Annotated in this window: 32 protein-coding genes; 12 read left to right on the forward strand and 20 right to left on the reverse strand. The window is 27.2% G+C overall.

Features of this window, described 5'->3' with window-relative positions:
- Nucleotides 1-721: 721 nt before the first annotated feature.
- The 7 genes from hisH to MBCUT_RS04005 form a co-directional block, all read right to left on the reverse strand.
- Nucleotides 722-1330 carry an imidazole glycerol phosphate synthase subunit HisH gene (gene hisH / locus MBCUT_RS03975; RefSeq protein WP_067259150.1) on the reverse strand — a complete coding sequence of 203 codons (609 nt, stop codon included), beginning with the start codon at nt 1328-1330 and terminating at the stop codon, nt 722-724.
- A gap of 258 nt (nt 1331-1588) precedes the next feature.
- Complete coding sequence (cfbD, locus tag MBCUT_RS03980) at nt 1589-2689, reverse strand: Ni-sirohydrochlorin a,c-diamide reductive cyclase catalytic subunit (protein ID WP_067259153.1); 1101 nt, start codon at nt 2687-2689, stop codon at nt 1589-1591.
- A 481-nt stretch (nt 2690-3170) separates the two neighbouring features.
- Nucleotides 3171-3659 carry a GNAT family N-acetyltransferase gene (locus MBCUT_RS03985; protein WP_169805387.1) on the reverse strand — a complete coding sequence of 163 codons (489 nt, stop codon included), beginning with the start codon at nt 3657-3659 and terminating at the stop codon, nt 3171-3173.
- A 50-nt stretch (nt 3660-3709) separates the two neighbouring features.
- A complete protein-coding gene (locus MBCUT_RS03990) occupies nt 3710-4267 on the reverse strand; it encodes a DUF4240 domain-containing protein (RefSeq protein WP_157082472.1) in 558 nt (185 codons plus the stop codon).
- 652 nt (nt 4268-4919) lie between these two features.
- Nucleotides 4920-5291, reverse strand: coding sequence for a YbaN family protein (locus MBCUT_RS03995; protein ID WP_084270707.1), 372 nt, complete (start codon nt 5289-5291; stop codon nt 4920-4922).
- A 115-nt stretch (nt 5292-5406) separates the two neighbouring features.
- A complete protein-coding gene (locus MBCUT_RS04000) occupies nt 5407-6918 on the reverse strand; it encodes a catalase (RefSeq protein WP_067259161.1) in 1512 nt (503 codons plus the stop codon).
- A 430-nt stretch (nt 6919-7348) separates the two neighbouring features.
- On the reverse strand, nt 7349-8536 hold the full coding sequence (locus MBCUT_RS04005; RefSeq protein ID WP_067259164.1) for a redox-regulated ATPase YchF: 1188 nt from the start codon (nt 8534-8536) through the stop codon (nt 7349-7351).
- Between the two features lie 364 nt (nt 8537-8900).
- Here MBCUT_RS04005 and MBCUT_RS04010 point away from each other — a divergent pair, with 364 nt between their 5' ends.
- Nucleotides 8901-9539 carry a cobalt-precorrin-7 (C(5))-methyltransferase gene (locus MBCUT_RS04010; RefSeq protein WP_067259166.1) on the forward strand — a complete coding sequence of 213 codons (639 nt, stop codon included), beginning with the start codon at nt 8901-8903 and terminating at the stop codon, nt 9537-9539.
- A gap of 189 nt (nt 9540-9728) precedes the next feature.
- Here MBCUT_RS04010 and MBCUT_RS04015 read toward each other — a convergent pair whose 3' ends face one another.
- Together MBCUT_RS04015 and MBCUT_RS04020 are read right to left on the reverse strand one after the other, a co-directional pair.
- Nucleotides 9729-11102, reverse strand: coding sequence for a pseudomurein-binding repeat-containing protein (locus tag MBCUT_RS04015; protein WP_067259168.1), 1374 nt, complete (start codon nt 11100-11102; stop codon nt 9729-9731).
- A gap of 370 nt (nt 11103-11472) precedes the next feature.
- A complete protein-coding gene (locus MBCUT_RS04020; RefSeq protein ID WP_067259170.1) occupies nt 11473-12480 on the reverse strand; it encodes an ArsA family ATPase in 1008 nt (335 codons plus the stop codon).
- Nucleotides 12481-13103: 623 nt separating this feature from the next.
- Here MBCUT_RS04020 and MBCUT_RS04025 point away from each other — a divergent pair.
- From MBCUT_RS04025 to leuS, 3 genes are all read left to right on the forward strand, one after another.
- Entirely contained in the window at nt 13104-13907 is an 804-nt protein-coding gene (locus MBCUT_RS04025) for an NAD+ synthase (RefSeq protein ID WP_067259172.1), read from the forward strand.
- A 19-nt stretch (nt 13908-13926) separates the two neighbouring features.
- Complete coding sequence (cutA, locus tag MBCUT_RS04030) at nt 13927-14238, forward strand: divalent-cation tolerance protein CutA (RefSeq protein WP_067259174.1); 312 nt, start codon at nt 13927-13929, stop codon at nt 14236-14238.
- Between the two features lie 695 nt (nt 14239-14933).
- Nucleotides 14934-17810, forward strand: coding sequence for a leucine--tRNA ligase (gene leuS, locus MBCUT_RS04035; protein WP_067259177.1), 2877 nt, complete (start codon nt 14934-14936; stop codon nt 17808-17810).
- Nucleotides 17811-17847: 37 nt separating this feature from the next.
- Here the strand turns inward: leuS and MBCUT_RS04040 are convergent, their stop codons facing one another.
- A complete protein-coding gene (locus tag MBCUT_RS04040) occupies nt 17848-18630 on the reverse strand; it encodes a fumarylacetoacetate hydrolase family protein (protein ID WP_067259179.1) in 783 nt (260 codons plus the stop codon).
- A 280-nt stretch (nt 18631-18910) separates the two neighbouring features.
- Nucleotides 18911-19774 carry an ATP phosphoribosyltransferase gene (gene hisG, locus MBCUT_RS04045; protein WP_067259182.1) on the reverse strand — a complete coding sequence of 288 codons (864 nt, stop codon included), beginning with the start codon at nt 19772-19774 and terminating at the stop codon, nt 18911-18913.
- A gap of 441 nt (nt 19775-20215) precedes the next feature.
- Here hisG and MBCUT_RS04050 point away from each other — a divergent pair, with 441 nt between their 5' ends.
- Nucleotides 20216-21559 (forward strand): amidohydrolase family protein, encoded by a 1344-nt coding sequence (locus tag MBCUT_RS04050; protein WP_067259184.1) that lies wholly within the window; start codon nt 20216-20218, stop codon nt 21557-21559.
- A gap of 154 nt (nt 21560-21713) precedes the next feature.
- Here MBCUT_RS04050 and tfrA read toward each other — a convergent pair whose 3' ends face one another.
- Nucleotides 21714-23360 carry a fumarate reductase (CoM/CoB) subunit TfrA gene (gene tfrA, locus MBCUT_RS04055; protein ID WP_067259186.1) on the reverse strand — a complete coding sequence of 549 codons (1647 nt, stop codon included), beginning with the start codon at nt 23358-23360 and terminating at the stop codon, nt 21714-21716.
- A 385-nt stretch (nt 23361-23745) separates the two neighbouring features.
- On the opposite strand from tfrA, the gene MBCUT_RS04060 reads away from it, so the two are divergent.
- Nucleotides 23746-24129, forward strand: a complete 384-nt coding sequence (locus MBCUT_RS04060) for a DUF120 domain-containing protein (protein ID WP_067259188.1) — start codon at nt 23746-23748, stop codon at nt 24127-24129.
- A 105-nt stretch (nt 24130-24234) separates the two neighbouring features.
- Nucleotides 24235-24900 (forward strand): 3,4-dihydroxy-2-butanone-4-phosphate synthase, encoded by a 666-nt coding sequence (ribB, locus tag MBCUT_RS04065; protein WP_067259190.1) that lies wholly within the window; start codon nt 24235-24237, stop codon nt 24898-24900.
- A gap of 184 nt (nt 24901-25084) precedes the next feature.
- Here the strand turns inward: ribB and MBCUT_RS04070 are convergent, their stop codons facing one another.
- Nucleotides 25085-26650, reverse strand: a complete 1566-nt coding sequence (locus tag MBCUT_RS04070; RefSeq protein ID WP_067259192.1) for an AAA family ATPase — start codon at nt 26648-26650, stop codon at nt 25085-25087.
- Between the two features lie 102 nt (nt 26651-26752).
- Entirely contained in the window at nt 26753-28129 is a 1377-nt protein-coding gene (gene gatA, locus MBCUT_RS04075; protein WP_067259195.1) for an Asp-tRNA(Asn)/Glu-tRNA(Gln) amidotransferase subunit GatA, read from the reverse strand.
- Between the two features lie 424 nt (nt 28130-28553).
- Here gatA and MBCUT_RS04080 point away from each other — a divergent pair, with 424 nt between their 5' ends.
- Nucleotides 28554-29345, forward strand: a complete 792-nt coding sequence (locus tag MBCUT_RS04080) for an HAD family hydrolase (RefSeq protein ID WP_067259197.1) — start codon at nt 28554-28556, stop codon at nt 29343-29345.
- A 77-nt stretch (nt 29346-29422) separates the two neighbouring features.
- Here MBCUT_RS04080 and MBCUT_RS04085 read toward each other — a convergent pair whose 3' ends face one another.
- Nucleotides 29423-30208 (reverse strand): sugar phosphate isomerase/epimerase family protein, encoded by a 786-nt coding sequence (locus MBCUT_RS04085; protein WP_067259199.1) that lies wholly within the window; start codon nt 30206-30208, stop codon nt 29423-29425.
- Between the two features lie 538 nt (nt 30209-30746).
- On the opposite strand from MBCUT_RS04085, the gene MBCUT_RS04090 reads away from it, so the two are divergent.
- The 4 genes from MBCUT_RS04090 to MBCUT_RS04105 all read left to right on the forward strand — a co-directional run bounded on the left by MBCUT_RS04090 (nt 30747) and on the right by MBCUT_RS04105 (nt 35632).
- On the forward strand, nt 30747-31235 hold the full coding sequence (locus MBCUT_RS04090) for a PadR family transcriptional regulator (protein WP_067259201.1): 489 nt from the start codon (nt 30747-30749) through the stop codon (nt 31233-31235).
- Between the two features lie 416 nt (nt 31236-31651).
- On the forward strand, nt 31652-32746 hold the full coding sequence (locus MBCUT_RS04095) for an ATP-binding cassette domain-containing protein (RefSeq protein ID WP_067259203.1): 1095 nt from the start codon (nt 31652-31654) through the stop codon (nt 32744-32746).
- A 379-nt stretch (nt 32747-33125) separates the two neighbouring features.
- Nucleotides 33126-34361 (forward strand): ABC transporter permease, encoded by a 1236-nt coding sequence (locus MBCUT_RS04100; RefSeq protein ID WP_067259205.1) that lies wholly within the window; start codon nt 33126-33128, stop codon nt 34359-34361.
- Nucleotides 34362-34402: 41 nt separating this feature from the next.
- Nucleotides 34403-35632 (forward strand): outer membrane protein assembly factor BamB family protein, encoded by a 1230-nt coding sequence (locus MBCUT_RS04105; protein WP_067259207.1) that lies wholly within the window; start codon nt 34403-34405, stop codon nt 35630-35632.
- A gap of 445 nt (nt 35633-36077) precedes the next feature.
- Here the strand turns inward: MBCUT_RS04105 and albA are convergent, their stop codons facing one another.
- From albA to MBCUT_RS04130, 5 genes are all read right to left on the reverse strand, one after another.
- Nucleotides 36078-36356 (reverse strand): DNA-binding protein Alba, encoded by a 279-nt coding sequence (albA, locus tag MBCUT_RS04110; protein WP_067259209.1) that lies wholly within the window; start codon nt 36354-36356, stop codon nt 36078-36080.
- Between the two features lie 181 nt (nt 36357-36537).
- Nucleotides 36538-38073 (reverse strand): 2-isopropylmalate synthase, encoded by a 1536-nt coding sequence (locus tag MBCUT_RS04115; protein ID WP_281177930.1) that lies wholly within the window; start codon nt 38071-38073, stop codon nt 36538-36540.
- 405 nt (nt 38074-38478) lie between these two features.
- Nucleotides 38479-39270: a DUF63 family protein gene (locus MBCUT_RS04120; protein ID WP_067259213.1), complete on the reverse strand. Its 792-nt coding sequence runs from the start codon at nt 39268-39270 to the stop codon at nt 38479-38481.
- Nucleotides 39271-39678: 408 nt separating this feature from the next.
- Nucleotides 39679-40356 carry a PHP-associated domain-containing protein gene (locus MBCUT_RS04125; protein WP_067259215.1) on the reverse strand — a complete coding sequence of 226 codons (678 nt, stop codon included), beginning with the start codon at nt 40354-40356 and terminating at the stop codon, nt 39679-39681.
- Nucleotides 40357-40607: 251 nt separating this feature from the next.
- Nucleotides 40608-41678 (reverse strand): DUF1786 domain-containing protein, encoded by a 1071-nt coding sequence (locus MBCUT_RS04130; RefSeq protein ID WP_067259218.1) that lies wholly within the window; start codon nt 41676-41678, stop codon nt 40608-40610.
- Between the last annotated feature and the right edge of the window lie 1123 nt (nt 41679-42801).

Genomic DNA, 42801 nt, shown 5'->3' on the forward strand with positions numbered 1-42801 from the left:
CCCCCCCCCCCCCCTAAACATATAAACAACACACAAACAAAAAAATAAAAAAATAAACACAAAAAACACCCCAATACAAAAACAACCTACCTAAACCCCACAAACAATTCCCACACACAATTTTCATTTATAACAAACATCACAAAAAACTTTATGAAAAAAAATGAGCTACAAAACTCTAATTTATCCTAGTTTTCAGGTTATTTCATCCAAAATGGATGAAAAAAATCTCATTTAAAATAACAACATCAACACAATCCCCAAAAAAACAACACATGACACTTAACAAAAATGATCAAAAAAAGTACTAACAAACACGCACAGAAAATCAAATGACAGAATGAAGCCAAAAAAGGAATATATTGGGTTTACTCAAAAATTTATAAAGGTTATATAAAAATTATTATTTATGAGAAATTTTTTAAGAATTTCTAAAAGATTTTTATAACAATCTTAAAGCTTAAATTTATGAGAATTTTTAAGTAATATATAACTTTAAAGAAATGGTAGTTATGGAAAAGAAGTATTTATAGAAAAAATGGTGTTTAAAAGTGTTGATGGTTGAAATAGCTAAACTATGATTAATCTAAAGGAATAGAGCAATTGAAGAATAAAACAGAAGGTAAGTTTCGAATAATGTGAATCTCAAGGCATTTTCCTATGTAAGTTATGGTTGTATTTTATCTAATAATAGCTATATTAGCAATCATAGCATGAGTAATTATAAATAGCTCTGTTTCAAAGATACAAAATTTTTTAATAATTTTAAACCAGCGATTCCACTTTTTTCAGGGTGAAATTGGGTTGCAAATACGTTATTATCATGTAAAACTGCTGTAACATCTAAACCATATGGAGTAATGGCGGAAATAGCTGATTTGTCTTCTGGATCTACATAATATGAATGAACAAAGTAAAAAAATTTGTTGTTAGTTCCTTTCAAGATTGGGCAGGTATCATCAATTATTTTTAGCTGATTCCATCCCATGTGAGGGATTTTTTTACCTTTTGGAAGTTTTTTAACTCCTCCTTTAAAAATATCTAAGCCCTTAGCATTTGGGCTTTCTTCACTTTCTGATAAAAGTACTTGTAATCCTAAACAAATCCCTAAAAATGGTTTTCCATCATTTATATGTTCAATTATTAGCTGTTTATAAGGATCAATATTTTTCATAGCTTGTCCAAATGCTCCAACTCCTGGAAGAACTAAAAATTCTGAATCTGCAATTATTTCAGAGTCATTTGTAATTATATGTTCAAATCCAATCTTAGAAAATCCATTAGAGATACTTCTAAGGTTACCGCTACCATAGTCGATTATTGTAATCATGATTCCACTTAAATAAAATTAAAACTTAAAATAATTATATTATAACTTAACTTAAAGCAATTGTATTATAAATTATTGTATGATTCTATATAGAATTATAATAATCATTATATTTATTAAAAAATGTTATTAAATTTTTTTATTATTACCTTTTTAATTATTCTTTTAGTTATTGTTCTACTACTTTTTTTGCTAGTTTTTAATATTTTTTAATATTTATTCAAATAAAATATAGCAAATAAATTATTAAAAAGATTATTATTTATCGTTTTCCCATTGGATAACTGTTCTAAGCATCATACCAAAATCAGAATCCACGATCTTATCTGTTCCTAATGTCTTAGAATGAGCATCTAATTCAGCTACAACATGATTATAGCCCAAATTTTTGAGAGGTTCCACTAAACGTGGTCCATCAGTGATAGCTATTGATTCAACATCCAAATCTTCTATTCTTAATGCATGAGGAACTCCAGAGACAACCACTAAATCAATGTCATTATTTTTAATAAATTCCTCTGCTTTTCTAGGAGTAATAGGATATTCATCTAATCCCCCAATTATATAATCAATAGCTATTGTATTTCTTTCAAGTTCAGTTTTGATGTTATGTGCATGATTTCTTATTCTAGGAAGACCAATATTCTCATCTAAATTAGCTATTATCAAAGGATTAGTAACTTTATCGCCTGAATCAGATTTTATTTTAGAAAAATCTGTATTCAATATATCAGCAAAAAGATAAGCTGTTTCTTTTTTTGCATTTAAGACAAAAACTATTTTTTTTCCTTCTTTAATCTTTTCAATAATCAATTTAGCTATTTTTTCCTTGTTATCTCCAAAATTGGGTTTAATATAATCTCCTTGAGCCATTCCCCTAGTTTTTTCTACTTTAGTAGCTAATTTTAGCATTTCAATTTGACGATCTGCTTCTTCTTGAGGAATAACATCGTATTGAGCAGCTGATTCCAAAACAGCTATTGCTCCTTCAGTGTTATCTCCTTCTCCAAAACCTCCGTGAGATTCTACTGGCAGAACAATTGCGTCAATTTTTACAGATTCTATAGCTTCTTTTAAGTCTTCTCCTATAATCATACTTGCACAAGTTCCAACTATTCCTACAAGATCTGGGTTAAACATTTCCTCTGCTTTCTTTAGAGTTTCTTTAAGTTTATCACTTGCTCCAAATATAAAATCATTTTCAGCCATAGCTGTAGTTAAAACTCTAACTCCATCACCTTCAAGAAGGCGTCCTGTTCTAAAACAACATCCATGAGGCCCATGCATTATAATAACATCGGCATTCAGATCTCTTAATGTATAAAGGGAAGCAGCTATTGGACTTGGTCTTGGATGCATAATTATCCTCCAATGAAATAAAATTGTTTGTTATATGAAATATTAATCTTTAGAAATATCAATTTTAAACTTTTTAAAATTACAAGATATGTTTTATATAATTTTATTGTTAAATTTTAATATAAAAAATTGTTTATGAAATTTGTAATTTTTTAAAACTTTAAAAATAAGCTACAAATTTATTTTAAAAATAATTTCAAAATTATAATAATATTTTATTTTAAATTAATATTAATCATATTTATTATCTTAAATTAACAGTAATCATATTTATTTATCTTAAATTAATATTAATCATATCTATTATCTTAAATCAATATTAATCATACCTATTATTTTAAATTAACAGTAATCATATTTATTTATCTTAAATTAATATTAATCATGCTCATATTTGATTTTTTTGTTTTAAAAAAGATGAAAATTGAATAAATTTTTATATAAATATTTAAAGACTAATCAAGTTTAAATCCACCCTAAATTAGGGGACGATACAAAAAATTAGTACTTCATGAACTATTTTATTTTTTATAATATTTTGAGAATTTTTTGATTTTAATTTGAAACCTACTTTTTTTAGAACTTTTTGAGAAGCTAAATTATCAACAAAAGGATTAGCTAATATATAATCAAATTTAAACGTTTTAAATGCATATTTTACTATTTTTTTAATAGCTAATGTAGTTATACCATTGTTCCAGTAATCTTCACTCAACCAATAACCTAACTCACCCACTATCCTAGATTTATTATCACTAATGGGAACTACAGAGATTACACCAGCGATTTCCCCATTGATTTCAATACCAAAAGTTCTCATTGGAAATTCTTGATAAGTCATTTCTATAAATTTTTTTGCATCAGATATACTATAAGGATGTGGAAACTCATTAGTTAAAAATTTAGCTATATTATAATTGTTTGCATGTTTAGTTAAGCTATTACTATCACCTTTATTTAATTTTCTCAATTCAAAACTAAGATTTAACTGATTATTAGCTATTTAAATCCCCCATAATCTTACCAATATAATTTATATAAATTTGGAACAACCGATTCTAAATTATTTTCATCCCAATTCTCATCTATATCTTCTCCAAAAGAGATAGTATCAATAATATCAAATATTTCGTCAGATTCTAATTCAAATTCTCTTATTCTTTCATAATAAGTATCTAAATCATCAGATCCTATATTTTTATTAAAAGCTAATAAAGGGACAGAAAGCATTTGTTCATTTTCAAAATATTCATCATCATAAGGTATATCTAAATCTGCAAGAAAATCTGGATCCAATAATGCATTTAAATATGGTTCTTCTCCTCTAGATATTAACCAACCTCTAAAATAATCAAAACAATCATCACTACAACCACCATTCATTACATAAGCAGCAGCCCATAATTTCTTTTTATAGGATTCTTTAGCATAAATTTCATAGATTTTTCCAAATTTTAAAATTTCCTCTTGTGTATATTTGGACAATCTATCTATTAATATTTCCATTTGTTTATCTGTAGCCCAATCTGCTTCTTTATATGCTTCTTGGATTAAATTCCAAAATTCATTTTTATCCATCATTAAAACACCTGTTAAATTGCTAATTATCTAAATATTTAATACATTAAATTGAATAATTCATTGAAGTAGCTATCTCTATAAATTTTTTCATTAAATTAATTCTTTATTATTTATATTCTTAATTATATTATTAATTATATTATTGATTTTATAAAATATAATATTGATTACGATATTAACTATTATAAAATTTATAATAATCAAGAAGATTAAGAGAATATTTTATAAAATAGCTATTAGAAAATTTAAAAATTATAATAAAACCTAATTTAATAATAAAATCATGAAATAAAATTATAATAAAACCTACTTTAATAATAAAATCACGAAATAAAATTATAATCAAACCTATTTTATAGTAATAGTGGTAATGTTTGTAAATTATTAATATTTTTATTTCTCTTAAAAATTGTTTAAATTGAATTTAAAGATAAAAAATTGAATGTTATAATTTTATAAAATGATAAATTTTTCAATAACGACTATAATAATAAAATCATGAAAATAAATATAATAATAAAAATAGATCAAAAATAATTTTAATGAATTACTAAAATAATTTTAATGAATTACTAAAATGATTTTAATGAATAAATTAAAAATAGAAGTTAAAAATAGAGATAAATAAATGATAAATAGATATAATAATTTAATTATCCTTTTTAGTCTTTAAAAGTAAAATATGGGCAGTAACACAAATTCCAACAATAGCTAAGATAACTGTAATCAATAAACTACTAACTATAATAGCTGAAGCTATTAACATCACCCATAAGAAAATAAGGGTGTTTCTTTTAACATTCATTGGTACTCCTTTTTTGCCTTTATAGTTTTCTATATAGCTACCAAAGTACCTGTTGTTAGAAATCCATCTTTCTGCTTTTTTTGAACTTTTACTAAAACAAAAAGCTGCAGCTAAAATAAAAGGAGTAGTAGGTAAAACAGGAAGAGCTACTCCTACAGCACCTACACCTACTAAAACCACACCTAAGCTAAAGAAAAGTGTTCTTTTAGGTTTCATATTAAACAATACTATTAGTCCTAGATTATTATCCGAGCTTATTATATCATGTCACTAAATAAATTCTACTAATTTACTAGTTTCTCAATTATCTTAGGTTTTAATATTCTATAATTCATTTTTTAGTTGCTTCAACTCTCTCATCTTGAGACATTTCAGACAATTCTTTGACTCTGTTAACATCAAGACCTAAACCTTCAGCTACACGAGTTCCATATTCTGGTTCCGCTTTGTAAAAAAGAGAAGATTGTCTGTATTGGATTCTTTCCTGAGCATTACCCATGTGTCCAACAAGATTTGAAACTAAATGATCTTTATCCTCATCACTTAGAACTCTTCTCCAGAACTCACCTACTTGTACAAAGTCTACATCTTCAGTTGGTCTAGTATGTCTATTAATCTCTGCATCGACTTCAATAGTTGGTGGAGTAAATGTTTCATCTGGTTCTGGACCATTCATAGAGTTTGGATAATAATTAGGTTTTGATCCCCCATTATCTGAAACATTCATAGGTCCATCTCTTTGATAAATATTCACATCTGCATTTTTAGGACGGTTAATTGGAATTTGATGATGATTCGGTCCTAATCTATGTCTTTGAGTATCTTCGTAAGAAAATAGTCTTCCTTGTAATAACCTATCTGGAGATGGTCCAATTCCAGGGACAAAATTAGATGGAGCAAACGCGACTTGTTCAACTTCTGCAAAGTAATTCTCTGGATTTCTATTTAAAACCATTTTTCCAAGAGGTATTAAAGGATAATCCCCATGATACCATACTTTAGTTACATCAAATGGATCAAATTTATATTCCTTAGCTTCTTCTTTAGTCATCATCTGAACATAAACATCCCATTGAGGATAATTACCTTCTTCAATAGCTACAAACAAATCTTCTGTAGCGTGATCTGGATTTTCCCCACATATCTTAATAGACTCTTCATTAGTTAATGTTTCAATTCCTTGAGCTGTTTTAAAATGATATTTAACCCAAATATAATCATTGTCTTCATTATACCACATAAATGTGTGACTTGAAAAACAATGCATATGTCTGTAGTTTAAAGGAGTTCCTCTATCTGTAAATAAAAAAGTAGCCTGATGAATTGATTCTGGAGTTAAAGACATGAAATCCCAAAACATGTCTGCATCAGCTAAATTAGATTGTGGATGTCTTTTTTGAGTATGTATAAAATCAGGGAATTTTATAGCATCCCTTATAAAAAATATGGGAATATTATTTCCAACTAAATCATAGTTACCCTCTTCAGTGTAAAATTTCATTGCAGTTCCACGTGGATCTCTCTTTGCATCAGCAGATCCCCTTTCACCACCAACAGTAGAAAATCTTACAAACATCTCTGTTTTCTTACCTACCTTAGATAAAAATTTGGCTCTTGTATATTTAGAAAGGTCATTTGTAACTTCAAAATATCCGTGAGCTCCTGCTCCTTTAGCATGAACCACCCTTTCAGGTATCCTTTCCCTAGCAAAATGACCCAATTTCTCAGTTAAATGAGTGTCTTGTAGCATAGTATAGCTAGACTCTTTACCAGTTGTTATTGATGCTTGGTCATTTGGAACTGGAATTCCTTTATTTGTTGTATATTTCTTATCTTTTTTCATTTTGATTACCTCAAAACTATAAATAATTATGATAAACTATTTAGTCATGATAAACTATTAGTGTTTACATGTATATAATATTTTTTATTCAAAAAAAATATTTAAAAATAAAATATCTAAAAATATCATTTATTTTAATTATAACATCTTAATTGATTATTATTAAAAATAGACAATTTAAACATATCAACAATCAAATAAACCAATTATTATTAAAAATAGACAATTTAAACATATCAACAATCAAATAAACCAATTATTATTAAAAATAGACAATTTAAACATATCAACAATCAAATAAACCAATTATTATTATTAAAAATAGACTATTTAAAGATATCAACAATCTAATAAGTGGTGATTAAAAATAATTAAAAAGATAAGAATTGATGATTAAAAATGACAAGTATTGTTGTGGTAAATTAATTGTTTAGCTAGTAATAATACTTATAATATCTCCATTGCAGAGTTTATATTCACTACCTACTCGCATATTCTTTTTAGCATCAATAGCATGCATAAATTTCTCTCCAATATCTGTATGAATTATATATGCAAGTTCTCTAGGAACTGATCCATGAGGGACTAAAATTGCATCTGGAAGGACGTTTCCTTTTTGATCTGTTAGTTTATGTTCATCTTCAACAGGATAAACTACTATCATTTTCAACAGTTGGAAAATAGCTGTATTAAGAGCTTTTTGGACTCCAGTTCCATCATATTTTTCTAATACATTAACTTTAATGTGTTCAAGAGCTTTTTTTTGATTTTCATTTAATTCTTCATCTTTTAATATAGTAAAACTATTATCTCCTGATTTATAGTCGATTAATCCTGCCTCATTAGCTCTGATTAAAGCTATTTCTGATTCTGCTGAAGCTGGAATCACATTAGGATATTTTTCTTTGATTCTTTTTATGTTTTCTTCTGATGTTGGAAGATCTGCCTTGTTGGCTACAATCAACATGGGTTTAGCTATTCTCAAAAGATTAGTAACTAGTTGAATCATATCTTCTTCATTCCATTTGGAGTAATCATCTACAATAGTTCTTTTAGCATCAACAATATTCTCAAGACTCACTCCAGTCCCTGATAGTTGTTCATATATGACTTTGGCAATATCGAGTTTTTCAGCTTCTATCTTTCGTATGAGTCTTGTCCAGTTTTTATTAAGTATTCCATACATCCACATTACAATCTCATATTCAAGGAATTCGATATCCTCTAAAGGATCATGAGTTCCAGGATCAACTGGCCTTCCTTCTTCATCAGTGGATCCTGATGCATCAATAACATGGATAAAAACCTTTGCCTGTCTTAAATCATCTAAAAATTTGTTTCCTAATCCCCTTCCTTCATGAGCTCCTGGTACGAGACCTGCCACATCAATAAGTTCAACTGGAATCAATCTTGTTCCTTCAAAACATTTAGAATTTCGAGGATTACAAGTCAGTTCAAGTTCATGACATGGACAAGGACTTCTAACATGAGCAACTGCTTTATTAGCATCTATGGTTGTAAATGGATAATCAGCCATTTCAACTTTTGAAGCTGTTGCTGAGTTAAAAAATGATGATTTTCCAACGTTTGGTTTTCCTGTAACGGCAATTTGAAGCATTTTTATCACAAAACTATAATCTATAATAATCTAATCTAAGTTTAATTTTTTGATTTATAAATTTAATTTAATCTTTTAAATTTAATCTTTTAAATTTGATTTAATCTTTTAAAGTAATCTTTTAAATTTAATTTAATCTTTTAAAGTAATCTTTTAAATTTAATTTATAATAATTCTATCTTATTTAAAATTTATATTTTATATCAAATAATAAAAACTTAATTAAAATAATAAATAATAAAATAATTAGATACCATAATCATCACATGAAAATTAATCTATTAATTAATATTACTAATGATATATTAATTATTTATATTAATAATGATTTAGTAATTAAATATTTACTTAAAAAAGTAGGTGTATGATGACATTATATATTGTGGGAATTGGACCAGGCTCAAAAGAATATTTAACTCAAATAGCTATTGAAGTTGTCAAAAATTCAGAAGTTGTTATTGGTAGTCAACGTGCAATTGATCTCTTTAGTAATCTCAATGAAACCATTGTTTTTAATGTTAAGGATCTTCAAGAAAAATTAGAACTTTCTGTTGATTTAGCTATTGGTGGTAAAGATATTTGTGTTTTATCTACAGGAGATCCTGGTTTTTCAGGGATTTTAAAGCCCATTTTAAAGATAGCTAAAGAAAAGAATCTAAACAAAGATAATATTGAAGTGATTCCTGGAATTAGTTCATTACAATTAGCTGCTGCTAAAAATAGGATTTCCTGGGATAATACTAATATAATGACATTTCATGGTAGAGAAAACATAAAAGACATTTTGAAAATTATTGATAATGGTTCAACTACCATCAGTTTACCATCTAAAAGTGTAAAAGATATGGCTAAATTCTTACTGGATAATGGTGTTGATCCAAAACGAGAAATAGGTATTTGTGAAAGACTTAGCTATGATGATGAAAGAATTCTTAAAACTACCCTGAAAGACGTAGCTAATAATGAGTTTAGCTATATGTGTGTAATGATTATTTTTAAATAGCTAAAAATTATTTTTAAATAGGTAAAAGAAACCAAAAACAAAATAAAAAGAATAATTTTAAATAGCTAAGTAAAACAACCCATTAATAAAATAAAAAAAGAAAATTATTTTTTAAAATAAAAAAATAGCTATTAAATAACTAAATCCCGGTTAATTTCCAGGATCTAACTAGCTATTAAATACTATCATCTATAAAGCCAATTTATCTATTTGAACTATTAATTGTTTAATGTATTTATTAGTAATAGCTAAACTTTCATATTTATAGGTTTCATAAACAAGAGTCTTTGTTCCAGATTGAACTAAAGGATTAGTACAATATGGAGGACTTGTCTGAGATGCTGGGTAGTAATAAGAAAGCCCAGGGATATTTTTAATTATTTTATTAGCTATTACCTTTGATTTAGCATTATTTAAAGGAGCAAATAAAAAATTTGTTTTTTTATAGTTTCCTCCTTCACGAGTTCCTTGATTAGAATGTACATCAACAACCAAGTTATATTTAGCCTTTTTAGCATGCGGAAGTATATATTTTTGAGATAATAATTGTCCATTCATTCTACCTTGATCATAGCTTGAAGGATTACTTGTAACTGTTATTTTGTAAATATAGTACTTATATTTCAATTTATTGGAATTAGCTATTAAATTATTATATAGTGAGTTGTGTGCCTGATTTTCAAGAGGATGTACACCAATAATATAAGCTATTTTAACTTTTGAATTAAGATTTCCAATTGCTCCTAGAAATTGAACATATCCTAAATTATTTTTACCTAATATAGTGGTAGGAAATTGACTTGCAAAATATGTATCTCTTGTATAAGTAGGAACATACATATTAAGAGGATCAGCCCTTTTAATATCAATTGAAACATAATAAGGTAACTTAGAACTGGTTTTAGATAATATTTTAGAGAACAAAAAGATAAGGGTCTGATATTGCAATTTGTTCCCACCAGCAGTTAATACATGATTAGGAACTTTTTTATTTTTATCTACATATTTTATAAGAGTAGTAGCATACTTATAATAATAAACTGAATAAATCTTACCTCTAACCCAAGATCCAGAAGTTTTAGTTGGATTTTTAACATTATACTTAACTATTATATTAGATTTAATGTTTTTTTGCTTATTATAAATAGTTTTAGACATTAAGTACAAAAATTCAGGCATTGAGAATTTATATCCAGAAATAGTAACATAATTCGGTAATCTTTTATTTTTAACAGCATAGCTATTGATAGATTTTGCTGCCTTTATTATATTATTTTGTGATAAATTTTTAGGTCCCCCATTAGTGGAAGAATTCGGTGAAACCGTAGATCCATTAGTATTGTTTTGAGTACTATTATTAGTAGAATTTGAATTATTAACATTTGAAGAAGCATTTTCTTCGCTTGCAATCGAAAGCGTGGCAATACTCTCTTGATTATTATTTTCAGAAGATAAATTCATACTTGCATTATTATCTGCAGCAGAAAGAATACTTAAAGATGAAAATACTGCCATTATCACTATTAAAATAAATACAGAATGTTTAATTTTTCTTGTTGCCATTATTAAAAAAACCCCCAATATTAATGTTTATAATATGCAATTTGATTAATATAATTCTTTTGGAAATTAGATAATATAATTATTTCCATTAGCCGATTATTAATTAAGTTAATATTAACTATTCAATCTTTTAATTAAATAAATTCACACCATTACCATTCAATCTTTTAATTAAATAAATTCACACCATTACCATTCAATATTTTAATTAAATAAATTCACACCATTACCATTCAATCTTTTAATTAAATAAATTCACACCATTACCATTCAATCTTTTAATTTTTGAAATGAAATTGAATTCCTTAAAAATATGTTCAAAGAAAAGATTATGGAACTAAAAAGGAATTACTAAATTAAATTAAGAATATTAAAGTAAAATAGCGTCTTTTTCTACTTCATCTGAAGTTTTTCCTTCATAAAGTATTGCAGCTACTTCTTCTAATTTTTCAATGCCTTTTACTTCATCCTTAAATAAAGGAATTTCAGCTAGTTCTTGATGTGAAAATTTTTGTCGGATTAAAGCTAAGCGTTTTTGTTGTAACTTATGTCTAGATTGACAAAAATCACAATTCTCAATATCTGGCATTACTTGATTGACAATCACTCCGTCGACATGCATATTATACTTGTTAAGAGCATCCATAGCCCTATCAGATTCATAAATAGACATTTCTTCAGGAATTACAACCATTTTAAATGTAGTTTGTTCGGGATCTGACATTACCTTTTTAGCTTCATCAATTTTTCTCTTTGTTTCTTCAAGATCTGCTGTAGATTGTGGATCATTTTCATCACCCATAAATGGAACCATGTTTTTAAAAGCACTAGCTACACTTCCAAGTTTGGTTCTGACTTTGATCATTTTGCCTAACCAAGAATCCATTAATTCTGGAAAAGATAAGAATCTTAATGTGTGTCCTGTTGGAGCAGTATCAAACACAACCACATCATATTCGTTAGTTGTCATTACTTGTAAAAATATTTCAAAAGCAGCTGCTTCATCAGCGCCAGGGGAGGAAGAAGCCATGTCAAGTTGATCTCCTAATATATCCAATCCCATAGCTTGTTCAGAGCCTGATGATAATTTTTGACTTTCAAGTTGTGCTTGTTGTTGTTTCATAGCTATTTCAGGATCTATCTCCACAGCATATAAATTTGACATGATAAGTGTTGGAGAATTACTAACAGGAGCTTCTAAAGAATCAGAAAGCGAATGAGCTGGATCTGTAGAAACTATTAATGTTTTTTTACCTTGATTAGCCATCCAAATTGCAGTAGCTGATGAAACAGATGTTTTACCTACTCCTCCTTTTCCTCCTACAAAAACGAAGGTTGTTTTTCCCTTTTTAAAGTTAAAAAGATTTTTAAATGCCATTTTATGCCTCCTAATTATTATACCTAATTATTATAAAATAATGAATAATTGCTGAGTAATTATAATACTATACCAATCTGTCAAATTAAGGAATATGATATTTTGATTTTTCATGGATCTAACATTTCATTTAAATAGAAATTATTAAAAAATTAATTAAAAATTTTAAAATTTTAAAGAAAATTTTCTTAATTTGGTAGCATTAAATTATAGTTATTAGCAATCTAATATAATTAAGAAAATATATAATACTTTCGAATTTTCATGTGAAAAAATTCCACATTATTTTTCATTATCTATTTTTCTCTAATTATGTGTGTTATATCCACTAAACATTAAGTGATAAAAAACCAGAAAAAATATGTTAAAACAAGCTAGTCCTGAAATAAAAAGTAAACAAATAAGTAATATTTATTACCTTAGTTCAACAAATTATATAAAAAGAAATACAAAATTAATAATCATTTGTACAATAAAAATAACTAATATAGTTATTGCTAACTGATTTTTGTATAAAAAATAGCTAAAAATATTATTAGTATTCTAGGTGATTTAGTATTACTAAATGCTGTTTTTGTTATGTTATTAATAAGGGTTAAATATATGAAATTTGAGAGAGTTATATGATAAAATTACCTGAAATTCCTCAAGACAAATTTAAAGAAGAAATAGTCCAATTCATCAAAAGAATAGCTAGTGAAGCAAGGGTGGAAGGAATTGTTATTGGTTTAAGTGGAGGAATTGATTCAACAGTTGTTGCATATCTTTTAACAGAAGCTATTGGTCCTGAAAATGTTTTTGCATATCATTTATCTAGTTCAACGACTCCCTTAGAGGATACTGAACATGCACAATTAGTAGCTAAGCTATTGAAAATTCAATATCAAGAAATAGGTATTGATGAGATAGCTAAAAAGTTTTTAGAATTATCTTACATAAAAACAGACGAAACAAATGTGGTCAAAATAGCTGAAGGCAATTTAAAAGCTAGAATAAGGATGTCTCTTTTATATTACTTTGCAAACATGAAAAATTGCCTTGTGGCAGGAACAGGGAATAGAAGTGAGCTATTAATTGGATATTTCACAAAATATGGAGACGGTGCCTGTGATTTTGAACCTATAGGTAATATCTATAAAACACAACTAAGAAAACTAGCAAAAAAGTGGAATATTCCAAAAGAAATTATAACTAAACCGCCAAGAGCAGGATTATGGATTAATCAAAAGGATGAAGAGGAAATTGGACTTAGTTATGATATATTAGATCAGCTATTATATTTAATGATTGATAAAAAGTTAAGTGATGAAGATATAATAAAAGAAATTAATATTAGTCCTGAAGAAATCAATATGATTAGAGCTAGAGTGTCTAATAACCAACATAAACTCCAGTTTCCTCCAAGTCCTAGCATAAACAAAAAATAATTATTAACCATGTGATAATATGATAGCTTTAATTTATATTACAACAAGCAATGAAGAAGAAGCTCTTAAAATAGGGTCTAAAATGGTTAAAGAGAGGTTAGCTGCTTGTTGTAATGTTATAAAAGATATGAAATCTATATATTGGTGGGAAAACAAAATTGCAAATGACAATGAATCAATTCTTTTACTTAAAACACTGGATAAAAATGTTGACAAAATAATTCAAAAAGTAGAAGAAATTCATAGTTATGAAAACCCATGTATTCTTGCATTACCCATTATAAAATCTTCTGATAGCTATTTAAAGTGGATTGAAGAAGAAATTGAATAACATTTAGTTAAAGATTGGATAATGGCTAAAGTTATCATGATCCTCAGTTACTTCTTATTCCTTGTAACTTTTCTAATTTTTAGCATTTATTTAGATTTTTTTGAGATGAAACTTTGTATAAACTTTTATTTTTTATGTTCTATATTGAAACATTTTAGTGGATATAATAAATTTTAAAAACATTTTATTACTGGTTTTTTTTTACCTTTTTAAAAGATTACCAAAGTTTTTGTAATTAAAGAAGCTATTTTATATTTTAATGTTGCTTATAACATAACATTATACAATGAAATATTAAAATCTAATTTAATATGATTTAATATGATTTGAAGTAATAACTTAAATTCATAACATATAATTATGAATATAAAAATGAAAAATAATAATCTAAAAAAATAACCTAAAAAAAATAATCTAAAATAATAACCTAAAAAAAATAATCTAAAATGATAATCTAAATTTATAACCTAAATAATAACCTAAATTTATAAAATATAATTTGAATATAATTATTTATATATTGAATATAATTATTAAATGTAAAAATCTTAAGAAACTTATTAATTAAAAATTTTTAAATAACTTAATTATTTATCAAAAATTAATTGGTGTAGTATTTAAAATGAGTCAGTTAATTAAAGTAAGCATTTTAAATTAGATAATCTTATTAATAGTACAAATTTACAGGTGATTGAATGAGCAAGAACATTGAAAAAAAATGGCAAGAAAAGTGGAAAAATGCAAAACTATTTCAATCAGATCCTGATGAAAGGGAAAAATTATTTTTAACAGTAGCTTATCCATATCCTAGTGGAGCTATGCATATCGGACATGGGAGAACCTACACTGTACCTGATGTTTATGCAAGATTCAAAAGAATGCAAGGATACAACGTATTATTCCCAATGGGATGGCATGTGACTGGTGCACCAGTTATAGGAATAGCTAGTAGAATAAAAGAAAAAGATTCTTGGACACTGGATCTATATGAAAATGTTCATAAAGTTCCTAAAGATACTTTATCTAAACTTTCAGATCCAGAATTCATTGTGAAATATTTCAGTAATGAATATCATGAAGTGATGGATGCTATGGGTTATTCTATAGATTGGAGAAGAGAATTCAGAACTACAGATCCTAGCTATCAAAAATTCATAGAATGGCAACTAAAAAAATTAAAATCTATGGATTTAGTTAAAAAAGGAAAACATGCAGTTAAATATTGCCCAAAAGATGATAACCCTGTAGGAGATCATGATCTTTTAGAAGGAGAAAGTGCAACCATAAATGAGCTTACTCTACTTAAATTTGAAATTGATGGAAAGTATCTAGTTCCTGCTACATTCAGACCAGAAACCATATTTGGAGCTACCAATCTTTGGTTGAATCCAGATGTTGAATACATTGAAGTAAATAATAATGATGAAACATGGATAATAAGTGAAAAAGCTTATTACAATCTTTCAAATCAAATTAAAGATTTAAAAATCATTGGAAAAATAGACCCAAACACACTAATCAGTAAAATGGTGAAAAATCCTGTTACAGGAACCTTACATCCCATACTTCCAGCAAGTTTTGTTGATCCAGAATATGGTAGTGGAAGCGTGTTTTCTGTTCCTGGACATGCCCCAGCAGATTATATCGCTCTTCAGGATCTTAAAAACAATGCAGAATTATTAAAAAAATATGATCTAGTTGAAACTGTAGCTAATATAGAACCTATTAATGTGGTTACTCTTAAAAAATACAGTGATATTCCAGCTAGAGATGTTATTGAAAGATTAAGAGTTAAAAATCAAGAAGATCCGAAATTAGAAGAAGCTACAAACGAATTATACAAAGTAGAACATTCAAAAGGAATTATTAGTTCACATATTCCAGATTATGCTGGAGAAAGAGTGGCTATTGCAAGAGATGAAATCAGAAACTCTATGATAAATGCATCACAAGCTAGCATGATGTATGATTTCTCACAACATCCAGTTATCTGTAGATGTGGAAACAGATGTGTAGTTAAAATAATGGATGATCAGTGGTTCCTTAAATATTCAGATGAAGAATGGAAAGAAAAAACTAGGGATTGTCTTTCTCAAGAAACAATTATTCCTCCTGAAGTTAAATCGAATTTTGAATATTATATTGGATGGTTAGAAGACTGGGCATGTTCAAGAAGGATTGGTCTTGGAACTAAACTTCCATGGGATAAACAATGGCTAATTGAACCATTAACTGATTCTACCATATATATGTCTTATTATACAATAGCTAAATACTTAAAAAAAATGGATGCTGAGAAATTAAATGACGCTTTCTTTGATAAAATATTTTTAAATAAATCATCTCAAAACAATGAAGAAGATTTAGAAGATATAAAATTTGATAAAGAAATAGTTAAAGAAATACAAGATGAATTCGACTATTGGTATCCATTGGATTGGAGATTATCTGCAAAAGATCTTGTTGGGAATCATTTAAGTTTCCATTTATTCCATCATGCAACAATATTCCCTAAAAAAAACTGGCCTAATGGAACTGTTGTCTTTGGAATGGGATTACTTGAGGGAAATAAAATGTCTTCATCTAAGGGAAATGTTATTATCCTTTCTCAAGCTATTGAAGAGTATGGTGCAGATGTCGTGCGATTATTTTTAATGTCATCAGCTGAACCATGGCAAGACTTTGATTGGAGAGAAAAAGAAGTGAAAGGGACCAAAAGACGTCTTGAATGGTTCTTTGAGTTTGCTGAAAAAATTGAAAAAATCAAAGGTTCTCCAATCAATATCAGTTCTATTGAAAAAGTTGAATTAAATAGAGATATTGATTTTTGGATGATGAGTCAGTTGAATTTAAGGTTAAAAGATGCAACAATTGCTTTAGAAGGATTCCAAACAAGAAAAGCATTACAAGACTCTCTTTTCCTCCTTAAAAAGGATTTAGATCATTACATGTATCGAGTGAAACATCTTCTTGATAAAAAAGATGAAGCTATTATCTATGTACTTTCCACAGTCTTAAAGACATGGATAAAAATTTTAGCCCCATTTACACCACATACCTGTGAAGAAATATGGGAAACTCATGGAGGAGAAGGTTTCCTAATCGAAGAAGAATGGCCTCAATTTGAAGAATGCTTAATAAATGATGTAGTTCAAAAATCAGAAGAAATCATTCAAAATATGGTTAAAGACATCATTGAAATAAAAAAAATTGTTGATGTAGATCCAAAAATTATTCATATTTATCCATCCCCTGATTGGAAATGGGATATTTATGAAATAGCTAATGAAGTTGGAAAACCAGACATTGGGCAAATAATAGGAAAATCCATGAAAGCAAATTTACATGATGATAAAAAAGAACTCTCTGAATTTGCAAAGAAAATAGCTAGAGAAATGACAAAAACTAATTACACTGGAAAAATTGATGAAATAGCTGTCTTGAATGATGCTAAAGATTTCATTGAAGAAGAAATATCTGGAAAAATAATTATACATGAAGATAACAGCTATGATCCTGAAAATAAGGCTAGAAACGCTATGCCTTACAAACCAGCTATTTATTTAGAATAATAAAAGTATGAAAAATCGATGGATTGAAATGTTGTAGTCATATTAACTGATTTGATAATGTTCCAATGTCTTCAATATTTATTTTAACAATATCTCCTCTTTTCATTTGACCTACACCAGGAGGAGTTCCAGTAGATATTATATCTCCAGAGTTCAATGTCATTATATTAGATATGAATTCAATAAGTTCTGCTGAAGAGAAAATCATATTTTTTGTGTTGGAATTTTGTTTGGTTTCACCATTTAATGTTAGTGAAATGTTTTGATTCTTAGAATCCATTTCTGTTTCAATGACTGGACCAATAGGACAGAAAGTATCAAAACTTTTAGCCCTTGTCCATTGTTCATCTTTTCTTTGGATATCTCTTGCAGTAACATCATTTAAAATGGTGTATCCCCCTATATATTCATGAGCTTCTTCAATCCCAATATTTTTACCATCTTTAGAAACCACAATAGCTAATTCTGCTTCATAATCAACTTCATCAGACATTTCAGGATATTTAATAGAATCATTATGAGCAATAATTGCACTTGGAGGTTTTAAAAATATCCTTGGTTCTTGAGGAATCTCCATATTTAACTCCTTTGCATGGTCCTTATAATTCAAGCCAATACAAATAATTTTAGAGGGAACTATAGGAGGTAAAAATTGAATATCATCTAAAGAATAGCTCATTTGAACCTTTTTAGCCACATATTTCCAATTGTGACAATTAATTAGAAGGCTTTCTATTGAATCCGAAAGCTCCACAACTTTTTTACCATCAAAGTATCCTATTTTTATTTTATTATTTTCTAAAAATCTTAAAAATTTCAATTTTATACCCTTCTAAACTTATTAATTTAAATAATTTAAAGAAAGTTAATTAAGTTATAATGATTTAAAGATAAAAGTTATAATGATTTAAAGATAACCATTCAATAACTATTTTTTAATAATATTCATTTTTATTATATACAATAGAAAAAATTTGTATACAATAAATCGCAATATAGAAAATCAACAAGTGTTTTTAAAAAATATACGAGAATCAATTGACATCATTTAAAATAAATATAAATAGTTGCTTAATTTGATATGATGAGTACTATGATATTTATATGATTCTTTCAATTGGAACAACTAAAATATCTCGAGCACCAGCATTTTTAAGACTGTGAACTAAATTAAAAACTTTTTCTTCATCTACAACTGCTTGAATAGCAACAGTATCCTCTTTATCGGATAATACCTTAGATACAGTTGGTCCAGCCATAGCAGGCATTAAACTTTTTATTGTTTCTAAATTAACTGAAGAAACATTCATCATTAACAATTTTTTTCTGTCTGCATCAATGACTCCTTTCATACTGATTTTTACATTTTCAATTAGATTTTTCTTTTGCTTATAACTCTTTGTATTAGCTATTAATTTTATAGAACTATCTAAAATATTATCAATTATTTTTAGGTGATTCATTTTTAAAGTCGTTCCAGTGCTAGTTAAATCAGCTATTATATCGGCTACTCCAATGAAAGGAGCTATTTCAGTAGATCCACTTAGTTCAACTATCCTTGCTTCAATTCCATTGGCCATCAAATAGCTATTTGTAATATTAGGAAATTCAGTAGCTACAACAACCCCTGATTTTAAATCATCAATAGAATTTATATCAGAATCTTCAGGTGATGCTAAAACCAAAGAAGTTGAACCAAAATCTAAATCTGCAAGTATTTCCACATCAGCTGAATTTTCTTTAATCAAGTCCAGCCCTGTTATTCCCATATCTACAACACCATCTTCTACATAGCTAGGAATATCAGCTGCACGAGCAAACATCACATCAATATCCGCATTATGAGTTTTAGAAAATAACTTCCTATTTCCTGAATCTTTGAGTCTTAGTCCAGCTTTTTCTAAAATAGCTATTGCAGGATTACTGATTCTTCCTTTTGAAGGTATAGCAATTTTGATCTTCATTTTTTTCATCCATTTATATAATCATGATTTATAAGTCTTTTTTGGAATTTTTTATTGATATGGTAGATTCATTTTATTATATGTAGATTCAGTATTAAAATTAGTATTAAACTTATAATTATAATCAATCGAGTTCATCATTGATCTTAAGATTATTAATCTTATAAATAAGATTATAATTAATATTATAATTAATACTATAATTAATAGTAACTAATATTATTACAGTTTAATTTACTATAAAATCAATATTATTTTAATAATAAATTATTAGTAACTAAATATTTAATGCACTTAATAAATAAATATATTTATAAAAATAATATCATGATTAAAATAATCATTTGATAAATAAATCTTAAAAAATTTTATAATTATAAAAATATTTAGAAATTATAAATAACTTATAATAATTTCATGATTTTATTTGTGGTGTATAATATGGAAACAAAAAATATTCTAATAAAAAATGTTTTAATTCTAAATCCTAAGGATAACGATGAAAATAATAATCATGATCATATTGAAATATTTAAAGGGTCTGTGTTGATTGAAAATGATAGAATAGCTGAAATATCCTCTGAAATATCCTCAAGTGATGTGAATAAAATAATTGATGGTGAAAACAAAATATTAATGCCTGGACTCATTAACACACACAATCATATATCTATGAATCTTTTTAGAGGTATAGCAGACGATATACCATTAGAAACATGGTTAAAGGATAACATTTGGCCCTTAGAAGCTGGATTAAATGGAAAATATTGTTATGCTGGAGCTATTTTAGCAGCAATTGAAATGATAAAATCCGGAACTACTACATTTAATGATATGTATTTTTTTATGGAAGATGTAGCTAATGCAACTAAAGATTCAGGAATTCGAGGATGTTTATCCCATGGAATGATTGATTTTGGAGATCCTGAAAAAAGAGAAAAAGAATTTAAAGAAAATATCAAGTTAATCAAAAATTGTAATAATAAAGCAGAAGGAAGAATAAAAACATTTTTTGGGCCTCATTCTCCAGTAACTGCTTCAAAAGAGCTATTAGAAAGAGTGAGAAAAGAAGCCAATAAATATAATGTTGGAATTCATATCCATATGAATGAAACTCAGATAGAAGTTGAAAATGTTCTTAAAACCACTGGTAAGAGGCCTTTTGAATATCTTGAGGAACTTAAGTTCTTAGGTGATGATGTAATAGCTGCCCATGGAGTATGGTTATCTAAAGAAGAAATGAATATTATAAAAAATCGAGATGTTAAAATATCCCATAATCCGTGCAGCAATATGAAATTAGCTTCAGGAATATCCCCAATAAATGAATTATTAGAAAAAAAAATTTGTGTAAGTTTAGGAACAGATGGTGCTGCATCAAACAATAATTTAGACATGTTTGAAGAGATGAAATTCGCATCACTTCTTCAAAAAGTCAATACTATGAATCCTCAATCTCTTCCGTCTGATATGGCTCTTAAGATGGCTACTTTAAATGGAGCTAAATCTTTAGGATTAGAAAATGATATAGGTAGTATAGAAGTGGGTAAAAAAGCAGATGTGATTTTAATAGATGTTGATAGTGCTAATATGACCCCTATGAGTAAAAAAATCAGTTCTAATTTAGTTTATTCTGCAAATGGCTCTAATGTTCATACAACCATTTGTAATGGTGAAATATTAATGGAAAATAGAAAACTAACAAAGTTAAATGAAGCTGATATTTTACAACAAGGCAATATAGCTATTAAAGAATTAATTGAAGCTAAAGAAGCTGAAAATTAATTTAAAGAAAATAAATCACTGCAAAAAAAAATAAATTAATTTGAATAAAAATAAATCACTAAAAAAAAAAATTAATTTAAAGAAAATAAATCACTATAAAAAAAATTAATTTAAAGAAAATAAATCACTAAAAATTAATTAAAAGAAAATAAAATTATCTAGCAATGAATTTCACTTCATTTTTGTTCATAACAATACTTTTTTTCCATTCAGATTTTGTTTCAGGATAATCTTCTCTAAAATGAGCACCACGACTTTCTTTTCTAATTAAAGCTGATTTAACTACAAGTATAGCTATTTCAATCATGTTAATAACTTCTAATCCTTCTTGTAATCCTTTATTAAAATGAGTTTCAGTAGTTATATCCATATCTTTCAACTTTTGTTTTAGAAGATTTATTTCATTCATTGCCTCTTTAAGACCATTTTCATTTCTAATAATAGCTACTTTGTTCCACATCAAAGTTTGAAGAGCTTTTTTTATTTCAAACGGACGAATATTCCCTTTTTTTATGAGTGATTCGATTCTAGACTCTTCTTTTTTGATTTCTTCTTCATTTATCTGAAAATCAGTATTCTTTGCAGATAATGATGCAGATGTTCCTGCTCTTTTTCCAAATACTTGAGTATCAGCTAATGCATTGCCACCAAGTCTATTTGCCCCATGGATTCCTCCAGTAACTTCACCTGCAGCAAAAAGATTAGGTATTGAAGAGTTACAATTTTCATCAATTTTAACTCCACCCATGAAATGATGAGCTGTTGGAGCTACCTCCATTGGCTGATTTCTAATGTCTAAATCAACATCTAAAAATTGTAAAAGCATTGTTTCAAGTTTTTCTTCAATTAATTCATTTGATAGATGACTCACATCTAGATAAACTCCATGATTTTCATTTCCCCGACCTTCTCTAATTTCATTATAAATAGCTCTAGAGACAACGTCACGGGTAGCTAACTCCATTCTATCGTCATAATTACCCATAAATCTTTCATTATTTTTATTTAATAGAATTCCTCCTTCACTACGAACAGCTTCAGTTACAAGTATACCTTTTCTAGATTCAGGATAAAACATTCCAGTAGGATGAAATTGAATCTCTTCCATGTCAATTAAATCAGCACCAGCATTCCAAGCTAATGCAAAGCCATCCCCATTCTTTTGAAATGTGTTTGAAGTGACAGGATATAATTGACCTGCACCACCAGTAGCTAAAATCACTGCTTTAGCTTGGAAAAATACAGTTTTAGAGTTTCTTAGATATAATCCTACAGCTCCAATTACAGTAGACTTGGTTTTATCTAAAACAAGAGAAGTTATCATTACTTCATCTATTGTAGCTATTTCTCTCTTAATTATTTCTTCTTTAAGTGCCATTATTATTTCATGTCCAGTTCTATCTCCTTGAAAACAAGTCCTTTTAAAGGTTTGACCTCCAAAAGGTCTTTGATTCAATTCACCAGAATCTTGTCTATCAAAAAGAGCACCATAATCTTCTAAATCAATTAATCTATCAGGAGCTTCATCAACTAATATTTTAGCTAAATTTGGATCATTAAGATATCCTCCACCCTTTAATGTATCCTCAAAATGAACATCTTTTGTATCTTCTTTATCAACAAAAGCAAACACGGCATTATAACCACCTTCAGCCATTCCAGTGCATCCAGATCTGAAAGAAAGACCTTTAGATATTATAAGTGGTTTCAATCCTTGATTTGATACCTCAATAGCTGCACGGCACCCTGCTCCACCAGATCCAATAATTAACACATCAGATTCAATAATCCTACTTTCCATGATTATTATATATTGAAGTAGCTTTATTTAATTTTTATGATAATTAGACAGCCAAAAGATAAATTTTCTAAAAATTAATATAAACTTTAAAAAAATAATGAAGATAGTTAAAAAGTTAAAAATAATAATTTAAAACAATAGTTTTTTTTATAATAAAATTAATAATAATATTAAATTAGTCAATTAATAAATGATGCTAATTAAATAAATAATCATTACTATAATTAATAAGAAATCCTAAATAAATACCCATGATCTTAATAAATTAACTATACAAATACATTTAATAAGCTCAATCAATAAATAATCATAATTAAATAAGAAATCCTAAACAAATACCCATAATCTAAATAAATTAACTATACAAATATATTTAATGATATAAATGAAAATTGAAGGAAATATTGCCACAGGATATGGAAAAGGAGCCTACTTTTTGGGACAAGAGTTCTATAAAAATAAATTCAATGAAAAATGTGGTTTTATTCCATTTCCTGGAACATTAAATATCATTGTTCCAGAAGAGAAGTTAGAATATATTAAAAAATTAAAAAATAGTTCTAAGAACACGATAAAATCAGATGAAGGATTTGGTGGTGTTAAATATATTAAAGCTATCTTAGAAAATAGTATAACTGGAGCTATTGTATTCCCTGACAAAACAACTCATGAAGAAAATTATTTAGAATTTATAGCTGAAGATAATCTAAGGAAAAAACTTAATTTAAAAGATGGAGATAAAGTTAAGATTCAAATTACTGATTTTTAATATTCTTCAATAAAATAAGTAAATAATAACTACAGGAGATATATTTTATTAAATAATTAATAATTTATTAATAGTAATTACCATAATACAGATAAAGGTGAGATCATGTTAAATAAAGCATTGAAAGCATTGCAAAATGGTGAATTTATTCTTATGTTTGATGATGAAAAGAGAGAAAGTGAAACAGACATGATAATAGGAGCTGAATTCGTTACAGGTCGTGAAGTAGCTACTATGAGAGAGGATGCTGGAGGATTGATTTGTTGTTGTATTCATCCAGATTTCTGTGATAAATTAAAATTACCATTTATGACAGATATCATGAATGCAGCCACTGAAAAATATCCAGTGCTAGGAGAATTAATTCCAAATGATATTCCTTATGATGAAAGATCTTCATTTTCAATTTGGGCAAATCATAGAAAAACTTTCACCGGGATAACCGATAATGATAGAGCATTAACCATAAATAGTATGGCAAAATTATGTAAGGAAGAAAGATTTTCTGAATTTGGAGAAGAATTTAGATCTCCTGGCCATGTATCTCTTCTTAGAGGAGCTAATAATTTGCTTAAAAATAGACAAGGCCATACAGAAATAGGATTAGCTATGGCTCAAATGGCAGGGATAACTCCAGTTACAGTTGTATGTGAAATGATGGATGGAAAAACTGGAGAAGCCAGAACAATAGCTGATGCTGAAAAATATGCAGAAGAACATGATCTTGTATTTTTAGATGGAAATATTGTAATTGATGAATATCTAAAATAAGTAGCTAATTTATTTAAAAATGCATTATAAGAAAAAATAGCTAAGTAAAAGATAAATGAACTATTAAAAACAACAAAAACAATTAATAAATAATAAATAATAAATAATAAATAATAAATAATAAATAATAAATTAAAAAGCAATAAAAACAATTAATAAATGAAGTGTGAACTATTGATTAAGATTAAAAATATTTTTTTATTTCATCAAAAGATAGATATCCTTGAAATTTAGGAATAGGCATCATTTGAATTATTGTTTCTAAATCAAGATATTTTTCAATTGTATCAAGGGCAGCTAATGAAAAATCATCATAGTTAATTTCTACCTCTGGTGTTGTTTTTCGTTCATCAAGTTTTATCTTAGGAATAGCTAATATTTCTTCAACACCAGTCTGATTTTCTATGAATGTAGCTATTTCATTAAATATTTTCATATCATAAACTTTATTTAATATGATTCCATTGATATTTACCCCCATTTCTTTCAAAATTTTGCTGTGAGCAATTAAATCAATAGCTGCTGATTCAATTCCTCCCTTATTCACTCCAGAAACTAATAACAGGGGAATATTTGATGAAATAGCTATTTCTACACCAGAATAGGGTATTTTTTCATTTAAAAGTCCTGTGAAAACACTCATCACTCCTTCAATTACTACGAAGTCGTAATCTAATTTTTTAACTCTCTTTAAAGTTTCTTCTATATCCATCCATCCCAAATGCCCTATCTTAATAGATGCAAAGTCTTCCATTTTTCCTTTCGTGAGGTAAAGGGCTGGGATTGTATCTCTAACATCTGGTCCAACTTTTAAAATAGCTACTTTAAACCCTTTTTTTGTTAAAGCTCCAGCTATTCCTGTTGTTATAAAAGTTTTTCCAGAATCAGAGCCTGTACTTCCAATCATTAAAGTTGGAGGGATATTATTTTCGCAAGTATTATGGGAATTGTGTATAGACTTAGAAAAATCATTATTAGCTATTTTCTTAGTAGAAACAATCCCTTTATTAATAACTACCGGATAATTAATAGCTATTCCAGAATTAATAGCTAATTCAGTCTTAATAACTTTTTTAACTTTTTTATTATCTTCAAATATTTGCTTTTTAGTTTCACCAGTAGCATCTAAAAAATTAAATACATTTTCAACAATAAGAGGATTATTATCAAGAATACCATGAATCATGGTTCCAATAACATTACCATCATCATTTCTAACTCCAGAAAGAACAGAACTATCAACATCAGAATAATTAGCTCTTCTTAGTTTAGAATAAATTATTGGTATTTCATTGTTTTCAATATTACCATATGTATGAGAGTGGAATCCACGAATATTATCTTTTATTTTATGTGTTAAAAAAGAGTCATTTTTAGTATATGCTTCAACCCTATCATTATTAATTAGTGGTGAAAAATCAACATCGAGAAGTCCTATTCCTTTTTTTATAATTGGGCAAGGAGATTTTCTTCCAACATCAGTTTGATTGGCCAATGATTGAAACCCAGAGCATATTCCTATTATGAATTTACCTTCACTAGCTATTTTTTTTAATTCCTTCTCTAAATCAGATCCCAAAGAATTAGCTTCGATGATACTTCCCCCAGGGATTATGATTCCATCTAAGACTTTATGAGCTTTAATCCCATTTACTAGGCCATTAGATTTTACAATGTTTGTTGGAAGATTTCCAAAATCTTCAAATCCTGGAAGAGATCCTTTAATATAAGCTAATCCAATGTTCATCATTATACCAATAGCTATTTTCTATATTTAATAATTGTTTTGTTAATTAAAATATGATAATAATCATTAATAATAAAAATAAGTAATTAATAATTGTTATGGTAATTATAATGATTCAAAAGCATTCATAGCTTTTAAAATCTTAAGATCATCATTTGGTTTAGCTTGTAATTGTAAACCAACTGGGATTCCATTTGACTCTCCTGCTTTAATACTTCCTGCTGGTATTCCTGCTAAATTAGCTATTACTGTTAAAATATCATAGGCATACATTTCCATTGGCTCAAGCTTTTCTCCGATTTTATGAGGAAGTTTTGGAACAGTTGGTCCTATTATTAAATCAACATCTTTAAGAAGTTTGCTTATTTCATTTCTTATGAGTGATCGTGCTTGTAATGCCCTTTTATAATATTTACCACTAAATTCTTGTTGAGAAATATATGCTCCCATTTCAATTCGTCTTAAAACTTCTTTTCCACAGACATCCTCAATTTTATGTCCATATTTTCTTCCATCATACTTTCTAGTACTTGAGAAAAATTCGACATAGTTAATTAAGTAATATGTAGGTAGGCACAAATCAATATAATCGAAGCTTAATTCCACTACTTCACCACCAAGGTCGGTGATTTTATCAACTGAATTATCAATTATCTTATTGATATTCTCATCAGTCACTTCATTGAATTGCTTACAGGTTGCTATCTTCATATCTTTAAAGGCATTTTCTGAATTTTCAGTTATTGAATCTGTGAAAACAGGAAAATCTTGATTTAAACTAGTACATTCTGTTTCATCATAACCAACAATAGTATCTAAAGCTATAGCTATTCCAGTTGTATCATTAGCTAGTGGACCAATTTGATCCAGACTCATCGAAAGATCCAAAAGGCCTTGTCTTGAAACAGCCCCGTAAGTTGGCTTAAAACCTATAACTCCACAATGAGAGGCGGGATTTCTTATTGAACCTCCAGTATCACTACCTAAACTAATATCACACATCTCTGCTGCGATAGCCGCTGCACTTCCACCACTAGATCCCCCAGGAATCCTTCCAAGAGCTGCAGGATTGTCTGTAGCTCCATGAAAAGAACTTTCAGTTGAACTACCTGCTGCAAACTCATCCATATTAGTTATTCCAATTATTATCCCATCATTTTCTTTTATTCTTTTGATGACAGTAGCATCATAGCTACTACAATAATTTTCCAGTGTTTTAGAAGATGCAGAGATTATATGATCCTCTACATTGATATTAGCTTTTATTCCAAATACTAAACCAGCTAAAGATCCAACTTTTTCTCCATTGTTTAGTTTAGTATCAATTTCCTTGGCCTTAGCTAAAGATCCAGTTTTATCCACTTCTAAAAAAGCATTTAAGGAACCGTTTTTCTTTTCAATTATGGTTGCAAAGTTTTCTACATTATCCTGTGCTTTTAATTCTTGATTTTTTATTGCTTCTAATTTTCCTAAAATATTCATTAAAACACCTGATATAATAAATAGGCTATAATTATAGATAATTTAATAATTATGATTAAATCGACAATGATTTACTGTGAATTTAACAAGTATGATCAAATCAACAATGATTTACTGTGAATTTAACAAGTATGATTTAAATCGACAATGATTTACTGTGAATTTAACAATTATTCTTTAATAGTAATTCAAATAATTATACTTTTATAAATTTTAGTAATTATAATTTAAGATATATACAAAGATAAATTTCTAATATATACAATAATCATGATATTATAATCCAAATAATTGATTTTATCAAATAGGATTTATAATAATATAATTATATTTTTTAAGTTTAAATAATTAAGCAATTATTTAATATGAAAAAATTAATATTAACTAATAAAGATATCAAATATTGATAAAATGGAGAAGGATAATGTTAAAAAAAGCTGTTGTGTTTGATATTGCTGGAACATTAATTAAAAGATGTAGGGCTGTAAAAAATATAAATACTGGGAAATTATCTGAATCAGGATCATTAGAACTAGTTGATAAGTTAGGAAACAGTGCTCTTGTTGTAATGCAAATTGATACGCGAAAATCCATTATGAAAGCTGATCCTAAAGAGAAATTGTATGATTTTCTAACAAACAATGCCATAGATGTAGATATTAGCTATTCTTCATCAAACATTAGAAAGAACGATATTTTAAAGAAACTCAAAGATAATACTGTGACAATGAAAGAATTTCAAAATGTTGCTTCTTATTTAAAGAAAAAAAATAACTTTATTCAACTTTGTAGTGGATCCGCTTTTCTATTCAATGTCTCAAATGATGAAATAGAATATATAATAGCTGCAGGAGGCCAAATATTCCCCCATGTAGCTTGTGTAATCCAAACATTAAAAAATCAAGGTATTGAACCTTTTATAGCATCTGGAGATCGAAAAGAATCATTGCATGAAATTGGAAAGATAATTAATATCCCCAAAGAGAATATATTCGATACTGCAAACACTTTGAGAAAAGAAAAAATAGTGGTAGAATTAAAGAGTAGATACAAAGTAATGATGGTAGGTAATGGACCTAATGATATTTTAGCCTTCAAAAAAGCAGATTTGAGCGTTCTCACATTGGAACAGAATGAGCCAATTTCTCAAAGCATAATTGATGAAGTAGATATCGTCATTAATAATATAACAGAACTATTAGATATTAATTTTTGAATAAAATAATTATTGTTAGTTAATTATTATTAGTTAATTATAATAAAGTATTAACAAAAATGTTGTTATATCAAATATTATTTGTTTTCACTGCCTAATTGAGTAATTAAGAATTTTTTACTTTTTAAAACATCTTCATAGCTATTTAATTCGATTATTCCCATATCAATACACTTTAAAATTTCATAGTTAAAGTTGCTTGTTCCTTCCCCAAGTAAAAGATGTTGGTCCTTTAAACCATTATTATCATTTAAATGAAAATAAGCAATATTATGCGTCTTTAAGATATCTAATGGATTTTTATATGTGTTAGCATGACCCCAATCAATAGTAGCTGAAGAACCAACATTTTCCACGATCATTTTATGTTCTACAGGGCAGTTAGCTAAATAAGAAAATTTTTTAGGCATATTTTCAATAGATAATGTTATTCCAATATCATCGGCATAATCTTGACAATTTTTGAGGGTTTCAATACTATATTCAATAGCTAAATCCCTAATTCTTCTTTCTCTTCTATGAACCATGCCGGGATGCGTAGTAATAGCTTCCGCATTTAAAATATCAGCTAAATTTAGTGTTTCAATGGTTTGTTTTTCTGTTTCATCCCTTATTCCTTTATTCATACTTGCAGGATTTAAATCTATGGTTGGAGCATGGAGAAAAATCTCAATATTGCATGATTTAGCTAGATCAGCTATTTCATCTATTTTTAGTTTTTTTCTGTTGTTTATTAAATATCTAGGCCAATAAGGACCTTCACACAATATTTCAATTCCTGCAAACCCGTCCTTTTTAGCTATTTGAAAAATTTTATCCAATGGCTTCATAAAAAGAGCCAATGATGAAAAACCTATTTTCATTTTTACACTCCTTAATCATGATATATCGTGTTTGCAATTACTAGATTTTTTATTTGTTTTTAATGTTAAATATGTTGTTTTTAATTTTAAAAATATCATACTACCTCCATATATAACATGTATATTTTTAAAAACATTTTTTTTCTCTAGATTAGACATTTATCTATTCTTTTAAAACATACTTCATGATTTTATTGTGAATTAACGATTATGATTAAATTATGTATTAACAATATTATTATTTTCTAATTTAAGTCCATTATTAAAATAATAATCTTAATTAAAAATAGTTAACGATTTTGATTGTTAATATAGAAGATATTAACGATGATTATTGCCAATCTAAGAGATATCAATGATAGTCATTAATATCTATCGAAACATTTATATAGAGAATATAGCAAATATGTATATATCCAAAATTGGATATATCCTAAAAATAATATATCACAATTAGATACTATGTTAAACATTCAAAACTTAAATTTTGCAATATGCATCAATTAAGATTCATGTTATTGTAATGGAAGTGAAATTTATGAGAGACCAGATAAATAAAAAATTTGAAGAACATTGGCACAAGTTTGGTCCTAAAAGTTCTTTTCATGATTTTGATAAGAAGCTATTGAAACACTCTATAGGAGGAATGATGAAAAAGAAATTGGTAACTTTCATCATTCTTTGGATCATAACAAAAGAAAGAACATACGGATATGAATTGATTAAAAAATTAAATGAAGGTTGGGAATGTCCAATTGAAGATGACGATTTAAAAGAAATGCAAGAAGACAAAAAGAGACGTGGAAGAGAAGGACTGGGTTCTAATAGAATATATCCAATATTAAGAGACCTCGAGAGAAAAGGGCTGATAGAAGGTACTTGGGAAATGGAAGGTAAACGAAAGATAAAATATTATGAAGCTACTCAAAAAGGTGTAGTTACAATGAATAAAGTACAAATAATCCTTAAAACTAGAACTCCTCCAATATTCAAAGAATTTATAAAAGAAAATATATTTGATGATTAGAAATTAGAAAAAAACTAAAAGATCTAATAAAATAAAAGAAGGAAAAAATAAGATTGTTAATGTGTAAGCTGATTACAATGTTCAAAAAAGATAATTATATAGAATCTATAATTAAAAAAGAATATGATGTGGGACCCACGCCTTATTACTTTTTAAACTAAATGTAAAGAAAAATACATCTAAAAAAAAATAGCTATTAGAAATTAAAATTAAAATAGCTATTAGAAATTAAAATTAAAATAGCTATTAGAAATTAAAATAGCTATTAGAAATTAAAATAGCTATTAAAAATTAAAATTAAAATAGCTATTAGAAATTAAAATACACATCAAAAATACATGAAAAAATTGAAATTTAAATATTAAAATATTTATATAGTAAAAAATCATTAAAAGTCGATGGATGGTGAAAAATAAATGAAATATGCAATAGAAACTGAATCTCTTACAAAAAAATATGATGATTTTTTAGCTGTAGATGCTCTTGATATGAAAGTAAAAAATAAGAGTATTTTTGGATTTTTAGGTCCAAATGGAGCTGGAAAAACCACTACTATAAAGATGTTAACTTGTTTGATTCAACCTACACACGGAACAGCCAGTGTGTCCGGATATGATATAACTAAAAAACCAGATGAAGTAAGAAAAAAAATAGGAATGGTTCCTCAACTAGTTAGTTTATATGGAGATTTAACTGCTAGAGAAAATGTAAGTCTATGTGCTGACTACTATGGGATCCCAAAGGATAAGCAAGAAGAAAGAATAGCTGATCTTATGGAACTTGTAGATATCAAATATGCTGAAAATAAATTAGTTAAACAAATGTCTGGAGGACAAAAACAAAAAGTTTCTGTTGTTGCTAGTTTAATCCACAAACCAGATGTCTTATTCTTAGATGAACCTACAATTGGATTAGATCCTACCACAAAATTAGTTTTATGGGAATTAATTCAAGAATTGAATGACAATGGCCATACCATTATATTATGTTCTCATGACATGTATGAAGTTGAAAAATTATGTGAAAATATTGGAATAATGAATAATGGTAAATTAGTTGCATTTGATACCCCTCAAAAGTTAAAAGATAATTTGATGGCTAAACAAGAAGAAATTTTTGTTAAAGATTATCCTTTGATGAATGAAATGAAAAATAACATATCAGATATTACAGATCATCAAGCTTCAGAAGTTACTAAAAATAAACTTGATACCCATATACCTACCACAGAATTAAGTATGATGGTTGATAATTTAAGTGACACTATCATTGAAAAAATAAAAGATTTAAATTTTGTATATGGAGTTAAACAGAGCCATAACAAAAGAATAAGTGTAGATATTGATCAATTTTCAAAGGATGATGGAATAAATGAAGTTATTGAAATTATTATGAAAAATAATGGAAATATAACTTCTATAACTACGAATGATCCATCACTAGAAGATGTATTTGTTGATTTAACAGCGAAAAAGAAATTTGAATCCATAGACATTGAAGCTGTTAAATAATAGCTAAAAAAATATTTACCTAGAAATAAAATAAGAAGTTGATTGATGCTTTAATAAGATTGATTAGAACAATTAATTACTTAAATTACTAATAAAAATTAATTAAAACAATTAATTACTTAAATTACTAATAAAAATTAATTAATAATTATAATAAATTAATTAAAACAATTAATTACTTAAATTACTAATAAAAATTAATTAATACTTATAATAAATTAATTAAAACAATTAATTACTTAAATTACTAATAAAAATTAATTAATACTTATAATAAATTAATTAAAACAATTAATTACTTAAATTACTAATGAAATTTACAAAATTAATTAAATTGAGTAGTGAGATTTAAAAATTACAAGATATTAAAGGAAAAGATATTATGGAAACGAAAAAAATATTGTGGATGCTTAAAAAAGATCTTTTATCTCTTTGGAGGCATAAAACACGCCTTATATCCATGTTAGTATTTCCAATTATTATGATAACCTTATTTGGTTATGGAATGGGAGGTTCAATTGAAAATATCCCTGTAGCAGTTGTAGAACAAAGCCATGGTAATGTGACAGACATGACTTTAATGGCTATTAAAAATACATCTATGTTTGAAGTAAAAAGTATTACTAATGATGTAAATAAAGCAAAATCTATGGTTGATAGTGGAGAGGTGAAAGCAGCCATTATTCTTCCATCGAATTTTGAGGATCTAAGTGATGATCAGGCTAAGACGGTTGTTCTCTATTTAGATTCCTCTGATCAAATAGCTGGTCAAGCCATAGTTCCTTCAACTCAAGGATTATTTGCTCAAATTGGATCTCAGATTGGGGCAGAAAAACTAGCTACATTATCTGTTACAGGACCTACGGCATCAGTTACAGGTGAAAATATTAGTACTGAAAGCTCAGGTGAGACTAGCACTGAGAGTGAAGGAACTGATGTTGCCAATGGTATTACTAACAGCCTTAATGGAGTAGTAAATACAATAAATCTTCAAATAAATAAGATATATGGAGATATTGCATATATTGACTTTTTAGTTCCAGCAATACTAGCTATGACAATGATGATGTCATGTATGATGGGAATGGGACAGTCTATAGCAGGTGAAAGAGAAACTGGAGAATTAGCTAGGTTATTCATGACTCCGACAAGTGTTGCTACAGTTATTGGTGGAAAAATTATCTCAAAACTCACTATTGAAACAGCAAAAGCAATTCTACTTCTTGTAACAGCCATATTGCTCTTTGGAATAACAATAAATGGAAATATAGCTTTGGCCGTGATAATGCTTATTATAGGAGCATTATGTTTTGTTGGATTTGGAATAATGATATCTGCAACTGCATCTAGTCAAGAAGATTATACACAAATGGTTATGCCATTTACCATGCCTATGATGTTTGTATCTGGTGTTTTTTATCCTATAGAAACAATGCCATGGATATTCCAGAAAATAGCTTATATAGCTCCATTAACGTATTTAAATGATGCTATGAGAGGAATAATGCTAAAAGGAGCTGGATTAGGAGATGTTTGGATTGATATTGTCGTTCTACTTGGCTTTACAGCTTTATTCTTTGGATTAGGAGTAGTAAGATTTAATAGAGATGTGTGAGTAAGAGACCTGGAATATTTAATCGATAATTAGGTGTTAAAATGAATAAAAAAGGAATATTTATAATTTTAATAAGTTTAATAGCTATTGGATCTCTTACAGGAGTTTCAAGTGCAAATTGGACAATGTTCCATGAAAATACAGAACATACTGGATATCTTGCAGAAGCAGGAAATTTTGTATCTAATTTATGGACAACATATATGGGAGGAGTTGTTAAATCTTCACCCGCAATAAAAGATAAAGTTATTTATTTAGCTACAGAAAATGGAATGTTAAAAGCTATCAATATGGAAAATGGAGATGAAAAATGGAGCTATGACCTAGGGGGAACAATAGTAGCTTCACCAGTAATAGATGGAAATAATTTGTTTATTGGTACATCTGAAGGATATATGTATAGTTACAATGTAGAAGACAAAAAAATATCTTGGAAATTCAAAGTATCCAAACCTATTGAATCTACTGCTTCAATAAAAGATGGAATATTATATTTTGGAGCAAATAATGGAAGAATATATGCCCTTAATGCAAATGATGGCTCTAAAATATGGGAAAGTGAAGTTGGTGGAAAAGTAAAATCTTCACCAGCAGTGGTTAATGGAACTTTATTTATTGGATCAACAAATGGAAAAATTTTTGGACTAAGTGCTAGTGATGGAACTAAAATTTGGAATTATGTAACTGGAGATGCTGTAACATCTTCTCCTGCTTATACCCAAGGAAAAATATTTATAGGCTCAGAAGATGGAACTATCTATAGTTTAAATTCAACAGATGGATCTGTTGTTTGGAAACATGAATTGGGAAATAAAGTAATCTCATCACCGACTATTGATAATAGAGAAAATAGTGTGTTTATTGGATCTGATAATGGATATATCACATCATTAGATTTAAGGGATGGAACTTTCAAATGGGAATATAAAACAGGTGCAGCAGTTCAATCAACTCCAGCACTTTATGGGGATAAAATAGCTATTGGTTCTAACGATGGAAGTATTTATGTTTTAAATAAATACACTGGTAATGTAGAATTCAATTATAATCCTGGAACTTATATATTTAATTCAGCTATTAGTTCTTCACCAGTAGTTTACGGAAAAAGTTTATTTGTTGCTGGAAATGATGGATATTTATATTCACTAGATAGTGAAAAATTAGAAGCTCCGACATCCATATTCCTATACTACACTATAGCTATTTTAATAGCTGTTGTTGCAATTATAATAGCTTTATTAATAGTACGAAAAAAACGAATGCAAAATTAAAAACAATGAATAATTATGATAATAAATACTTAATTAAATATATGAGATAGTTCCCCATGAAATACTATCTATGAATACATTTAATTTTATTGCAATTATCTACTTTATTTTCAAATTATATTATTATTTTATTATTATAATCATTTTATTATTATAATTATTTTATTATTATAATCATTTTATTATTATAATCATTTTATTATTATAATCATTTTATTATTATAATCATTTTATTATTATAATCATTTGATTACTTGAAAATTATATCAATAAAAATATATATCTAAAAATAGTGATTTAATTAATATTAGTTATATAATCATTTAATAAAATGTTTATATTATTATTTATAGAATGTTTATAATTATTTAGTAAAAATAGAAATAAAGAAATATATACTATTATTACTTAATTATAGAATGAAAAAATAGAAATAAATATCTGATTAATTATCTTTTTTTAGGTGAATCTCGATTGTAGAAACATTTGTATTTGCTCCATCACTTCCAGCAATTTCTTCAGTGGAAATGTCTATATTTTCAATATCCATGTCTGGAATAAAACGGTTTCTGACGATTTCCGCTACATCAACAGCTCTACTAATGGCCCTACCTCTAGCTTTTAAAATGACTTCGGGCGCACCATTGTTCATTTGAGTAACTACTGCGAGCACATAATTCATTACAGGCTTATTTCCTATGTAAACAATATTTTCTTCTGACATTAAATGGACCTCCAACTTGATGTTGTATTATATATAGTAATACCATTATATAATTCTTATGTTTATATATAGTTATGTTTTTATATAATTCATATAAAAAGAATTTACTTAAAATATAAATAAACAAATAATAATGCTTATTCATCTAATAAGAGAATCTATTTATATATGAAAACAATTATCATTGAGCTTCTTTTATCATCAAAATTTTATTAATTGAATTTAAAACAGCATCTACACTGGCCATAATTACATCTTCACGAGTAGATCTTCCTGTAGCCTTATTAGCATCTTCATCAGAAGTTATAACAAATACTTCGGCTAATGCATCAGTTCCTCCAGTAATAGCATCAATATTGTATTCTTCAAGATCTATATTTGTAGTATCTTTTACTAAATCTTGAATTGCGTTTAAAGCTGCATCAACTGGACCAACACCAATACTAGATGTTTCTTTGACTTTACCATTAATCATCAATTTAACAGTAGCTGTAGCCGATACAGATTCTCCTGTCATAACAGATAATCCAAGCAACTTAATCGATTCCTCTTTAGCTTTACCCAGAACTGTTACTGCTATCGCTTTCAAATCAGCATCAGTAATACATTTACCCTTATCACCAAGACCTTTAACCTGATGATATACAGAATCGAACTGATCTTGGTTCAACTCAATGTCATATTCTTCAAGCTTAGCTTTTAAAGCACTGGCTCCTGTATGTTTGCCCAAAGCTATTTTCCTTTTGTGACCAACTAATTCCGGAGGTATTGGTTCATATGTAGCAGCATTCTCAAGCACACCATGCACATGAATTCCAGACTCATGAGCAAATGCATTTTCTCCAACAATTGGCTTTGTGGGTGGCATTTTAATACCAGTAATACGTGAAACATATTCAGATAAATTAAATAGCTGAGTAGTATCTATATCTAAATCTATACCATAAGCTATTTTCAAAGTTACAACTAATTCTTCAAGAGAAGCATTTCCTCCTCTTTCACCTATTCCATTTACAGTCACATGAGCCTGTTCTGCTCCAGCTTCAATACCCATTAATGAATTAGCAACAGCTAAACCAAAATCATTGTGGAAATGAATACTTATAGGCACTTTTAATTCATTTTTAAGTTTTGATATTAACAATTTAGCTGTGGTAGGAACTAAAACACCTACTGTATCAGGAACATTAATTAAATCAGCCCCAGCTGACTCAGCTGCTTTATATACTTCAATTAAATAATCTTCTTCTGTTCTAGTTGAATCTTCAGCTGAAAATTCTACGGTTATTCCATGATCTTTAGCATATTCAATAGCTGTAACTGCTTTATCAATTACTTCTTCTTTAGACATCTTTAATTTAAAATCTCTGTGAAGAGAAGAAGTTCCAATGAATGTATGTACATAACTCAAATCACAATCAAGCAAAGCATCAATATCATTTTTAAGAACTCTAGCCAAACCACATAAATTAGCATTCAATCCCAAATCATTGATTAATCTAGCAGATTCTCTTTCTCCTACAGATACTGCAGGAAATCCAAACTCTATTGTATTTACTCCGAGGTTATCTAACTTTTGAGCTATTTGTATTTTCTCATCAACTGTTAGAGCGACCCCAGGTGCTTGTTCTCCATCACGGAGAGTTGTATCAAAAATTTTAACTGAATCAGGAAGATTCATATGTTTTTTTGATTTCTCTAAGTTGTTTGCTTCCACAATCATTCCTCAATATTCTAGTTAGCTATATTATATGTTATACATATTTCATCACAGCTATTATAACTTATATATTACGCATATTTCATCACAGCTATTATAACTTATATATTACGCATATTTCATCACAGCTATTATAACAATGATAAAAAAAATTATCAAATAGCTATTGAAAACTTAACAAATTATAGCTATTGAAAACTTAACAAATTATAGCTATTGAAAACTTAACAAATTATAGCTATTGAAAACTTAACAAATTATAGCTATTTTAAAATATGTTTGCTATAGTATAAATAATTATTAAGATGAACATTTGAATCATTTTAAAAAAATTAATCAACTATAACTTAGACCTAAAAGATAATAAATTATTATTTTACACCTAAAAAAATTAATCAATTATTAACTCACACCAATAGCTAGTGTTAAAAAATTTCTAACTCCTGGAGCTAATCCTAATATAAAAATAGCTAATTTTAAGGTTCCAGAGAGAATTTCATCCTCAATATATTTATCAATGAGATACAAAGATAAGGTGATGACAAGTATTTTCAATGGAAACATGGTAATAGCTGTTCCAGAGAGATCATAGATTGAATTTGGAAGAACATGCTGCTCCCAATACCCATAAAAATCAACAGCCATAAATGTGGTTGAAGCATCAAATATATGAGCAGATAGAATAGCTAAATTAATTTTATTTTTAAATAAACTCCAAAATTTCCCAATGATTATAAATATGCCACTTAAAAAACTCCAAACAATCAAAACTTGAGCAATAGCTATTAAATTTAATGAATGAATGTTAATCAAATTAGGAATAGCTAAAAACAGTCCTATAAAAAATATCGTATATCTATAATCAATATTTTTTCTATTTTGAAGAAATACTCCAAAAAGAAGTGAAATTATAGCCAATGCTCCAACTATAAAATAAATTCCTGGAGTTATTAAAAACCAGTTATAAGGATAAATTCCATTATCTACAAGAGCTCTTACTCCAGAACCTAGGAATATGAAAGGAATTAAGGGAAAAATTAAGTCTGTAGGATTTATATTATAGTGTTCAAAGATTTTTATTATTCCAAAGATAGCAATGATTAAAATTATCCCATAAAATAGTGTATTGAATAATGTATATCCTGAAAAAAAGTATTTTTGAAAAAAATCTAAAATAGCTATTTCTATTGTCATGTGCCTATTTCCTTTAATTAATATTTATTTTAGAAATGATATCAATTATTAATATATCACATCAATAATTAGATTTAAAAAATGATTCTTTAATAATTAATATATCACATCAATAATTTATTTAAAAAATGATTCTTTAATAATTAATATATCACATCAATAATTTATTTAAAAAATGATTCTTTAATAATTAATATATCATATTAATATTGATAAGAAAATGATTGTTTTAATAATTGATTTTTAAATATATTATTTTTTCATATAATACCATATTAATTAATATATTATAGTAATAATAATTTTATCCAAAATAGCTTGGTAATTAATAATAAAAATTAATAAAAACAAGGATATTGATAAAAAATCATTTTAAAATTATATGTCCTCAAATAACTAATTTATCGATTAATAAATTCTTCTAATCTTTTTATTAAATACTTCTTTAGCTATTAAATAGTTTGAAGTTCTATGGCCTTTAGCTATGGTTTTCCTTTTTCTAATAGTCTCTAAAATATCATCAATAGAGGGTTCATCTTCAATGGCAATATCAGTGAGTTCTGTATAACAATTTCCAATAGCACCTATAAAATGCGAATCACTAGATCCTATCTGAGCTAGATTTCGTTTAATAGCTAATTTTTTTCCTTTATAGTTGGAATAGCCAAGAATATATCTTGCATTTTTTGTTTCTACACCTTCGATATCAAGATTTAATGTCAGATTATTGTTAAAATCAGAGAATAAACCATTTCTATAAAAAGAATAAGGATGAGGAACAATAGCTATTCCTCCATTATCATGAATTTTGTCCACTGTATCCTCAGGAGATAAACCTTCTGTAATATTTTCACTAACTCCAAGGCCTAATATATGGCCTGAATCAGAGCTAATTTCAATTGAAGGGATAATGATAACATCTGAGCTTTTTCTCTCCCCAATAGCTAGTTTTGATCCTTGAATAGTATTATGATCACTAATAGCTATTACATCTAAACCAACATTTTTGGCTTGTTTCAAGATGTCTTTAGGTATGCTTCTTGCATCTCCAGAATAACAACTGTGAATATGAGGGTCTAATTTCATTGTATCAAATCATGAATAAAAATAATATAATTCTAGAATTTCTAATTATTCTATAATATTACACTTTATAATAAATAATATAATTCTAGAATTTCTAATTATTCTATAATATTACGCTTTATAATAAATAATATAATTCTAGAATTTCTAATTATTCTATAATATTACACTTTATAATATTACAATATACAATCTACAATAACAATCTACAATATTATGCTTTATAATATTACAATCTATAATATTACACTTTAGGGTTTTTCTTCTTTTAAAAAATGTTCAGTGACTTTTATTAGTCCAATTGGACCAGTCATCATAACGTCTCCACCTGGAGAAGCATTATAATAATCTAAATTAGTATCTTCAATTATTGATCTTTTAGGGCCTGTAATCACAACTTTTTCAAGCTTAGATATTGGATTAATTACATGAGCTCCATGACCATGATCATCATGAACATCAGCATGAGTTATAGTACCATTAACCAGTTTATTAATTAATTTCTCGATTTTCTCACTGTTACCTGCTAAATTAGAAGTATGATGTTCAAAGACTCCTTGAATTTTTCCATCCTCAATAGAAGCAGCCATTGTATGTCCATTACCTATGTCCATTACCACGAAACTATTTAATTTAGATACCTCTGGATCTGCACATGCTCCACAAACTGAGGCAAATTTCGAATCCATGAGAATTGGGTGTAAGTTTTTTATTTTTCCCCTCAATGTTCTCTCAACAGCTTTCATCCTAGAAAAATATTCTGGAACGTTTTCCCAGTAAGCAAACTCTTCTACATTTTTGGGTTTTGATAATTTTTCTCTGATTTTTTCAAATCTAAAGTCCCTATCACCCATTTTATCACTAAAACCATGATCTTGAACTGCTATTGCTATTATATCAAAAGAAAATTTTAGATCATATTTAGCTATTGTTGAAATTAATTCATCTACATTCACATCTTCTAAAGTTATTTTTGAATAATTAGCGAATTTAGGATTAATCTCATAACTATCTTTTTCTACAATTTCAACACCAATATCTTCAACTACTCTAAGATCATCTTTAACTGTTCTAGCAGCATTTGTTTCCATAGCTATTTCATAACCTTTTTCCATATGAGCTATTAATGCATCTTTTATTTTTCCACCACCCATAATATCCCCATCAAAATACAAATCGTTGTTAGTATTTTCGATTTTTTGAACAATTATCACAGGTGGAGAAGGTAGAACCAATTTTATAGAATTTTCAAGCTCTTTAGTATTATCATGAAATAAGATATCTTGAGTCCCAGCTCCAATATCAATAGCTAAAATCTTCATAGATTTAATTGTTTTTAAGAATATTTATAATTATTTAAAATTTCAATTCAATTTTATAATATGTTAGGGTGCTAGATTTTTTGTATTTTTTTGAGTGATTTTCAATCTTGTTTTTCTTATTTTTCCAGTTTTATAATTTTTGTTTCAGAAAGTACAGAATATTCTTTTGGTATAGGAGTAATAAAGTGTGATTTCAACTGAAAAATTAATATATGGAAATATTAGACATTGAAAAGTATATATAGTATTGAATTTAAGAATATTCAAAAATCTATAGCATTGAATAATTTTTTTTTATTTCCATCGATAAATGCTTCAATAATGGATAAATTTGGAAAATTTTCTCTGAAAACTAGAGAATTTTATAGGTTTTTTAGCTGAAAATTTAGTTGTTATCATATTTACTTAACTATAGTCCTGAAAATAAAGTTTATAAATAATGATATTTTTTAAAAACTTTTATATTCATTTATTTCTCAATCTAAATAATCATAATATATATTTTTAATAATAAAATTATTAAAGATTATTTTAGAAATTAAAGATAATAACAACTTATATTTATGAAATAGATTAATATTCCAATAAACCATTGATTAGAATCTTTTCTTTCAGGATTATATAAAATAAAACAAACAATAGAATCAATTCTTATTTTTATTATGACTCTTCAAAAAATGGAGTTGATTTTTTTATTAGATAAAATTAAAGGAAAAAAAATGGGTAGAAAATAAATAACTTCTCCCCAAAAAAATGATTAATTCTTCTTTTTTTAGAAACAATCATTCTAAATATGGTTAAAAAATACTATGGTTAAAAATACTAATATAATAGCTATTATCAGTATTTCTGTATTTTTTCATAGTAGCCTGGTAGCTACTAGATCATTACTTTTTTTATTAATATTATTAATTGTTGTCTATATGTTTCTCTCATAACATTATAGTCCAACTTTATAGTCAATAACATTAATATAATAGCTATTATCAGTATTTCTGTATTTTTTCATAGTAGCTAATAAAGCTACTGGATTATTACTTCTTTTATTAGTATTATCTTTATCATTGTTGTCTATATGTTTCTCTCATAACATTATAGTCCAACTTTATAGTTAATAACATTA

The organism is Methanobrevibacter cuticularis (genome assembly GCF_001639285.1).
Taxonomy (GTDB): Archaea; Methanobacteriota; Methanobacteria; order Methanobacteriales; family Methanobacteriaceae; genus Methanobaculum; species Methanobaculum cuticulare.

Bases quoted from the DNA above. Each gene is read 5' to 3' on its own strand.
- hisH (WP_067259150.1), bottom strand. From the start codon at position 1,330: ATGATTACAATAATCGACTATGGTAGCGGTAACCTTAGAAGTATCTCT.
- cfbD (WP_067259153.1), bottom strand. From the start codon at position 2,689: ATGCATCCAAGACCAAGTCCAATAGCTGCTTCCCTTTATACATTAAGA.
- MBCUT_RS03990 (WP_157082472.1), bottom strand. From the start codon at position 4,267: ATGGATAAAAATGAATTTTGGAATTTAATCCAAGAAGCATATAAAGAA.
- MBCUT_RS03995 (WP_084270707.1), bottom strand. From the start codon at position 5,291: ATGAAACCTAAAAGAACACTTTTCTTTAGCTTAGGTGTGGTTTTAGTA.
- MBCUT_RS04000 (WP_067259161.1), bottom strand. From the start codon at position 6,918: ATGAAAAAAGATAAGAAATATACAACAAATAAAGGAATTCCAGTTCCA.
- MBCUT_RS04005 (WP_067259164.1), bottom strand. From the start codon at position 8,536: ATGCTTCAAATTGCCGTTACAGGAAAACCAAACGTTGGAAAATCATCA.
- MBCUT_RS04010 (WP_067259166.1), top strand. From the start codon at position 8,901: ATGATGACATTATATATTGTGGGAATTGGACCAGGCTCAAAAGAATAT.
- MBCUT_RS04015 (WP_067259168.1), bottom strand. From the start codon at position 11,102: ATGGCAACAAGAAAAATTAAACATTCTGTATTTATTTTAATAGTGATA.
- MBCUT_RS04020 (WP_067259170.1), bottom strand. From the start codon at position 12,480: ATGGCATTTAAAAATCTTTTTAACTTTAAAAAGGGAAAAACAACCTTC.
- MBCUT_RS04025 (WP_067259172.1), top strand. From the start codon at position 13,104: ATGATAAAATTACCTGAAATTCCTCAAGACAAATTTAAAGAAGAAATA.
- cutA (WP_067259174.1), top strand. From the start codon at position 13,927: ATGATAGCTTTAATTTATATTACAACAAGCAATGAAGAAGAAGCTCTT.
- leuS (WP_067259177.1), top strand. From the start codon at position 14,934: ATGAGCAAGAACATTGAAAAAAAATGGCAAGAAAAGTGGAAAAATGCA.
- hisG (WP_067259182.1), bottom strand. From the start codon at position 19,774: ATGAAGATCAAAATTGCTATACCTTCAAAAGGAAGAATCAGTAATCCT.
- MBCUT_RS04050 (WP_067259184.1), top strand. From the start codon at position 20,216: ATGGAAACAAAAAATATTCTAATAAAAAATGTTTTAATTCTAAATCCT.
- tfrA (WP_067259186.1), bottom strand. From the start codon at position 23,360: ATGGAAAGTAGGATTATTGAATCTGATGTGTTAATTATTGGATCTGGT.
- MBCUT_RS04060 (WP_067259188.1), top strand. From the start codon at position 23,746: ATGAAAATTGAAGGAAATATTGCCACAGGATATGGAAAAGGAGCCTAC.
- ribB (WP_067259190.1), top strand. From the start codon at position 24,235: ATGTTAAATAAAGCATTGAAAGCATTGCAAAATGGTGAATTTATTCTT.
- MBCUT_RS04070 (WP_067259192.1), bottom strand. From the start codon at position 26,650: ATGATGAACATTGGATTAGCTTATATTAAAGGATCTCTTCCAGGATTT.
- gatA (WP_067259195.1), bottom strand. From the start codon at position 28,129: ATGAATATTTTAGGAAAATTAGAAGCAATAAAAAATCAAGAATTAAAA.
- MBCUT_RS04080 (WP_067259197.1), top strand. From the start codon at position 28,554: ATGTTAAAAAAAGCTGTTGTGTTTGATATTGCTGGAACATTAATTAAA.
- MBCUT_RS04085 (WP_067259199.1), bottom strand. From the start codon at position 30,208: ATGAAAATAGGTTTTTCATCATTGGCTCTTTTTATGAAGCCATTGGAT.
- MBCUT_RS04090 (WP_067259201.1), top strand. From the start codon at position 30,747: ATGAGAGACCAGATAAATAAAAAATTTGAAGAACATTGGCACAAGTTT.
- MBCUT_RS04095 (WP_067259203.1), top strand. From the start codon at position 31,652: ATGAAATATGCAATAGAAACTGAATCTCTTACAAAAAAATATGATGAT.
- MBCUT_RS04105 (WP_067259207.1), top strand. From the start codon at position 34,403: ATGAATAAAAAAGGAATATTTATAATTTTAATAAGTTTAATAGCTATT.
- albA (WP_067259209.1), bottom strand. From the start codon at position 36,356: ATGTCAGAAGAAAATATTGTTTACATAGGAAATAAGCCTGTAATGAAT.
- MBCUT_RS04120 (WP_067259213.1), bottom strand. From the start codon at position 39,270: ATGACAATAGAAATAGCTATTTTAGATTTTTTTCAAAAATACTTTTTT.
- MBCUT_RS04125 (WP_067259215.1), bottom strand. From the start codon at position 40,356: ATGAAATTAGACCCTCATATTCACAGTTGTTATTCTGGAGATGCAAGA.
- MBCUT_RS04130 (WP_067259218.1), bottom strand. From the start codon at position 41,678: ATGAAGATTTTAGCTATTGATATTGGAGCTGGGACTCAAGATATCTTA.